We start from the raw sequence: 57,671 nt of genomic DNA, 5'->3' as shown, positions 1-57,671 counted from the left end.
TCGTTTCTTCCGAATCGTAGCGGAAGAGCGCGGCTGGCGTTTAGCCAAAAACTACGCTGTCGGCATGCTGTTCCTGAATCAGGATCCTGAAAAAGCTGCCGCCTCACGCCGCATCGTCGAAGAAGAACTTCAACGAGAAACTCTGTCGATTGTCGGCTGGCGCGATGTGCCTACCAACGAAGGGGTGCTCGGTGAAATCGCCCTCTCCTCGCTGCCTCGTATTGAACAGATTTTTGTCAACGCGCCTGCGGGCTGGCGTCCACGCGATATGGAACGCCGTCTGTTCATTGCGCGTCGCCGCATTGAAAAACGTCTTCAGGAAGACAAAGAGTTCTACGTCTGTAGCCTCTCCAACCTGGTGAACATCTATAAAGGTCTGTGTATGCCGGCTGACCTGCCGCGCTTCTACCTGGACCTGGCGGACCTGCGTCTGGAATCGGCCATCTGCCTGTTCCACCAGCGCTTCTCCACCAACACCGTTCCACGCTGGCCGCTGGCTCAGCCGTTCCGCTATCTGGCGCACAACGGCGAGATCAACACCATCACCGGTAACCGCCAGTGGGCGCGCGCCCGTACCTATAAGTTCCAGACGCCGCTGATCCCCGATCTACACGATGCCGCACCGTTCGTGAACGAAACCGGCTCGGACTCCAGCTCCATGGATAACATGCTTGAGCTGCTGTTGGCTGGCGGGATGGATATCGTCCGTGCCATGCGTCTGCTTGTGCCACCGGCCTGGCAGAACAACCCGGACATGGATCCTGAGCTGCGCGCGTTCTTCGACTTTAACTCCATGCACATGGAACCGTGGGACGGCCCGGCGGGCATTGTTATGTCTGATGGCCGCTTTGCCGCCTGTAACCTGGACCGTAACGGCCTGCGTCCGGCGCGCTACGTCATCACCAAAGATAAGCTCATCACCTGCGCGTCTGAAGTCGGCATCTGGGATTACCAGCCTGACGAAGTGGTCGAGAAAGGCCGCGTCGGCCCGGGCGAGCTGATGGTTATCGATACCCGTGGCGGGCGTATTCTGCACTCCACTGAAACCGATAACGATCTGAAAAGCCGCCACCCGTACAAAGAGTGGATGGTGAAAAACGTTCGTCGTCTGGTGCCTTTTGAAGAGCTGCCGGACGAAGAAGTGGGTAGCCGTGAGATGGATGACGATGCGCTCGCGAGCTTCCAGAAACAGTTTAACTACAGCGCAGAAGAGCTGGACTCGGTTATCCGCGTACTGGGCGAAAATGGCCAGGAAGCGGTCGGATCAATGGGCGACGATACCCCATTTGCCGTCCTCTCCAGCCAGCCGCGTATTATTTATGACTACTTCCGCCAACAGTTTGCGCAGGTAACCAACCCGCCAATCGATCCGCTGCGTGAAGCGCACGTCATGTCGCTTGCCACCAGCATCGGTCGCGAGATGAACGTCTTCTGCGAAGCCGAAGGCCAGGCACACCGTCTGACCTTTAAATCGCCGATTCTGCTCTATTCCGATTTCAAACAGCTAACGACGCTGCAAGAGGATCACTATCGCGCCGACACGCTTGATATTACCTTCGACGTGACCGAAGCGACCCTCGAAGAGACGGTAAAAGCGCTGTGCGACAAAGCGGAGCAGATGGTACGTAACGGTACCGTGCTGCTGGTGCTCTCTGACCGCAACATCGCCAAAAACCGTCTGCCGGTGCCTGCGCCGATGGCGGTGGGGGCGATCCAGACGCGTCTGGTGGATAAGAGCCTGCGCTGCGACGCCAACATCATTGTTGAAACCGCCAGCGCCCGCGATCCGCACCACTTCGCCGTGCTGTTAGGCTTTGGTGCGACGGCCATCTACCCGTACCTGGCCTACGAAACGCTGGCGAAGCTGGTCGATAGCCGGGCCATCGACAAAGATTACCGCACTGTCATGTTGAACTACCGCAACGGTATCAACAAAGGTCTGTACAAGATCATGTCCAAGATGGGCATCTCGACTATTGCCTCTTACCGCTGTTCGAAGCTGTTTGAAGCCGTGGGTCTGCATGACGATGTGGCAGAACTCTGCTTCCAGGGCGTGATCAGCCGCATCAGCGGCGCGGGCTTTGCTGATTTCCAGCAAGACCTGCTCAACCTTTCCAAACGTGCATGGCTGGCGCGTAAACCACTGGAACAAGGTGGTCTACTGAAATACGTTCACGGGGGCGAATACCACGCCTATAACCCGGACGTTGTGCGCACGCTGCAGCAGGCAGTGCAGAGCGGCGAGTACAGCGACTATCAGCAGTACGCTGAACTGGTCAATAACCGTCCGGCGGCAACGCTGCGCGACCTGATTGCCCTGAATCCGGGTGATGAAGCGGTCAGCATCGATGACGTTGAACCGGCGTCCGAGCTGTTCAAACGCTTCGATACCGCGGCGATGTCTATCGGCGCGCTCAGCCCGGAAGCTCATGAAGCGCTGGCAGAAGCCATGAACAGCATCGGCGGCAATTCGAACTCCGGCGAAGGCGGCGAAGATCCTGCCCGCTACGGCACCAATAAAGTGTCGCGCATTAAGCAGGTGGCATCCGGTCGCTTTGGCGTAACGCCTGCGTACCTGGTCAACGCCGACGTGATTCAGATTAAAGTCGCTCAGGGGGCAAAACCGGGCGAAGGCGGTCAGTTGCCGGGTGATAAAGTCACGCCGTACATCGCTAAATTGCGCTACTCGGTGCCCGGTGTGACGCTGATCTCCCCGCCGCCGCACCACGATATCTACTCTATCGAGGACTTAGCGCAGCTGATTTTCGACCTGAAACAGGTTAACCCGCAGGCGATGATCTCCGTGAAGCTGGTTTCCGAACCGGGCGTCGGCACCATCGCTACCGGCGTGGCAAAAGCCTACGCAGATTTGATCACCATTGCCGGCTACGACGGTGGTACCGGCGCAAGCCCGCTCTCCTCCGTGAAATACGCGGGCTGTCCGTGGGAACTGGGCCTGGTGGAAACCCAGCAGGCGCTGGTGGCGAACGGCCTGCGCCACAAGATCCGCCTGCAGGTGGACGGGGGTCTGAAAACCGGCCTCGACATCATCAAGGCAGCGATCCTGGGTGCTGAAAGCTTTGGCTTCGGCACCGGCCCGATGGTGGCGCTGGGCTGTAAATACCTGCGTATTTGCCACCTCAACAACTGCGCAACCGGTGTGGCAACCCAGGACGAGAAGCTGCGTAAGAACCATTACCACGGTCTTCCCTTCAAAGTGACCAACTACTTTGAATTTATTGCCCGCGAAACGCGCGAGCTGATGGCGCAGCTGGGCGTGAAGCGACTGGTGGATCTGATTGGCCGTACCGACCTGCTGAAAGAGCTGGAAGGATTTACCGCCAAACAGCAGAAACTGGAGCTGAGCAAGCTGCTGGAAACCGCGCAGCCGCACCCTGGCAAAGCGGTCTACTGCACCGAGAAAAACCCGCCGTTTGACAACGGTGTGCTGAATGCACAGCTGCTGCAGCAGGCGAAGCCGTATGTGGATGATAAGCAGAGTAAAACCTTCTGGTTTGATATCCGCAATACTGACCGCTCCGTCGGCGCATCGCTCTCCGGCTACATCGCGCAAACGCACGGCGACCAGGGCCTGGCGTCCGATCCGATTACCGCGCACTTCAGCGGCACGGCGGGTCAGAGCTTCGGCGTATGGAACGCGGGCGGCGTTGAGCTGTACCTGACCGGCGATGCCAACGACTACGTGGGTAAAGGCATGGCGGGTGGTCTGCTGGCGGTACGTCCGCCGGTCGGTTCTGCCTTCCGTAGCCACGAAGCCAGCATTATCGGTAACACCTGCCTGTACGGCGCGACCGGTGGTCGTCTGTTTGCAGCCGGTCGTGCGGGTGAGCGTTTTGCAGTGCGTAACTCCGGTGCTATCACCGTGGTAGAAGGTATTGGCGACAACGGTTGTGAGTATATGACCGGCGGGATCGTCTGTGTTCTGGGCAAAACCGGTGTGAACTTCGGTGCCGGTATGACGGGCGGCTTCGCCTACGTGCTGGACGAAAGCGGTGATTTCCGTAAACGTGTAAACCCGGAGCTGGTTGAAGTGCTGGATGTTGAATCCCTGGCGATCCACGAAGAGCATCTGCGCGGTCTTATCACCGAGCACGTGCAGCATACCGGTTCTTCACGCGGCGAAGAGATTCTGGCGAACTGGCCAGCCTTCTCCTCGAAATTCGCGCTGGTTAAACCGAAGTCCAGCGATGTTAAAGCCCTGTTGGGTCACCGTAGTCGTAGCGCAGCAGAGCTGCGCGTGCAGGCGCAGTAAGGGGTAGCAATGAGCCAGAACGTATACCAGTTTATCGACCTGCAGCGTGTTGATCCGCCAAAGAAACCGCTGAAGATCCGTAAAATTGAATTTGTAGAAATCTATGAGCCGTTTTCAGAAGGCCAGGCCAAAGCGCAGGCAGACCGCTGCCTGTCCTGCGGTAACCCTTACTGCGAATGGAAATGCCCGGTCCATAACTACATCCCGAACTGGCTGAAGCTGGCCAATGAAGGACGTATTTTTGAAGCCGCCGAACTGTCTCACCAGACCAACACCCTGCCGGAAGTGTGCGGTCGCGTCTGTCCACAGGATCGTCTGTGTGAAGGCTCCTGTACGCTGAACGACGAGTTTGGTGCGGTGACCATCGGTAACATTGAGCGTTATATCAACGATAAAGCGTTCGAGATGGGCTGGCGTCCGGATATGACCGGCGTGCGTCAAACCGACAAACGCGTAGCCATCATTGGTGCAGGCCCGGCGGGCCTGGCCTGTGCGGACGTGTTGACCCGTAACGGCGTCAAAGCGGTGGTCTTCGACCGTCATCCGGAAATCGGCGGCCTACTGACCTTCGGCATCCCGGCCTTCAAGCTGGAAAAAGAGGTCATGACACGCCGCCGCGAAATCTTCACCGGCATGGGCATTGAGTTCAAACTGAATGTGGAAGTGGGCCGCGACGTGCAGCTCGACGACCTGCTGAAGGATTACGACGCCGTATTCCTGGGCGTGGGTACCTATCAGTCCATGCGCGGTGGTCTGGAGAATGAAGATGCGCCAGGCGTCTACGACGCTCTGCCGTTCCTCATTGCCAACACCAAACAGCTGATGGGCTACGGTGAAACGACCAACGAACCCTTCGTGAGCATGGAAGGTAAACGCGTCGTGGTGCTGGGCGGCGGCGATACCGCGATGGACTGCGTGCGAACCTCTATTCGTCAGAATGCGGCGCACGTTATCTGCGCCTACCGTCGTGATGAAGAGAACATGCCAGGCTCAAGACGCGAAGTGAAAAACGCGCGTGAAGAGGGTGTCGAGTTCCAGTTCAACATCCAGCCGCTGGGTATTGAAGTGAATGCAAACGGCAAGGTGAGCGGCGTGAAGATGGCGCGTACCGAGATGGGGGCGCCGGATGCGAAAGGTCGTCGTCGTGCAGAAATCGTGGCCGGCTCCGAGCATGTGATCCCGGCAGATGCGGTGGTGATGGCGTTTGGTTTCCGTCCCCACAGCATGGAGTGGCTGGCGAAGCATAGCGTTGAGCTGGATTCGCAGGGTCGCGTGATTGCCCCGGAAGGCAGCGACAACGCCTTCCAGACCAGCAACCCGAAAATCTTCGCCGGTGGCGATATCGTTCGCGGTTCTGACCTGGTGGTCACGGCGATTGCCGAAGGGCGCAAAGCGGCTGACGGCATTATGAACTACCTGGAAGTATAAAACGCGTAAAGACAGGCCATCTCGTCTATTAAAGATGGCCTGTCACATCCATCAGTTAATGATTTTCCCACCTAAAAATAGCCCTCTTACTCCAGTAATAACCATTTAAATTTTGCAAGATGATTTTTGCATAAAATTATCCAGCAGCGTAATTGCCGCTTTTACGGCTTTAAATAAAATCACGCTTATAATAAAAACCCTTAAATGGCCTCGATAGAGACATTAAATAATAACGCCCAGATAATTTTAATTGGTTATTAAAAGCTTTAAAAACAGATGGTTTAGTATAAATACATTCAACAAATCAATACGAACCAGATGAATTCTTAATACTCGAGTTGCTAATTCACATTAGCCTAAAGAGTATTTAATATAGGAATAGCTAAAGCAACACACTCAAACCCATGCCAATTAAGCGTTAATAATCATCTTAACAGGATGATCGTTAATCCCTGAATGGCATTGTTGTAACGAATCTTAATTCACTACAACGCTTTTATTAACACACCGTAATTTTATCAGTAAGGATATTTGATACTATGAACATGAAATGGAAAATTTCTGCAGTCGCGCTGTGCTCTGCACTGTCATTTGCAACTTTTAATGCCGCAGCGTCAAGCAGCGTGACCATGGGCGTAAAAGGCTCTATTACCCCGGGTTCCTGCACGCCAACCCTGAGCGCAGCTGAGATTGACTTCGGCACCATCACTGCTTCTACCCTGACCGCAGTAGCGCCTGCACTGAACCAACTGGGTTCACGTGATATTACTCTTTCAATTGCCTGCACTGGCGCAACGGGAGTGGCATTTGCCGCTAACGACAACCGCCTCGAATCTGTCGTTCCGCTGAGCGCTGATGCTTTTATTGCTAACGCCAGCCCTAACCAGACCAACTACTCCGTAAGCAGCAGTGCTCAGGCGTTTGGTCTGGGTACCGTGGGCACAACGAAGATCGGTGCATACACCATTGCCATGAAAATGAATGACATCACCGCGACCGATGGCGCTGATGCCAACCTGCCTGTAGATATGCTCTCCGTCCGTCAGGGCGTTACCACCTGGAGCAAAGCCAATACCGGCATGATGAACCCACTGAACGGTACTACTGCAAATATCATCACCTTTGCGCGTACTGGTACCCTGGCACCGGTCGCTATCAAAACCGCGAGCGTACCGCTGACCATCACTGCCGCTGTACAACCGATGTCTGCCTTTAGCAGCGCAAGTGAAGGCATTACTCTGAGTGGTAATGCGACTATCGGCATTATCTACCTGTAATACGTCGGCCTGCGAACGGAACGTTCGCAGGCCTTTTTACTTTTTTTTTAGCTGATGTGTTTATGAAAAAACATTTCCTACCCACCCTGCTTATTCTTTACTCGGCGCAAAGTCTGGCGTCAGGAATGGTTCCTGAAACCACAATGCTTCTGGTCGATGAAAGCAAAGGCGAAGCCAGTATTAATATTACCAATACGGACAGCACCCCTGCGCTTTTATATACCCGCGTCACAGAGCTACCGGGCAGCAAGAGCACTACCCGTCTGGTGGCTACTCAGCCAGTGGTTCGCGTAGAAGCAGGCCAGGTACAGCGTGTGCGCTTTATGTTGCAAACATCCGGCCCGTTACAGCAGCAGGAAATGAAACGTGTAAGCTTTGAAGGGATCCCCGCAAAAACGAAGGATGGAAACCGTCTCGCCGTCACGGTACGCCAGGATCTACCCGTAATTATTCAACCAACCTCTCTGCCAGAAGACTTACAACCCTGGAAGCATCTGCAATGGCAAAAAAAAGGCAGTGATATTGATATAGTCAATCCCGGAAAATATGTCGTTCGGATGTCACCAAGGTTTATTTCCATGCCTTCAGGGAAAGAGGGTAATCTCCCTGCAACCTATATTCTACCCGGCACTCACGTCACAGTGAAATTACCTCAGACAACAGACTCTAAAATTAAATTCTTCCCGGCCAGCCGCTATGGCTATACAGGAGAAAGTTATACCACCGCATTACAATAAAAGGGAATAGAATGTGGTTACATGGATCGTTCTTAAAAAAATTAATTGTTATTACGCTTGGTACGCTGCCTGTAGTCATTTATCCGACCGTTGCTTCTGCGGATGACAGTCAGGCGGTAGATTTTGATCGCGAGACGCTCAAAGCGTTGGGCATGGACCCTGCCATCTCCAAATATTTTGAAAAAGAAGCTCGCTTTGCGCCCGGTGAAGTCCCTCTGGCATTGAAAGTGAATGGCACTTCGAAAGGTGCTTTTATCGCTCGTTTTTCTGAGAAAGGCGAACTCTGCTTTGATGAAGCGTTACTCAAGCAGGCGGCGCTGAAAATACCCAGCGATATTAACGACACACCTTGCTATGACTTTCGCAAAACCTGGCCCAATACGATCATCAAACAGCATCCTGAAAAGGAAGAACTGGAAATCATCGTACCGACTGACGCGCTGGACAGTCAGGCGGACGATCTGGGTGATTACGTAACGGGTGGCGCGGCGGGAATGTTAAATTATTCCCTTTTCACGACCCGAAACCAGTTTGCTGATTCGCAATCCGACTATTCACAGGCGACGATTGACGGCGGTTTCAACATCCTCGACTGGATGGTGCGCTCGCACCAAATGCTGAGCTATAACGACGGCAGATACAGCACCACAAGCTCCTCAACATGGATACAGCATACCTTTGTTGGGCTTGGCAGCACCATGAAAGCGGGTGAGGTCAGTCTCAATAATAGCTTACTGGATGGAGCATCCATTTACGGCGTATCGTTCTCACCGGATAGCGCATTGTCTCCCAATGATGCTGGTGTCCAGGTAAGCGGTATCGCCAACTCTTCCCAGGCTCGCGTGGAGATTCGTCAGGGTAATAAGCTCATCGCCTCCAACCTTGTTCCTCAGGGACCCTTTACGCTCACGGATCTTCAACTGCTCGATCGCAGCAGCGATCTGTCGGTGACGGTGGTGGAATCGGACGGTTCACAGCAGCGCTTTATCGTACCGGCAACACAATATAACCGGGGGAGCGGCACGCCGACGGGCATCCACGTAGCATTTGGGCGCGTCGATGATGATTACAAGAAAAAGCCCTGGGTGGGTAGCGTGTCGATGGGCACTCGTTTAACCCATAACCTTAACCTGAGCGGCGGCCTGATCGGCGCACGGGATTATCAAAACGCCGCGATTAACGTCGACTGGCTGCTTACACGCCTGAGCACGACGACGCAGTTGGCGGTATCAAACGATCGGGAATACACCCTTCAGGGGCAAAAAGCCTCGGTTTCGGCAAACTATGCGCTTACGCCAAACATCAGCCTGCGGGCCAGTGCTGCGCACGCGACGCGTGATTACCGCACCTTGTCGGACACGCTCGACAACGATTTTGTGGCGCAAAACAAAAATGAATACTCTGCTGGGATAAGCCTGGCGACCGAGGCAATCGGCAGCCTGGGCCTGAGCTACTATCAGACGGACAGTTACCAGCGCGATAATGATACTCGCTATCTCGCGCTGAGCTGGTCGAAAGCCTTCCGTCGCGCCATGTTATCCGTGAGCTGGCAGCACCAGTTAGGGACCAACGGCCAGCTCCACTATGACAGCGGCAATGGCAAAAATAACACGGCAGGAAACGATAAGGATCTGGTCTACGTGAATCTCAGCATACCGCTGGGAGAGAAGTCGACCAACCTGTATAGCCGCCATGACAGCAACAACACCCATTTTGGCGCCACGATGAACGCCAATGTCTCTGACGAGCTGAACTACTCGGTCGGCGCGGAAAGAGGCACCAAAGATAACGTTAACGCCGTCAACGGCGGTATTAACGCCAATCTGCATTATACCCAGTTGAACCTGAACGCCAGCGCAGACAACGATCGAAATCGGACCTACAGCGCATCGATGCAGGGGGGAATTGTGGCCCACGGCAACGGTGTGACCTTCTCTCCGTGGCAGATCAACGACACCTTCGCCGTTGCTCGCCTGGATAGCAATATTTCCGGGGTCAGAATTGAGACGCCACAAGGCCCGGTCTGGACTGACAGATGGGGTCAGGCCATCATTCCGGCGCTGCCCCCCTACCGTAATGCGTTAGTGCAAATTGATACAGAAACCCTGCCGCGCAATGTGGACGTCAGTAACGGAAGTAAGCGCATGAAACAGGGCCGCGGTGCTGTCGGAAACGTCAATTTCAAATTACTGGAACAGCGTCGGGCACTCCTCTACGTCACCCTTCCTGATGGTAGCAAGCTGCCGAGAGGCATTGCCATTGAAGATACTGACGGGAAATACATCACCACCGTGGTCGAAGACGGTATCGTTTTCATTAATAACATTCTGCCGAGACAGATCCTGGCGGCAAGACTCGAAAATGGCGTTTGCCGTATCGAAACGTCATTGCCTGAAAACAGCGACCCTAACACTTTTTACGATACCGCAGAGGGGGTATGCAAATGAGAAGTGAACTCCGTTATTCACTCTGCCTGATGTTATTCACGTCCAGTCTGGCCCTTGCGGATTGTCAGATTACCGCCAGTCAGTCTTCGCTTTCTTACGGCCGGATGAGCCCGGCAGAACGCCAGCTTCAGGGTAGCCAAAAGATTACCCTGACGGAAAAGCAGGTGGTGGTACGCGCCGTGTGCGATACACCTTCCCGAATCCGTCTGTTTGTCTCTTCTGGTTTGGCCAACGGCAACCAGTTTGGATTCGGCAGTCGCGGAGCAATGAAAGTCATGGCGAGCCAGGCAATGCTGGATGACCGTAGCGTGCGGCTCAGTAAAGTGAGCGCTGGCGACGAGGCCATTACCGACGCGGGCCAATCCTCCTTGTCTCTCAACGTCAACGACGGGTTAGCGTTTATCGACAGCGGAGAACGGACGGCAAGCCAGGCGAGCGTCACGCTGACGGTTACGCCGCAGTTTGAAAACGAAGCCATTACCGATACAACCCGCTATGCCGGTAACATCAGAGTCAGGGTGGAAGCACAATGAATACACTGCTCAAAACGCTCGTCGGGCTGGTTGTGTCAACCTCTCTGGCCTGGGCATCGGACACCGTGAATATTGATGTGTCTGTCACCACAGATGCCGCAGCCTGCACGCCCACGCTCAGTAATAACGGCATCGTGGACTTCGGGAAACGTTCTGCCGCGTTGCTTTCTGCCACCCATTTCACACAGTGGGGCAGTCGCGACATCACGCTGAATATCGTCTGCGAAGCCTCCACGGCCGTGGCCATCACCGCCAGAGATTCGCGACCCGACTCTGTCGCTTACGGTCAGGATGGAAACGGCAATACCGGCCCTGACGTCCCTTTCCAGGGTCAGGGCAATATCAGTAATCCGGAGCGTCTGTTCGGGCTGGGCAAAACCAGCGAAGGCAAAAATATTGGTAGCTATGCCATTGTCATCGACCAGGAGAGTGTGCAGGCGCAGGATGCGGGCTCGGCTGTGCCGGTAAGCATTGTCAGTGCCAGCACCACGGCCGGCCCCTGGTCCATCGCCTCTCCTGCCGCGTTCTCATCGGGTATGAACGGATATTTATCCTTTGCCCGTAAAAACAGTACCACGCTGCAGCCTGTGACAACGGTAGTTGTGCCTCTGCGCGTATCCGCGAGCATCGCCAGTGGCCTCACTTCCGGCAACACTATCGGGTTAGATGGATTAGCCACCATTACGCTCGTTTATCTTTAAAGGTTTCTTACCGATAAAAAAAGCCCAAATAGAAATTTGGGCTTTTTATCATTCGCACATTACTTCACAACGCGTAACGCAGGTCGACCACCGCGCGGCGGCGGATCGTCATCCGGATCGTTGTCGTGGTCATGGTCAGGCTTATCACCGTCGATAACCGACATGACGGTTTCGTTCTCGCCAGTCGCGGTCTCTCCGTCATCGTTCAGGCTTGTCACATCTTCATCATAAGCCGCTTCAGGCTCAAACATGGTACCGGCACCGTTTTCACGAGCATAAATTGCCAGCACCGCAGCCAGCGGCACGGAAACCTGACGTGGCACGCCGCCAAAACGCGCATTAAAGCGCACTTCGTCGTTTGCCAGCTCCAGATTACCTACGGCACGCGGAGCGATATTGAGAACGATCTGCCCGTCGCGCGCATACTCCATCGGGACCAGTACGCCAGGCAGCGTCACATCCACAACCAGGTGCGGCGTGAGCTGGTTATCCAGCAGCCATTCATAGAAGGCGCGCAGCAGATAAGGACGGCGTGGAGATAACTGTGACATTTCCACAATGATTAACCCCGGCCGAGACGCATTTCACGTTCGGCTTCTGTCAGAGAAGCCAGGAAAGAGTCGCGCTCGAAGACACGTGTCATATAGCCTTTCAGCTCTTTCGCACCCGGGCCACTGAACTCAACGCCCATTACCGGCAGACGCCACAACAACGGCGCCAGGTAGCAATCGACCAGGCTGAACTCATCGCTCAGGAAGAAAGGCTTCTGACCAAACACCGGTGCAATAGCCAACAGCTCTTCGCGCAGCTGTTTGCGCGCGGCATCGGCTTCGGAAGATGTACCATTCACGATAACGTTCATCAGCGTATACCAGTCTTTCTCGATACGCTGCATGTACAGGCGGCTTTCACCACGCGCAACCGGATAAACTGGCATCAGCGGCGGATGAGGGAAACGTTCATCAAGGTATTCCATAATGATACGGGATTCCCACAGGGTCAGCTCACGATCAACCAGCGTCGGCACGCTTTGGCTCGGGTTGAGATCGATAAGATCCTGAGGCGGGTTATCCTTTTCCACATGCTCGATCTCAAAACTGACACCCTTCTCGGCCAGCACGATACGAACCTGATGGCTATAAATGTCAGTAGGACCAGAAAACAGCGTCATTACCGAACGTTTGTTGGCAGCGACAGCCATGAAAACCTCCAGGTATATTCAGAATTTTTACTGCTACCGGCCACGTGGCCAGCCAGATGATTTGTCACCCATCCCGGAGAGCCTAAATCATTGCTCAAAAAGCGAACAAAAATCGAGTATTCACCGATATTTGGGCATAAAATTGGATGATAGTTTACCAGATTTTGATGGCTTTGTGGTGAGGCGATTCTGGAAATGCCGAAAAAGAGGAGATAAACAAGCTTATCCTGTGGGTAACCGCAGCAGCGGTCATAAAAAAACCCGCCGAAGCGGGTTTTTGGCCAATTGTTGTCTGCCAAAGCAGAAAGCAATTAACGCTTGGAGAACTGTGGACGACGACGTGCTTTACGCAGACCCACTTTCTTACGTTCAACCTGACGAGCGTCACGAGTAACGAAGCCAGCTTTACGCAGTTCAGAACGCAGGGATTCGTCGTACTCCATCAGAGCGCGGGTGATACCGTGACGGATCGCACCTGCCTGACCAGAGATACCACCACCTTTAACAGTGATGTACAGATCCAGTTTTTCTACCATATCAACCAGTTCCAGCGGCTGGCGAACTACCATGCGGGCAGTTTCGCGACCGAAGTACTGTTCCAGAGAACGCTGGTTGATTACGATTTTACCACTGCCCGGTTTGATGAACACGCGAGCTGCGGAACTTTTGCGGCGACCAGTGCCGTAGTATTGATTTTCAGCCATTGCCTATAATCCCGATTAGATGTCAAGAACTTGCGGTTGCTGTGCCGCGTGGTTGTGCTCGTTGCCTGCGTAAACTTTCAGTTTACGGAACATAGCACGACCCAGCGGGCCTTTTGGCAACATGCCTTTAACCGCGATTTCAATCACACGCTCAGGACGGCGAGCAATCATCTCTTCAAAGGTCGCTTCTTTGATACCACCGATGTGGCCAGTGTGATGGTAGTACATTTTGTCAGTACGCTTGTTGCCAGTTACTGCAACTTTGTCTGCGTTCAGAACGATGATGTAGTCACCAGTATCAACGTGCGGAGTGTATTCCGCTTTGTGCTTACCGCGCAGGCGACGAGCCAGTTCAGTAGCCAGACGGCCCAGAGTTTTACCGGTCGCGTCAACAACATACCAGTCGCGTTTTACGGTTTCTGGTTTAGCTGTAAAAGTTTTCATTAAAAGCTTACCCAAATAAATAAGTTACACGTAGGTGTTCACCCAAACGTTTAATCAGTTGAGGTTCACACGACAGAGTCCGGCAAACCTACCCCTTCGAATAGCAAATGCCGACACATAGAAAGTTTTGGGAAAAAAACCTTCTTGTAACGTGGGGTCGCAAGATTATAGAGAAGTCGAGGTCAAAGATCGACCCCTAAATGTGATTTGACGAGGGTTTTTCAGCGGTGCGAAGTGCACCGCCCACTGCCCGACTTTTCCGGAACGAAAAGAGCCATTCAGGGCATATGCTCGCGTTTCAGGTACTCTTCGCTCTGCATCTCCTGCAAACGCGACAGACAGCGCTGGAACTCAAACTTTAACCGCTCGCCCTGATAGACTTCATAGAGCGGCACCGCGGCGCTTACCACCAGCTTAACGTGACGCTCGTAAAACTCATCAACCAGCGCTATAAAGCGACGAGCCTCACTCTCCATCAGCGTGGTCATCACCGGCACATCAAAGAGCATGACAGTATGAAACAGGCGCGACAGTGCAATGTAATCATGCTGGCTACGGGCATCGACGCACAGCGTCGCGAAGGAGACGGCCAGCGTCTGGTTGGCCATGCCCAACGTTGGCAACGGACGGTGGTTAATCTCAAGTTCAGTGGCGTTTTCACGCTTCGCCCCAGCCAGTGCCAGCCAGAGTTTATCCATCTGCTGGCGGGTATCATCATTGAGGGGGGACAACCAGAGATGTGCCTGCGTCAGCGTGCGCAGCCGATAGTCAACGCCCGCGTCCACGTTCATGATGTCACAATGCTGTTTAATCGCATCAATCGCGGGTAAGAAACGCGCCCGCTGTAACCCGTTGCGATAGAGTTCATCCGGCGGGATGTTCGAGGTTGCCACCAGGGTGATGCCCCGGGCAAAAAGCGCTTTCATTAGCCCGCCCAGCAGCATGGCGTCGGTAATATCGGAAACAAAGAATTCATCAAAACAGAGCACATCGGTTTCGGCTTTGAAACGTTCGGCGACAATATCCAGCGGATCGCTCTGCCCCTGAAGCGCGGTGAGCTCTTCATGCACGCGCAGCATGAAGCGGTGAAAGTGCAAACGCTGTTTACGCGTGCCCGGCAGGCTCTGATAAAAGAGGTCCATTAGCCAGGTTTTACCGCGCCCTACGCCACCCCACATATATAAGCCACGCACAGGTGTGATCGCCTGCGGCTCTTTTTTTCCTAACAGACGACCAAAGGCGGCTTTCAGTCCACCTGCGGGTGCGGCCTCGGTGGGACGAGATGTCAGCGCCTGAAAGATTTTTTCCAGACGATTTACCGCATCGCGTTGAACATCGTCCGGCTGATGCGAGCCCTCCTGCAGGGCCTGCTGATAACGCATTGTCGGGGAGAGGCTTTGCATAATCTCGTTGTTATTCCTTCAATTAAGACGCGCCAACCTGCACTGTTGACGAAAAAAAGGCCGTTCTACACTACGCGATGATACCGCGGGATTCCACTTCTACGGAAATAGCGGTTATAGTGGCATAATCAGGCACAGGCATGGAGCCGAGCCAATACCCTACGGAACCACAAGACAACGGGAGAAGTTCATGACCTGGGAATATGCGCTAATTGGTTTAGTCGTCGGCATCGTTATCGGCGCCGTGGCCATGCGTTTTGGTAATCGCAAATTGCGTCAACAACAGGCTTTGCAGTACGAACTGGAAAAGAACAAAGCTGAACTGGAAGAGTATCGTGAAGAGCTGGTTAGCCACTTTGCGCGTAGCGCAGAGCTGCTGGACAACATGGCGGACGATTACCGTCAGCTCTATCAGCATATGGCAAAAAGCTCCAGCAGCCTGCTGCCGGAAATGACCGCAGAAACGAATCCATTCCGTAATCGCCTGGCTGAATCCGAAGCCAGTAACGATCAAGCTCCGGTGCAGATGCCGCGCGATTACTCTGACGGTGCATCTGGTCTGCTGCGCGGTGGCGTAAAACGCGACTAACCGCACAGCGCAAATATATTTCACGGGCGCAGCCTTTGCGCCCGTCCTTTCTTCATTACCCCAGCTATTATTTAGTCAAACACCTCATTGTTCAGCGTTTTAAAATTCAATAACATCAGACTGTTTTTGGGCCGAAATTCCTTTACCCCAGGTTGCGAGAGCCAGCGTCAATGAACAAAAAAAATCAGCTGTTAAGCGCGTTAGCATTGTGTGTCGGATTCGCTCTTCCGGCATCTTTCCCTGTTTATGCAGCCATGCCTTCACAGGTTCCTGGCCAGGCGCCCCTTCCGACGCTCGCCCCAATGCTGGAGAAAGTGTTGCCGGCGGTGGTGAGCGTGAAGGTGGAAGGCACGGCGCAACAAAGCCAGCGCATTCCTGAAGAGCTGAAAAAATATTTCGGCGAGGATGGCACCGATCAGGCGCAACCTTTTGAGGGGCTGGGATCCGGTGTGGTCATCGATGCCGCTAAAGGCTATGTACTGACCAATAACCACGTTATCAGCGAGGCTGACAAAATCAGCGTCCAGATGAACGATGGTCGTGAATTCGAGGCCAAACTGATTGGCGGGGATGATCAAAGCGACATCGCCCTGTTACAGCTCCAGAATGCCACTAACCTGACGCAAATCGCGGTTGCCGACTCTGACAAGCTGCGCGTAGGAGATTTTGCCGTTGCGGTCGGTAACCCATTTGGCCTTGGGCAGACTGCGACGTCGGGCATCATCTCTGCGCTGGGGCGCAGCGGCCTGAATCTCGAAGGGCTGGAAAACTTTATTCAGACCGATGCTTCCATCAACCGCGGAAACTCGGGCGGCGCATTGTTGAACCTGAACGGTGAGCTTATTGGTATCAATACCGCTATTCTCGCGCCGGGTGGCGGCAGCGTCGGCATCGGCTTTGCCATTCCGAGCAATATGGCCCGGACGCTGGCCCAACAGCTTATTGACTTTGGTGAAGTGAAACGTGGCCTGCTGGGCATTAAAGGGATGGAGATGAGCGCGGATATCGCCAAAGCGTTCAATCTGAACGTCCAGCGCGGTGCGTTTGTCAGTGAAGTCTTACCGAACTCTGGCTCAGCGAAAGCGGGCATTAAGTCGGGTGATGTCATTGTTAGCCTTAACGACAAGCCGCTGAGCAGTTTTGCGGAGCTACGTTCACGCATCGCCACCACCGAGCCTGGCACCAAAGTGAAGCTGGGGCTGCTGCGAGAGGGCAAACCAATGACCGTAGAGGTAACGCTTGATAAAAGCACCTCCTCCTCTGCCAGCGCCGAGATGATTGCACCTGCGCTGCAGGGGGCGACTCTGAGCGATGGCCAACTGAAAGATGGTACCAAAGGGATCACGCTTGAGAGCGTAGAAAAGAGCAGCCCGGCGGCACAAGCGGGTCTGCATGAAGATGACGTGATCATTGCGGTCAACCGCACGCGCGTCCAGTCTATTGCCGAAATGCGCAAAGTGCTGGAGAACAAACCGGCGGTGATCGCCCTGCAGATCGTGCGGGGTAACGATACGCTCTATATTCTTCTGCGATAAGCATTTCTGCTCCGGGCATCACGGCATGTGATGTCCGGAAAAGTCATGTTATGCTGCAGCAGTTTTCACTTTAACGACGCCCGCATCATGTTTCTGAAGATCATTCGTTCGGTCGCCATTGGCCTGGCTGTTGGTGGCCTGTTACTGGTCGCCATGCCCTCTTTGCGCCAGTTTAATAAGCTGGCTGCGCCGCAGTTTGACAGCGCAGATGAAACACCTGCCAGCTATAACCAGGCGGTACGCCGCGCCGCGCCTGCGGTGGTGAATGTCTATAACCGCGGTCTGAACAGTACCAGCCATAATCAGCTGGAGATCCGTACCCTGGGCTCCGGGGTGATCATGGATGAACGCGGCTATATCATTACCAATAAGCACGTTATCAACGACGCCGATCAGATTATTGTCGCCTTGCAGGATGGGCGCGTGTTCGAAGCGCTGTTAGTCGGTTCAGACAGCCTGACCGACCTTGCGGTACTGAAAATCACGGCCACCGGCGGCCTGCCGGTGATCCCCATCAACCGCAAACGTAGCCCGCATATTGGCGATGTGGTGCTGGCCATCGGTAACCCTTATAACCTTGGGCAGACCATTACTCAGGGCATTATTAGCGCCACCGGCCGAATTGGCCTGAACCCCTCGGGCCGTCAAAACTTCCTGCAAACGGATGCTTCCATTAACCACGGTAACTCCGGCGGGGCGCTGGTCAACTCCCTGGGGGAGCTGATAGGCATCAATACGCTCTCCTTCGATAAGAGCAACGATGGTGAAACGCCGGAAGGGCTGGGATTTGCGATTCCCTTCCAGCTGGCAACCAAAATCATGGATAAGCTGATTCGCGATGGCCGGGTGATCCGTGGCTATATCGGTATTGGCGGGCGTGAAATCGCGCCACTGCACGCACAGGGCGGCGGCGGTATCGATCAGATTCAGGGAATTGTGGTTAACGAGGTCTCTCCGGGCGGGCCGGCGGCTGCAGCGGGTCTGCAGGTTAACGACGTTATTGTCTCGGTGAATGGCAAACCGGCGATTTCCGCACTGGAAACTATGGATCAGGTGGCCGAAATCAGGCCTGGCTCCATCATCCCTGTCGAAGTGATGCGCGAGGACAAAAAGCTCACGCTGCAGGTGACCATTCAGGAATATCCCGCCACCAACTGACAGCAATAAAAAAACCGGAGCCTGGGCTCCGGTTTTTGTTCACTGGGAGGAGATTACTTGTTTACAAACTCTTCGCCCAGTTTGATATCGCCTTTCAGCGTATCCAGCATGCCTGTCATCGCTTGTTGTTCAAACGCGCTCAGCGTGCCGATAGATTGACGTTCTTCGATACCGTTTTTACCCAGCAGCAGTGGCTGAGAGAAGAAGCGGGCGTGTTCACCGTCACCTTCAACGTAAGCACATTCCACAACGCCTTTCTCACCCTGCAGGGCGCGAACCAGAGACAGGCCGAAGCGCGCTGCTGCCTGGCCCATAGAGAGCGTCGCAGAACCGCCACCCGCCTTCGCTTCCACCACTTCGGTGCCCGCGTTCTGGATACGTTTGGTCAGGTCAGCCACTTCCTGCTCAGAGAAAGTCACGCCTGGGATCTGGGAAAGCAGCGGCAGAATAGTCACGCCAGAGTGGCCACCGATAACCGGCACTTCCAGCTCGGTTGGCTGCTTGCCTTTCAATTCCGCCACAAAGGTGTTGGAGCGGATGATGTCCAGCGTGGTCACGCCAAACAGTTTGTTTTTGTCATACACGCCCGCTTTTTTCAGCACTTCTGCAGCAATCGCCACAGTGGTGTTGACCGGGTTAGTGATGATACCGATGCACGCTTTCGGGCAGGTTTCAGCGATCTGCTGAACCAGGTTCTTCACGATGCCCGCATTAACGTTAAACAGGTCGGAACGATCCATACCCGGTTTACGCGCTACGCCTGCAGAGATGAGAACCACGTCCGCACCTTGCAGCGCAGGACGCGCATCTTCACCGGAGAAGCCTTTGATTTTAACAGCCGTTGGGATGTGGCTCAGGTCAACCGCCACGCCTGGGGTAACCGGGGCAATATCGTACAGGGAGAGTTCTGAGCCTGAAGGCAGCTGGGTTTTCAGTAGTAGGGCAAGCGCCTGGCCGATACCGCCAGCAGCGCCGAGGACTGCGACTTTCATCCTAAACTCCTTATTATGGTGAGCTAAATATCTGTTGCTCCGTCGCGGCGACCTTAATTCAGCAGATAAATAATTACAATCGTCGTTGCTGCAGAATCAGGGGTCACTCACTTTTCGCTGCGGCCTGAAGGCTATCAGGTGCCTGGCGAGAACTAAGCAACGAATCAAGAGGGGGTTACAATACACCTCTGCGCGCCACCAAAACAACATCAATTTGATAACATTTAATTTACTTTTAAGGTTATTTATAAGGCGTGACGCAGGCATGTTCCTGGATAACAAAATTTGATAAAATCCCGCTCTTTCATAACATTATTTCAGCCTAAGTTTGGGCAGATAGTTTGCATAAAAATTCATCTATGTGCATAATAATGTTGTTTCTACCGCCATATTTCGGGTGACTTATGCGAACCTCTTCAAAACAAGAAGAATTAGTGAAGGCGTTTAAAGCGCTACTTAAAGAAGAAAAATTCAGTTCTCAGGGTGAAATCGTCCAGGCCTTGCAGGAAGAGGGCTTCGATAACATCAATCAGTCGAAAGTCTCGCGCATGTTAACGAAGTTTGGCGCGGTGCGGACTCGCAATGCCAAAATGGAGATGGTTTATTGCCTGCCAGCCGAGCTTGGCGTTCCGACCACCTCCAGCCCGCTGAAAAATCTGGTACTGGATATCGATTATAACGACGCGGTTGTCGTCATTCACACAAGCCCGGGGGCTGCACAGCTTATCGCGCGCCTGCTGGACTCGCTGGGTAAAGCAGAAGGCATTCTTGGCACTATTGCCGGGGATGACACTATCTTCACCACCCCGGCCAATGGTTTCTCGGTCAAAGACCTTTATGAAGCCATCCTGGTGCTGTTCGAACAAGAACTCTGATCCCCCTTCCCTGCTGCTCCTGGCAGCGGGGAACCTACTGCCACAAACGCCCTTCTCCCTACATTCTGTTGCTTATTGCTTTCACATTTAGTGCGATTTCCTGCCATTTGACATTCATGTGGTGAATGATAAACCGTAAAATCGCACAAAAAATCAAAGTACCCTATCCCAATGATTTTTAAAGCTATATACCACCAATGTGACGAATAAGTGACCATTTTAATTCATTTTAGTTATAAAAAACGCCGTGCTTAATACGTAATTTCAGGGGAAACAATTAGCATGGTATTAATTTTTGCCGTTATTAGTGTATACTTGATTTTGTGATGAGGGTCACGAAATGAAAGGCCCTATAAAAAATACGACGAGGAAAAAATCATGAAAATCAAAACAACTGTAGCAGCGCTTAGCGTCCTGTCCGTTCTCTCTTTCGGTGCCTTTGCGGCTGATTCCATCAACGCTGAACAGGCACAGTCTCGCCAGGCTATCGGCACTGTTTCTGTTGGTGCAATTGGTACGTCACCGATGGATATGCGTCAGATGTTGAACAAAAAAGCGGAAGAACAGGGTGCCTCTTCTTACCGTGTGATCGAAGCGCGCAGTGGTGACCACTGGCACGCAACCGCAGAGCTGTATAAATAAGTTCTGGTAATAAGCACTGATAATTCACTCAACGGCGTCAGATATAAAAAAAGCGGTTTAATCCTTCATGCCGTTGAGCAAAACAACTTCTGGAGTAATGACTATGAAAATGAAATCTCTCATCGCCACACTGGGTTTAGCCTCTGTTATTTCCTTTGGTGCCAGCGCGGCTGTGCAACAAGTGAATGCCGATCAGGCACAAAACCTGCAATCTTTGGGTAGCGTATCCGTATCACAGGTTTCTGGCTCGCCAATGGATATTCGCCACAAACTGGCGGCAAAAGCTGAAAAAGCAGGTGCCGGCAGCTATCGCGTCACTGAACTCACTCAGGGCGATCACTGGCACGCCACCGCAGAACTGTATAAATAAACCCTCGTCGTACTCCGCGTACGACTTGCCCCTGCCTGTCAGGGGCTTTTTTATGTCTACGGCCGGACATTGAACCGAATTTGTCCTTCCAGCTCCTCTTCTGCCTCATCAAACAGCAAAATCAACGCCCCAAAACGCCTGCGTAGCTTCTCGGGGAGATGAATGAACTCAATCTCCAGCGGTACAGGGAGCGGATGAGTCGTTACCACATCCCACAAGGAATCCAGGTTGGCGACCTTCCCTTTTTCAATGCCGAACACCCGCGAGAACTCGCGATAGAAGTCTTCCTGACTGTAGATTTCATCAAAATCAAACGTGTAGATATTCATTGTCCGCCACCCCGTAAAGGTGGGCGGCATAGCCGCCCCGACGATTATAATCCCCCGATATGCAGGGTTTTGACTTCAAGAAACTCTTCCAGCCCCAGTACCGAGCCCTCACGACCCAGCCCTGACTCCTTCACCCCACCAAATGGTCCAAGCTCAGTTGAGACCGCGCACTCATTAATACCGATCATGCCGCTTTCAATGGCCTGAGACACCCGGAATACGCGCGACAGATTCTGGGTGTAAAAGTAGGCAGCCAGACCAAACGGCGTGTTATTGGCTCGCTGGATCACCTCATCTTCTGTAGTAAAGCGGAAGCATGCTGCCACCGGCCCGAAGGTCTCTTCGCTGGCCAGCTTCATACCTTCATGACAATCACCCAGCACCGTAGGCTGCCAGAAATTGCCGCCCAGGCTGTGCGGTTTACCGCCTGCCAGCACGGTTGCCCCTTTTGCGACTGCGTCTTCCACATGCTCGCGTACCTTTTCCACGGCAGAGGATTCAATAAGCGGCCCGACTACGATGCCCTCCTCCAGTCCATTACCCACTTTCAGCGCATTGACCGCCTCAGCAAGCTTGTTAACAAACTCGTCGTACACCGATTCCTGAATATAGAAACGGTTAACACTCACGCAGACCTGGCCTGCGTTACGGAATTTGTTAGCGATGGCTCCTTTTACGGCAGCGTCAATATCGGCATCGTCGAAGACGATGTACGGCGCGTTCCCCCCCAACTCCATGGAGACTTTTTTCATGGTCTCTGCGGCGTTGCGCACCAGGGTTTTTCCAACCTCAGTAGAGCCGGTGAAGGAGATTTTTCGCACCTCATGGCTGGCCATAATGGCGTCGCTTATCTCATGCGTATTGCCCGCAACGGCATTCAGCACACCATCCGGCACGCCCGCTTTTTTCGCCAGCGTCAACAGTGCAAAGGCACTAAGGGGAGTGTTATTCGCCGGTTTGATCACCCCTGTACAGCCGGCAGCCAGCGCCGGACCGAGCTTGCGGGTCAGCATGGCCATGGGGAAGTTCCACGGCGTGATGGCCGCCACCACGCCAACGGGTTCGCGAGTAGCAAGGATCCGGGAGCCGGGTTTAATGGGTGGGATAATTTCACCGTTTGCACGCTTGGCCTGCTCGGCAAACCACTGGATAAAGCTCGCCGCGTATTCTACCTCGCCTTCGGCCTCTTTCAGGGGTTTGCCCTGTTCCGTGGTCATCAACTGACCAAGCCAGCTTTTGTTTTCGATGATGAGTTCATACCAGCGATAAAGTATCGTCGAGCGCTCTTTAGCGGTTTTCGCCCGCCATGCAGGAAACGCCTTACTGGCCGCAGCGATAGCCTCTTCGGTCTCTTTGGTGCCCGCTTTCGCCACTTTGGCGATCACCTCGCCGGTAGCCGGATTGAGCACATCGAAGGTGGTGTCGAGCGTTTTCCAGACGCCATCAACCAGATACCCGGTTTGAAAAAGCGCACTGTCCTGGAGAGTCTGCGTTGTCATGGTGTCCTCCCTTTCTGGATTTAAAAACTTGCCAGACTAAGTATAGCCACAAAAAAACCGACGCTTTGGGCGTCGGTTTTTGTGGGAGGATTAGCTATCGGTAAGGGCATTTTGATACCGATGCAGCATGCTGACCAGCCGGTTTACCGGCTCGGTCACCTGCGGCGGCGCTTCCCAGATACGCAGTTTTTCCTGATAGACATCCAGCTCTTCCAGGAGTTGGCCAAAGTAGCGGCGGCGTTTGTCGTCGCTGGAGGCCGCAATCACGTGATCCGCAGTGCGACGCAGTTGGCGGTGAAACGCAGAGAGATCGTCATTCACCGGTACCGGCGCATTGCGCAGTCGCTGATGGGCAATGATTAACGTCAGCGCCAGACGGAACTTGGCGATATCTCCCGGGAACTTCGTCAGCAGTAAAAAGAGCTGCTGATAGAGCGCAGGCAGATGGTTCTCTTTACGCCGGGCGGTATTGGTGGTCATCGCCGAGACGGCGGCCGAAACAAATTGATTCAGCAAAACGCGCCCGGTGCGGGCCTGCGAGTTATCGCGCACCAGCAGAATCACCATCATCGCCAGGAAACAACCCACAATCTGCCCAAGCGCACTATCCAGAAACTGGCTGAAGTGAAAGGTCATGGGATTATCCAGCACGATGATGTTAATGGTACTGGCCAGCGCCCCCAGCGATCCCAGTCGGCGCTTTTGCACCTCGATACCAATAAAGAAGGCCATCACTGCCAGACTGAGGCAGAGCAGGAACATACTTTGTTGAGTCGAGGGGATCACCACCAGGAAATAGAATGCCCCCAGCGGCAGCGCCGCAATGGTGCCATACAGGAAATCCAGCGCCACCATGCGTGGATTGGGAAGTCGCATTGCCAGCGAAGTCACCACCGCAATCATTACCATCGCCCCGCTGCCGGAGGTCCAGCCGGTCCAGAGCCAGAACAGGGTACCGAGCATACAGGCAAGCGTTGTACGCCAGAAGTTGACCATGGCGTGGTGGCGTTCCGCCGATTCGGCTTTTACGACCACTTCGCCTGCCAGCACCTCTTCTTCCGTGGCGCTGATTTTGGTGTTACCGATGACGCCCCGCTTGAGAAGCAAATAGCGTGTCGCCGCGCCTACCCAACTATAGATGGTGATGGGCGTATCACGTTCGCCAGTCCAGGCGATGACCCGACGCATGCGTTTTAACTGTCGGTGCACATCCTGCGCCGTCTCTACCGGCTCTTCAAACAGTTCGCGGAAGGTGTCGGTGATGGCTTCCGGGCGGCTATTTTGAATAAGATAGGTTTCGCAAGCCTGGGTGATCAGCGTTAAGGAGACGGTGTTAAGCGCTTTCAGGCGTCGGTTAGCTCGCGACCAGCGAGAAGATTCCATATTGAGGTTGCTGCGCATCCCCTCCAGCGCGGTGGTACGGCGCACCAGCGCCCCCCAGGCATTATCCACCGCTTCGCTGTCGCCATGTTTGATACAGAGCTGCATCAGCTGATACTGAGCAACGATCAGCGCATCCAGCTCCCGGTCGACTTCCTGTTTGATGGATCGCGGCGAGAAGAGCAGATCCGCGACGATCGCACAGACGATACCAAGCACAATTTCACTACAGCGCTCAACCGCAAACTGCGGCGTGAGCAACGGCTCGGTCTGAATAGTGATAACAATGATCAGCGCCGTATAGCCAGAAAGCCCCCAGGCGTAGGAGTTTTCGACACGGATCAATGAGGAGACCCAGGTACAAAAACCGGCCCAGATACAGCACACCATAATCATTAGCAGCGGGGTGCGGATCATCAGAATGATGATGGTCAGCGCGGCGATACAGCCAATGAAGGTACCGACAATACGTAACATCCCGCGATAGCGGATAGCGCCTGAATAGGGTTCGCCCCCGGCCGCGAACGCCGGGCCGGCCGCGACGATTGCCGCCGTCAATACCGCCCAGCGCGGGGTTTCCAGATTGAAGTGAAAGCCAACAAACAGCGCCAGCACAATGGCGCAGGCCAACTTAATGGCGAAGCGTAAATGCTGGTTGGCGATGGAGAAGATGCCCATAATGATTAACCGAACTCACGCAGGCGATGCGCCATTTTACGGAACCATGAATCCTGGCTGGCATCACGATCTTTCTCGCCGGTGATCACCACCGTTGCTGTCGTGCCTGCCGGCCACAGGTTACCTTGCTCTTCATCCAGACGGATACGTACCGGTACACGCTGGGCCAGACGCACCCACTCCAGATTAGAGTCAACGGTGGCCATCCCTTTGCTGTCACGGGTTGCGCTGGCGTTGGTCACGCCTGCCGCCACGCTATCCACTGTACCTTTCAGTACGCGGTTGCTGCCTAGCGGCGTAATCTCTGCCCGATAACCCGGGCGTACCCCCTCCAGCTTGGTCTCTTCCATATAGGCCAGCACGTAGAAAGAGCGTTGCTTAACCAGCGCCACTGCGGTCGAGCCGCGGGTAATAAATTCGCCGGTATAGACGTTCAGGTTCGTCACCCAGCCATCAGCCGGGGCGCGAATCACGGTGCGTTCCAGATCCAGTTTCGCCAGATCGCGGGTCGCTTCAGCTTTTGCCTGCTGATGCAGGACGGTTTGCAGCACGTTGTTAGATTGGTCAATCTCTTCACGGGACATGGCCTGTACGCCTAACTTGTTACGGCGTCCGGCTTCACGACGTTTCTCCGCGGCCAGCGCTTTGTAGTAGGCAACATCTGCTTCGGCCTCTTCCAGCGCTTTCTGATAACGTGGCTGATCGATGGTAAACAGCACCTGGTCTTTCTTCACCAGCTGGTTGTCTTTAATATTCACTGAGGTAATCAGCCCTGCGACGTCAGGCGCAATCGCCACGATATCGGCGCTAAAACGCGCATCACGCGTCCAGGGTGACTCGGTGTAGTAGACCCATGCACGGAAAATCGCGATGAACGCCAGTACGACCAGCGCCAGGGTGATAGCGGTACGAGAGATTTTTCTTGTTAGTGTTTTCACATCTACCTCAAACAAACAAACGCGATATCAGATAAAACAGGCAGCAGTACAGCGCGGTATTGAACAATGCAGGGTGCCAGACGAAATCATAAATGCCGGTCGGCGTCAGCACCTTACGCACCAGCCAAAAAATCGCCAGTGATAAAAGCAGTTCAAAAAATATCGGTGGGAACGACAAACCGAACACCACGATAACGGGAAACAGACTCATGTTGACCTTGGTTAGAGAGCGAGCAGGCGAAAGATTTATTGAGCTGCGCCACCGCATTAAGGGCAAGAAAAGCCGGGCGAGAGTGGCGTAGCTGCCGGGTTATTAATAGTATATTAGCGTAACTGTTATGCTGTTATCTATAATATGTGATCTAAATCACTTTTAAGCCAGAGTGAATAATGGAACGTTTAAAACGCATGTCCGTTTTTGCCAAAGTCGTTGAACTGGGCTCATTTACTTCCGCTGCCCGGCAACTACAGATGAGCGTCTCGTCGATCAGTCAGACCGTCTCTAAACTGGAAGATGACCTTCAGGTAAAACTTCTTAATCGCAGTACCCGCAGTATCGGCCTGACCGAAGCCGGTAAAATTTACTATCAGGGTTGCCGCCGTATGCTGCATGAAGCGCAGGAGGTGCACGAGCAGCTCTACGCCTTTAATAACACCCCCATTGGCACCCTGCGTATCGGTTGCTCTTCCACTATGGCACAAAATGTCCTCGCCGGTATGACGGCAGAAATGTTGAAAGAGTACCCTGGCCTGTCAGTTGATCTGGTGACCGGCATCCCGGCACCGGACCTGATTGCCGACGGCCTGGACGTGGTGATCCGCGTAGGCGCGCTCCAGGATTCCAGCCTCTTCTCCCGGCGACTGGGTAGCATGCCGATGGTGGTTTGTGCCGCCAAAAAGTACCTTGTGCAGGCCGGGATACCGGATAAACCTGCCGATCTCAGTAACCACTCCTGGCTTGAGTACAGCGTGCGTCCGGACAACGCGTTTGAACTGGTGGCGCCAGAGGGGTTATCGACAAAGTTGATCCCGCAGGGACGGTTTGTGACCAACGATCCCATGACCTTAACGCGCTGGCTGGTGGCCGGCGTCGGGATCGCTTATGTACCGCTAATGTGGGTGATCAATGAGATCAACAGCGGCGAGCTGGAGATCCTCTTCCCGCGCTATCAATCCGATCCGCGTCCGGTCTATGCGCTTTATACTGAAAAGGATAAATTGCCGCTGAAGGTGCAGGTCTGTATTAACTATCTGACAGATTACTTTGTGGACGTGGCGGAGCTGTATCGGGCAATGCGGGAAAAAAGGAAGGAGTAGCAGGCTCCTCTTCCCGCAGGAAGAGGAGCAGAGTTGGATCAGGCCGTGCCGCCCACCGTCAGGTTATCTACTTTCAGCGTCGGCTGGCCTACGCCAACCGGCAAACTTTGCCCCTCTTTGCCGCACACGCCCACGCCGTTATCCAGCTTGAGATCGTTGCCGACCATAGAGATTTGCTGCATCGCTTCAATACCCGAACCAATCAGCGTCGCCCCTTTTACCGCTTTGGTGACTTTGCCTTTCTCAATCAGATAGGCTTCTGAAGTTGAGAAGACAAATTTACCGGAGGTGATGTCCACCTGGCCACCGCCAAAGTTCGGGGCATAGATACCGTAATCGACCGACTCGATGATCTCTTGCGGCGTGGATTTTCCACCCAGCATGTAGGTGTTCGTCATACGCGGCATCGGCAGATGGGCATAAGACTCACGGCGACCGTTACCGGTAGGTGCCACGCCCATCAGACGCGCGTTGAGTTTGTCCTGCATGTAGCCTTTCAGCACACCATTTTCAATCAAGACGTTGTACTGGCCCGGCGTCCCTTCGTCATCGATTGAGATAGAACCACGGCGATCGGCCATGGTGCCATCATCGACAACGGTACAAAGTTCAGATGCCACCAGCTGACCCATCTGGCCGCTGAAGACTGAAGTACCGCGACGGTTGAAGTCACCTTCCAGACCGTGACCGACCGCTTCGTGCAGCAGCACGCCCGGCCAGCCTGCGCCCAACACGACCGGCAGAGTGCCCGCGGGTGCTGCAACGGCGGAGAGATTTACCAGCGCCATGCGCACGGCCTCTTTCGCCCACGCGTCGGCACGCACTTCGCCATCCGCATCGGCAAGGAACCACTCATAACCGAAACGACCGCCGCCGCCGCTTGAGCCGCGCTCGCGTTTACCATCCTCTTCAACCTGTACGCTGACCGACAGACGCACCAGCGGACGAACATCGGCAGCCAGGGTGCCATCGGTGGCGGCTACCAGGATCAATTCATAAACACCGCTCAGGCTAGCGCTCACTTCCTGTACGCGCTTATCCGCCGCACGAGCGACTTTGTCTACGCGACGCAGGATGTCCAGTTTCTCTTCGCGGCTCATGCTCTGCAGCGGATCGATACTGGTATAAAGCGCCGTATGTGATACTTCGCCAAGGGTTTTTGCTTGTCCGTTGCCCGTCTCACGCACGATGGTACGAGCGGCCTGTGCGCTCTGAGTCAGCGACGCCAGGCTAATCTGGTCAGCATAGGCAAAACCGGTCTTCTCACCGCTGACCGCGCGGACTCCCACGCCCTGGTCGATGTTCCAGGAACCATCTTTGATGATGCTGTCTTCTAACACCCAGGACTCGTGATAGCTCGACTGGAAATAGAGATCGCCGTAGTCGAGACGGCGTTCGGTCAGTTGACCAAGAATAGAGAACAGATCCTGATGACTCAGGCCGTTCGCTGCCAGCAAATGTTCACTTACCAGGTTCAGACTCATCGTTTTGCTACTCGTTGTTCGTTGCCGCCTACGAGGCGGTAATTAAGATCTTATCTATTGAGAGTGAGGCAATTAATTGCCCGCGTCAAATCATTGCTGTGCATCTTTGCGCGGCTGGCGCAGGACTTCATTGATCTGCGGTTTATCTACCGGGCCAGTGATGCGATAGCGCAGAATCGAGACCTTGTTCCACAGTGGTCCTAACACCCTACTGGCAGCAAACACCGCAGCGCCCACAATCGGGTTAACCGCAAAGGCCGCCGCCACGCCGACGGTAGCGGAGATCTCCGGCGCGACAACCGCTTCCATATCCAGTTCGCGACGCACCAGGTTGACGGAGCCTTTCATAGCGATGTCAGCTTCCAGCCCATCAACCAGGGTGTCGTCCGTATGCAGTACCCCGTCCTTGATCCAGGCGGTGCTACGGATGGCATCGTAGTAGAAGCCTTCATTAAAGGTATCGCTAAAGTCGAAGCGCAGCTTACGCAGCAGGGCATCAAAACTCAGCAGACGCAAAATTTGCCCGGCATGGCCGGTGCTTACGTCGGCAATATGGCCCTTTCCAAGCCGCGCTTTGATGATTCCGTTCAGCGAGGCCTCATCCGGCTGCCACGGCGGATTGCGCCAGTGCAGGTCATAATCGACATCAAAATTCGAATCGCGAACCGGTGTGGTGACCCCAAAGAAGCCTGCTGCGGCATCCAGCTTATTGCCTTTCACCTGCCCTTTCAGCGAGGTACGTTGCTCGCTCGCACTGTTTACCCATTCACCGTTCACTGTCAAACGGCCAAAGCCAGTATCCAGCAGCCCGTCCGTCAGGGACAGGGTATTGCCCTTAATGGCAAAATCGCCGTCGATGCGACCATATTTTTGCCCCCACAACCAGCATTCAGCGCAGCGCAGTTGAAGGTCTGGCAGGCCGGTAAAATCGATGCGTTTATTCGCCGCGAAGGAGATTGCGTTAGTGTCGTTACTGCCCGTCGGTGAGGCCGGGTTGAAATAGAGGTAGCGGATATCAGCCAGCCATGGGGCGGCATCTCGCATCGTCAGCGTCGCGTTGATTTCACGACCATGCGCCTCGACCGTCGATCCCGTCGCCGTCGGTCGGGAGACAATGCTCAGGTTGTTCCACTGCTGTCCGCCCAGCGCCAGCGAAGGGGTCCGAACGGTGATCTGCTCCGGGAATTGCGCGGCATCATCCACGTTTTTCCCCACCCCTTTTTGTAACAATCCAAGCCACTCGGCGCCATCCATCGCTGGCAAATTCAGTTCAACGCCAGGCTGATCCGGTAGCGGCGGGAGGGTGCGGCTATCGGAGGTCCAGGTTGCCCGATCCAGCGTTAGCTTGCGATTCAGCAGCCAGCGGCTGTTGAAGTGGTTATTGGCACCGGCATTGCCCGTCAGGGTAAAACTGTTAAGGTTGCCATCGACATTGATTTTGACCGGTAATGCTTCACCTGCGCTCTTGTTCAGCGGAGAAGGTAAGTGACTGCTTACATTCTTCAGATCGCTGGTGATATCTACCTTATATTTCGCGCTGCCACGGTACGGCAGATCAATTGCCACTTTCCCCTGCCATGGCAACGAGCCGCTCACCGCTTCACTGACCGGTTTTGGCAGCACATCCATACGGGCTGGCTGCCAGTTGGCATCCAGATTTACCGCGACCTGATACGCTTTTTCCCCCTCGGTGGTCGAAAAGTCGATAGTGACCGGCTGCTTAAACCAGCTTGCCGTCAGGGGTTCACTCTTTAGATTGCCATTCACAAAGCTGAACTGGCCACTCAGGTTATTGATGGTGCTATTGAGGGGTTTAATAAACAGATCGTTGTCGTGCAGATGCACATCGCCTTCAGCGGTGGTCATTTCACCGTCGAGCGGAATATCCAGATGTAAGCGAGCATTCACATCACCATCAAGCTGGAGCTCATCCAGGGTCGTAGCCAGGGAATCCTTCAACGGAGTCTCTGCAAAATAGGGCCCAACGGCCTTACCCGGCCCGTTGATATCGGCATCAATCAGCAATTTTTCTTTTGAGTAATCGGGGATAACCGCCTTCAGGTTGCTGGCAGTCACGCCGCCCAGCGCCACGCTGTCGCTCTTCATCCACAGGCCGTCGTTGATGAAGTTGAGTTCGATATCGAGATTCTTTAGCGCCGGCCAGTCCGGCTGGAAGGCAAAGGTCGCGTTATGCAGCGGGACCAGCACCTGGAACTGGCCTTCATTATGTTTGTATGGGAACAGGTGCGGGTTACCGCCATAGACCAGGGTAGCGTTGTCCGCCTGGCCCCCCTGAATCGCACCGCTCAGGTAATCCACCAGATCCTTGCCCATCAGGTTTTCGGGAAAATAGCGCCAGGCCTGCGACCCATCATCCGTGCTAATACCCGCCAGAATGCCCAGCCAGGGTTCTTCGCCCTGAGGCTGCATATAACGGAAGTCGCCCCGGGCATGTACCGCTTTCGCTTTCACATCAATATGGCGGCCATCCAGCTGGAACCCTTTTTCGTTCTTTAACCAGTTGAGCGTTGCGGTTCCTTTCTCAATCTCCAGCGGGGCGCGGAAGACCGTTTCATAAGGCATGACGGCATTATTCATCTGGCCGGTAAGACGGCCATCTTCAACGCTCCCTTCCAGGGTTCCGCTGAAATGTTCTGCCCCTGGCAGCAGCTTCCACTGTTTCCAGGCGAGGTCGGTCCAGGCGATGTCGAAACGGGTTTTCTCGGTAGCCTGCAGAGGAATATCCAGCGCCAGCGAGTTAATGGCCCCGACCGGCTGTGTCGCCTGCCACACTTCCCCCAGGGCCGGTGAGAGTTTAGACGCCATTGAACGCAATCCTTCAAGCCCTTCCAGCTCGAGGTTACTGGCGCGAATACGCAACTCATCGCTGCGCTTGCTATTTTTGCCGCCGACTTCTTGTTCCGGGATCCACGCCAGCGCCAGCGCGCCACGCGGCCAGGGTTTATCATCCAGCGTGATGCGGGTATCAGGAATAGCAAACTGCCAGCCTTCGCCAGCGCGGGTAATATGCGCGGTGAGGTTATCCACCATAAGTCGATGCTGACGATCTTCACCCGGCCAGGTCGCGCCGCCCTGCTTCAGCCAGATATCTCCGCCGGCGATCTCGCCTTTACTGAGGGTCATCCAGCCTTCAATGCTGAACCGCGCCGTCTGCAGCTGCATATCTTTCTGCAGCCATTCACCCAACCAGGGTTTAACATCTACGTCGTCAGCCTGCATCCACACTTTGCCATTGTTTAGCAGACCGCTGTCATCATCACGCAGGTCCATACGTACCTGCACGATCCCGTGCTGACCGTTCAGGCTGGAGAGGCTGACCTGCCCCTCGGCGCGATGACGATCTTTGCCGTTAAGCCAGGTCAGTTGCGGGATCGCCAGTTCGGCGCGCTGGCCAGAGAGGGTAATAAAACTCACTTCACTGTCGCGCAGATCGAAATGATCGAACTGGCGTAAAAAGAGATCGCTAATACGGTTGGCTTCAAATCCACCGCTCTTTTTGTCATTACGTAACGGCGTATTGGTTACAAACTTCAGCTGATAAAAGGTGAGATCGCGAAACTGCCAGCGCAGGTGCAACAAGCTTTGCCAGACATCCAGAGCGAGGGTGACGCGGCTTATTTTCAGATAGCCGCCATCCTTGAGGCCGGCATTGATGTCGTGAACGTCGAGGGTGGGGCCGAAGTTTTGCCAGCTGGCGTTGAGCTTACTGGCCTCAATCGGCATACCGGTCGCAGATCCCAGTTTGGCCAGCACCTGCGGGCGCCAGCTATCCAGATGCGGCAATACGAGACGCAGCCCGCTTACCAGCAGCGCGACAATCACAATCAGCGTTGCCCCTGTAAGCAATAAAATCCCCGGCAGTCGCCTCACGCGTCGCTCCTTGTCAGCCGTTCTCGTATCGCAGCAGCCTGCGTATTACATCATTACCACATCGAATTGCTCCGGGTTATAGAGCGGTTCGATTTGTACTTTCACCTGTTTGCCGACAAAAATTTCCACTTCTGCCAATGCGTGGGACTCTTCCCCTTTCAGGGCTTCTGCCACCGAAGGAGAAGCATAGACCAGGAAACGGTCGGAGTCGTAGGCATGATGCACGCGAACAATTTCACGCATGATTTCATAGCAGACAGTCTCGGTGGTCTTCACCGTGCCACGGCCGTGGCACGTCGGACACTCATTACAGAGCACGTGCTCCACGCTTTCGCGGGTGCGTTTGCGGGTCATCTCCACCAGCCCCAGCTGAGAGAAGCCGTTAATACTGGTTTTAACGCGATCTTTACTGAGCGCCTGCTCCAGTGAATGCAGCACGCGGCGACGGTGGTCTTCATTACTCATATCGATAAAATCGATGATGATAATGCCGCCAAGATTACGCAGACGCAGCTGACGGGCGATAGCCTGGGTTGCTTCTATATTGGTATTGAAGATGGTGTCATCAAGATTACGGTGGCCTACAAAGGCACCGGTATTGATATCCACCGTCGTCATGGCTTCGGTCTGGTCAATAATCAAATAACCGCCGGACTTCAGTTCCACTTTACGCTCCAGCGCGCGCTGGATCTCGTTCTCCACGTCGAACAGATCGAAGATCGGCTGCTTGCCGACATAGTGTTCCAGCAGACCCGGCATTTCAGGAATGTACTCGCTGGTAAATTCCAGCAAGGCTTCATAGGTCAGACGGGAGTCGACGCGGATGCGGTCAAGCTGAGCGTCAGCGAAGTCGCGCAGAACGCGCTGAGCCAGCGCCAGCTCGCCATACAGTTGATAGCGCGTCTGGTTGCGTTTTTTACGTTCCATCACCTTGGTCCAGACGCGTTTCAGGTAGGCCGCGTCCGAGGCCAGATCATCTTCGCTAATCCCTTCTGCGGCGGTACGAATGATAAAACCGCCCTGCTCGTCGCAATAGGCACTGACGACCTTTTTCAGGCGTTCGCGTTCGGTTTCGCTCTCAATGCGCTGGGAAACCCCCACGTGAGACGCACCGGGCATAAAGACCAGATAACGGGAAGGCAGCGTAATGTCGGTCGTTAAACGCGCGCCTTTGGTACCGAGGGGATCTTTCACCACCTGCACCATCAGATCCTGCCCCTGACGTACCAGCTCCGAGATATCGCGTACAGTAAACTGTTTTTGCTCTTCACCCGCCACGCATTCGGTGTGCGGCATGATGTCAGAAGCATGAAGGAATGCGGCCTTATCCAGACCAATATCTACAAATGCCGCCTGCATACCCGGTAGCACACGACTCACACGACCTTTGTAGATATTGCCTACGATTCCGCGTCGCGCTTCACGCTCAATATGGATTTCCTGCAGAATGCCGCCATCAATATAAGCGACACGCGTTTCCGATGGCGTTACGTTTACCAACAATTCAGCCGTCATAATTATCCCTTCTCTCACGCAGTGAGTTAAAATTGCTCAGCAACTCATACGTTTCCACCAGCGGTAAGCCGACTACGGCGTGATAGCTGCCATTTATCTTCCTGACAAAACAGCCACCCAACCCTTGAATACCGTATGCACCTGCTTTATCCATAGGTTCACCGCTGTCGATGTAAGCGGTAATGTCTTCTTCGGTGAGCACTCTGAACGTAACATCGGTAACGACCAGGCAATCCAGTACGTGCTGGCTGTCAGCGATGGCAACGGCGGTCATGACCTGATGCGTATGCCCGGACAATTTGCGCAGCATGGTCGCCGCGTGAGCGCCATCGCGCGGTTTCTCAAGGACTTCACCATTAAGGATAACGATGGTATCTGCGCCCAGTACGGGTAAATCACGCGGCGTTTGCGCCACGCCTGCCTGTGCCTTCTCTCGCGCCAGGCGGGAAACATACTGTTGAGCGCTTTCGCCACTGGCCCGGACTTCTTCAATGCCGGTGACGATGCGTTCAAACGTTACGCCCAACTGGGTCAGCAATTCCTGACGGCGAGGTGAGCCGGAAGCGAGATACAAAGACGTCATAGAAACCTTTTTATTGCACGGCAAACTGCTGGCGAATTTTACGCATCAGCAGGAATAACCATGGCCAGAGGACACCGTTTACTACACTACTCCAGAACACTTCAGGTCGGAAAGAGACGTTGATCACTAAAAACTCTGCCCAGAAAACAATGATATCCGCAGCAAGAGATAACAACATCACCACCAGCGCCTGTTGCCAGAGCGCCAGATTGCGAAAAAGCTGGAATTTCAGTGCGACCAGGTAAGCAATGATGCTCATGGACAAAGCGCGCACGCCAAGCGTAGAGCCACTGATGAGATCCAGTATGGCACCCATCACGAATCCCGTGCCCACATTTACGCGGTGCGGGAGCGCCAGAATCCAGTACAACAGAATAAGCAGTACCCAATTTGGCCGGAAGACAAGAATGTCGTCCGGCCAGGGCATAACTTGCAGTAGCAGTGCGACTAAAAACGAGAGCCAGATAACCCAGCGTCCCTGGCTACGATAACTTGCCACTATTGCCCTCCCGGGGAGCGCTGCGGTGGCGGCGTAGCAGGCTGAGGCTGGGTTAGCCCCGTCGCTGGCGCCGGAACGGGCGCCGGTGGCCCCATCGCGTCCGGTGATGGTAACACCTGCGGCATCATCTGCATCAGACGTTCATTTGCTACACGGTGCACATCTTCCGGCGTCATTGGGTTACTGCCGTTGCGATCTGCGCCCCAGAGCAATAACAGATAACGCAGACGCTGCAGACCGGCCGTTGGACGAGCCTGAATCACGGTATAGGCGCGCTGAGTATCCAGCCTCACAGAGGAGACCACACCCACAGGATAACCTTCCGGGAAACGCCCCCCCAGACCCGATGTCACCAGTACATCACCCACCCGAATGTCGGTGTTAGCAGGCAGATGCTCCAGCTGCAGATCATCAGTACAACCGTTGCCGGCAGCAATCACGCGTATATCGTTACGTAATACCTGAATCGGCAATGCATGCGTTGCATCACAAATCAATAAAACGCGGCTGGTCAGCTTAGCAACGGCGACCACCTGCCCTACAACGCCTTTGTCGCTGATAACCGGCTGGCCTTCGTAAACACCGTTTACGCTGCCTTTGTCGATGACCACCTGATCGCTATAGGGATCGTTAACGGTCGAAATGACCTGGGTAACCATTTTCTGCTCATCCTGACGCAGCGGCGATCCTAACAGCTCACGCAGACGGGCATTTTCCTGACGATACTGGCCCAGCATCAGCAGTTCGCTGTTTTTCAGCAGCAACTCCTGGCGTAATGCACGGTTTTCAAGTTCGAGCTGGTCGCGCGATGACAACGTCTGGGAGACGCTATCCAGCAATTCACGGGGACCATTTGATATAAAGTAGAAAGGACTGACGGCGGTATCCATGTACGTTCGGATCTGGCTGAACGTACCGAGGCGGCTATCGGCGATAATGACGCCGAGCGCCACCAGCAACGCCAAAATCAGGCGAAACTGTAGCGACGGGCCACGGCTAAAAATTGGCTTCATAGGCTATGCGTACTCTCGCGTCAGAGAGAAAGGGTAGCATCCGCTACCCTTTCACTTCCGACTACTCTTCGCTGAACAAGTCGCCGCCGTGCATGTCGATCATCTCCAGCGCCTTGCCGCCGCCACGGGCTACGCAAGTCAGTGGATCTTCTGCAACTACGACAGGAATACCTGTCTCTTCCATCAACAGGCGGTCGAGGTTACGCAGCAGCGCACCACCACCAGTCAGAACCATACCGCGCTCGGAGATATCGGAAGCCAGTTCCGGCGGGCACTGTTCCAGGGCAACCATCACGGCGCTCACGATACCGGTCAATGGCTCCTGCAGCGCTTCGAGGATTTCGTTGGAGTTCAGGGTAAAGCCGCGTGGAACGCCTTCAGCCAGGTTACGTCCGCGAACTTCGATTTCACGCACTTCGTCGCCCGGATAGGCAGAACCGATTTCGTGCTTGATACGCTCTGCGGTCGCTTCACCGATCAGAGAGCCGTAGTTACGGCGCACATAATTAATGATGGCTTCGTCGAAACGGTCACCGCCGATACGTACGGAGGAGGAGTAGACCACGCCGTTCAGGGAGATAACGGCGACTTCAGTGGTACCACCACCGATATCTACAACCATGGAACCGGTAGCTTCGGAAACCGGCAGACCCGCGCCGATTGCGGCTGCCATCGGCTCTTCAATCAGGAAGACTTCACGCGCACCGGCGCCCTGAGCGGATTCACGAATAGCACGACGTTCTACCTGGGTAGCACCTACCGGCACGCACACCAGAACGCGCGGGCTTGGACGCATGAAGCTATTGCTATGCACCTGCTTAATGAAGTGCTGAAGCATTTTTTCGGTCACGAAGAAGTCAGCGATAACGCCGTCTTTCATCGGGCGAATAGCTGCGATGTTACCTGGGGTACGACCAAGCATCTGCTTAGCGTCATGACCAACGGCCGCCACGCTTTTCGGTGAACCAGCACGATCCTGACGAATGGCCACAACGGAAGGCTCATTCAGTACGATGCCTTGTCCTTTTACATAGATAAGGGTATTCGCGGTACCCAGGTCAATGGACAGGTCATTGGAAAACATGCCACGAAATTTTTTCAACATACTAAGGGATAATCCTGAAAGCTGGGGCGGAAAACAAAATCCGCTTACTTTACCAACCACGCGCAGCAGCGACAAGGCGCAAAAATCATCTGCTACGGTGAAAATTAGTGCAGTACGTTTCCTTTGTTACAAATCGACACCTGACTCCCTCAGGGCTGAATCAACAGCAGTGTTCCTCACACTTTCATTTGTAACCAGTCAAAGGTCGTTCACTGTCTTTTTTGCTCGTCATACTCAAGCTACAGGCGCGATATTCTACGTGAAAACAAATTAAACGGCAGGTTAAACAGAGTATCTTTGCGAATATTTTTTCACATTGCTGTCAAGCGGCTGAGAGGCAGCAAAAAAATCCCCCTGACCGCCTGACACGCCGCGCTCTGTCAACGTCTGCCATTCACTTCTGCTGCGCACGCCAGTGGCAAATACTTGCGTCTGTGTCCCTTTGCACGCTTCCACCAGACTCTGCACCAGCAGCTGGTTTTCCGTGCGCTTTTCAATGTTCCGAACCAGACCCGGATGGAGCTTTAACAGTGCCACTTCAAGGGTCTTGATCCAGCTGGTACTGACCAGCGTTAAACCCGCCTGGGTTACCGCCACGCGAGCGCCAAGCGCAGTGATCAAACGTACTATCGCTTGTAACCGGCTGATATGTTGACAGACATCTGCCTCTGCAAGTTCAAAAATAATCCGTTTTCGCTGTGATTTTTCACACTGCATCAAAACATCACGCAGCCAGCGCTGAAAACGCGGGCGAATCAGCGATTCAACAGTTATCTGGATCGCCAGATTTTCTTCCGGCCAGAAAGATAAAAAAGGCATCAGGCGCGTAATTTGCTGGCGGTCATACTCTTCCGACAGACCAAACTGGAGGATCATCGGCAGGTACTCCGCCGAGACCACCTCTTCGTTGCCATCAAAAATACGGCACAGCAGTTCACGATGATGGACCATGCCATCTTTTGTAACCGCCGGTTTCTGATAAATACGCGGCCCACCGCGGTTCAGAGTCTGCTCAATCAGGGTACGCCAGCGCACGTTGCCGCGCCCCTTCTCCGGCAGGGAGTCGTCGTACACGGCCCAACCGTTGGCGCCCTGCAGCACCGCGTTACGGGTAGCGGCTTCAGCGTGTTCCATTACTTGCTCCGTCGTCTGCCCGCCACGCCAGGCGCAGATGCCAATATGCACCATATCATCGCGATCGAGCATTTTCGTAGGCGGCAGGGCATCCACGGTTTTAAGCAGCAGGCTGGCAATACTTTCGGATTCTTTCAACGTGCGATGGGGAAGCAACACTGCATAATCACTGCGATGATAGCGGGCCAGTAACGCGCCCGGGTAACGCATAATAAATGTTGAGAGCAGATTAATAAGGGTAAACAGATGCTCTTCTGCGACCGTACGCCCCCAGTTATCTTTCATCAGATCAAAGTCTGGCAGGCGAACTAACATAACCACGCCGTGGGAGCCCACCTTCTCCTGGTCTTCCAGCAGCGTGGCCAACTGGTTGTCAAAGAAGAGACGATTATTGAGACCGGTTTTGTTGTCCTGCGCGGCATAAGAGCGAATCAGGGTGTCCATGCGGCTGCGCTGATCGCTGGCAAACTGGATTTCAGAGAGCAGGACATCGAGCGCGCTGCTGGTACGGGATGGCCACTCATAGACTGACCCGCGAACCTGTGCCCCCCGCTCTCCGTTCAGAATACGCGCCGAACGCGATTCAAGTAACTCCTGCCCGTTGAGCTGGCGGCGCAGCCAGCGCACGGCCAACAGGAGTAACAACGCGATAAAGGCAACGGCGAGGGTGAGTGGCGCGGTAGTCATCAGCGAGTGGAGGTAGTTGTTCATCGGATCCTGATATACCAGTCTGAGGGTCATACCCGGATTTTTCAGCGAATGGATATCCTGTTCGCGATACTGCATCTGTATGCCTGCAGAGTGGTATACCCCGGTGCGCTGATGGCGAAAGACCGTCTCTCTGCCCTGCTTTATCTCAATGCTGACGATGTCCGTTGGTGCCATCAGTTCGTCAAGCTGGCCGGAGAGCTGGGAAAACGACGTGCTGACAAGTCGTGTATCAATGACCGAGGCCACGGCCTGCACGCGGTTGACCAGTTTGTCCTGAACGGCGTTATAGAAGCTCAGTGAACAGCCAATCAGTATGACGAAAATGGTCATGCCGGTCAGCAAGGTGATAAAAGCGGAGAACTTCGTCGATAATCGCATCCTTGAGATTACTCCGTGAGTGAATGAGGATAGCGAGTGAGCGCTAACTCGCTTTAAACAGCGGCATACTACCAAACCTGGTGTTTCTGGCAATTTATTGCGTTAAATCGGCATCGCGTTTCACTGTGCGAGTATAGTCTTCAGAAATTATTTTCCCATCATCATGCTTAGTAAGGAACCTGTATGCAGGCTTTGATCTTAGAACAGCAGGACGGCAAAACGCTTGCCACAGTGCAAGCCATCGAAGAGAGCCGACTGCCTGAAGGCGACGTGACCGTTGATATTGACTGGTCGAGCCTGAACTACAAAGACGCGCTCGCCATTACTGGCGCGGGTAAAATTATCCGAAACTTCCCCATGGTTCCGGGTATCGACTTTGCGGGTCGCGTTCATACCAGTGAAGATCCTCGCTTCCATGCCGGGCAGCAGGTGCTGCTGACCGGCTGGGGCGTTGGCGAAAATCACTGGGGTGGCCTCGCCGCTCAGGCTCGCGTGAAGGGCGACTGGCTGGTTCCTATGCCGAAAGGCCTTGATGGCCGTAAAGCCATGATCATCGGCACCGCCGGCTTCACCGCCATGCTCTGCGTTATGGCGCTCGAAGAGGCGGGTGTTACGCCGCAATCGGGCGAAATCGTGGTGACCGGCGCCAGCGGCGGCGTAGGAAGCACCGCGGTCGCACTGTTACATAAGCTCGGCTATCAGGTCGCGGCGGTCTCTGGTCGCGAAAGCACCCATGATTATCTGCGCAAGCTGGGGGCGAGCCGCATTCTGGGCCGCGACGAATTCGCTGAAACCCGTCCGCTGGAAAAACAGCTCTGGGCCGGTGCGGTGGATACCGTCGGCGATAAAGTGCTGGCGAAAGTGCTGGCTCAGATGAACTACGGCGGCTGCGTGGCGGCCTGCGGTCTGGCGGGCGGCTTTGCACTGCCCACCACGGTGATGCCATTTATTCTGCGCAACGTGCGTTTGCAGGGGGTAGATTCCGTTATGACGCCCGCCGCTCGCCGTACCGAAGCATGGGCGCGGCTGGTTCGCGATTTGCCGGAAGCGTTCTTTGCCCAGAGTGCAACCCAGATTGGCCTTGAGCAGGCGGCAGAATATGCCGCGAAGATTATCGCCAACCAGGCCCAGGGTCGTACGCTGGTTAAAATCGCCTAATCTTCAATTTTTCGTGACATATTCGCATTAACCTCACTCCTCCGTCATGCTTACTTCATCGCATGACGGAGGATGCCATGAAAATGAAAAAACTGACGGAAGCCGATGTAACTGCTGAATCGGCTTTTATGCTCCAGCGCCGCCAGATCCTGAAAATGCTTGGCATCAGCGCCACTGCACTCACCCTTACCCCCTCGGCTCACGCCGATCTGCTCGACTGGTTCAAAGGCAATGATCGTCCGAAAGCCCTTGCCGGTAAGCCACTAACGTTCTCCAGACCCGATCAATGGCAGAGCAAACTGGCCCTGACGCCGGAAGATAAGGTCACCGGCTATAACAACTTCTATGAGTTTGGCCTGGATAAGGCCGATCCTGCGGCCAATGCCGGCAGTATGAAGACCGATCCCTGGACGTTAACTATTGACGGTGAAGTCGCGAAACCTTTAACGCTGGATCACCATGACCTCACCACCCGCTTTCCGCTGGAGGAGCGCATCTATCGTATGCGTTGCGTAGAAGCCTGGTCGATGGTGGTGCCGTGGATCGGTTTTCCGCTTCACAAACTGCTGGCGATGGTAGAGCCGACCAGCAATGCAAAATATGTCGCCTTCCAGACGCTTTACTCCCCTGAGCAGATGCCTGGCCAAAAAGATCGTTTTATCGGCGGCGGGCTGCAATATCCCTATGTAGAGGGCCTGCGTCTTGACGAAGCGATGCATCCTCTCACGCTATTGACCGTTGGGGTATATGGCAAAGCGCTGCCCCCGCAAAATGGTGCCCCTGTTCGCCTGACCGTGCCGTGGAAGTATGGATTTAAAGGGATTAAATCTATCGTCAGCATTAAGCTGACCCGTGAACGTCCGCCGACCACCTGGAACCTCGCCGCGTCCGATGAATATGGTTTTTATGCCAACGTGAACCCGCATGTGGACCACCCTCGCTGGTCGCAGGCTACTGAACGTTTTATCGGCTCCGGCGGTGCGCTGGATGTGAAACGCCAGCCTACACTGCTCTTCAATGGCTATGCCGATCAGGTGGCATCGCTCTATCGCGGCCTCGATCTCCGGGAGAATTTCTAGTGCGGCTGACGGCAAAACAGATTACCTGGCTGAAGGTCGCCCTGCATCTTGCCGGAGCGCTTCCTTTTATATGGCTGTTCTGGGCAGTGAATGCTGGCGCGTTCAGCGCCGACCCGGCGAAAGATATCCAGCATTTTACGGGTAGGATGGCTCTGAAATTTTTACTGGCAACCTTGCTGGTCTCACCGCTGGCGCGTTACGCTAAACAGCCATTATTGATACGCACCCGTCGTCTGTTAGGGCTATGGTGTTTTGCCTGGGCGACAATCCATCTCACTAGCTATGCGCTGCTTGAGCTGGGGATTAACAATTTGTCGCTACTGGGCCGCGAACTGGTAACACGCCCTTACCTGACGCTGGGCATTGTAAGCTGGCTGATTCTGCTGGCGCTGACGCTCACCTCGACGCAGTATGCCCAGCGAAAACTGGGCCGACGGTGGCAGTATTTGCACAACTTCGTCTATCTTGTTGCGATCCTCGCCCCCATTCATTACCTGTGGTCGGTGAAAATTCTCTCGCCGCAGCCCATCATCTATGCGTTGCTGGCGTTGGGCCTGCTGGCGTGGCGTTATAAGAAGTTCCGCCAGTGGTTGCGATAGTTCGCGAAACTGTGCGTTTTCCCGCAGAATACTTATCATCCGTGAATCTTTTTGGGTTTGCGGTTGATAATCTTCCCTGATAAGACCAGTATTTAGCTGCCAAATGCTACGAAATCGTTATAATGTGCGACTTTGGTTTTCCTGACAGAGGTTTTGGACCTCTGAAAGGGTGACAATCGCGCATCGAAGGTATATTTTGTTTTTTACCCGAGATTCGCAGGAGATAGCGGCATAATGGCTGGTAAATTTCAAATCTTAGTTCTTAACGGACCGAACCTGAACATGCTCGGAACCCGTGAGCCAGAGAAGTATGGCACGCTAACATTGAATGAAATTGTTAACCGTCTGGGTACGGAAGCAGCGTCATTAGATGTGGATTTGGATCATTTTCAGTCAAATGCGGAGTACGCAATCATCGACCGTATTCATCAGGCTAAAGACAATGTGGACTATATCCTGATCAATCCGGCCGCGTTTACGCACACCAGTGTTGCTATCCGCGACGCACTGCTTGCGGTGAGTATCCCGTTTATCGAGATCCATCTGAGTAACGTGCATGCCCGAGAACCGTTCCGCCACCATTCCTACCTGTCGGATATCGCCGCAGGCGTTATCTGTGGACTGGGTGCAGACGGTTATTCATACGCTTTACAGACAGCGGTAAAACGCCTGTCACAATCACACTAAACAAGAGTACGGAACCCACTCATGGATATTCGTAAGATTAAAAAACTGATCGAGCTGGTTGAAGAATCAGGCATCTCCGAACTGGAAATTTCTGAAGGCGAAGAGTCTGTACGCATCAGCCGTGCAGCCCCAGCCGCTAGCTTCCCGGTAATGCAGCAAGCTTATGCAGCACCAATGATGCAGCAGCAGCCTGCGCTTGCCTCAGCCGTTGCGCCAGCAGCAGAAGCTGCACCTGCCGCAGCCGCAGAAATCAGTGGTCACATCGTACGTTCCCCAATGGTTGGTACTTTCTACCGCACCCCGAGCCCGGACGCGAAAGCGTTCATCGAAGTGGGTCAGAAAGTCAATGCTGGCGATACCCTGTGCATCGTCGAAGCCATGAAAATGATGAACCAGATCGAAGCAGACAAGTCAGGTACTGTGAAAGCGATTCTGGTCGAAAGTGGTCAGCCGGTAGAATTTGACGAGCCGCTGGTCGTCATCGAGTAACGAGGCGAACATGCTGGATAAAATTGTTATCGCCAACCGTGGCGAGATTGCACTGCGTATTCTTCGTGCCTGTAAAGAACTGGGCATCAAGACCGTGGCCGTGCACTCAAGCGCGGATCGCGATTTAAAACACGTATTGCTGGCGGATGAGACGGTCTGTATTGGCCCGGCTCCGTCCGTAAAAAGCTATCTGAACATCCCGGCTATCATCAGCGCCGCTGAAATCACCGGCGCGGTGGCAATTCATCCGGGTTACGGCTTCCTCTCTGAGAACGCCAACTTTGCCGAGCAGGTTGAACGCTCTGGCTTTATCTTCATCGGCCCGAAAGCCGACACCATTCGTCTGATGGGCGACAAAGTGTCTGCGATCACCGCAATGAAGAAAGCCGGTGTTCCAACTGTACCAGGCTCCGACGGCCCGCTGGGTGACGATATGGATGTTAACCGTGCCCATGCAAAACGCATTGGCTACCCGGTGATCATCAAGGCGTCCGGCGGCGGCGGCGGTCGTGGTATGCGCGTTGTGCGCAGCGATGCAGAACTGGCCCAGTCCATTGCCATGACAAAAGCGGAAGCGAAAGCGGCTTTCAGCAATGACATGGTTTACATGGAAAAGTACCTGGAAAACCCACGCCACATCGAAATTCAGGTGTTGGCTGACGGTCAGGGTAACGCCATCTATCTGGCAGAACGCGACTGCTCCATGCAGCGTCGTCACCAGAAAGTGGTCGAAGAAGCGCCAGCGCCGGGCATTACCCCGGAACTGCGTCGCTACATCGGCGAGCGTTGCTCCAAGGCCTGTGTGGATATCGGCTATCGCGGCGCGGGTACTTTCGAGTTCCTGTTCGAAAACGGCGAGTTCTACTTCATTGAGATGAACACCCGTATTCAGGTTGAACACCCGGTTACCGAAATGATCACCGGCGTTGACCTGATCAAAGAGCAGCTGCGTATCGCTGCCGGCCAGCCTCTGTCCATCAAACAGGACGAAGTTGTGGTCAAAGGCCATGCGGTAGAATGCCGTATCAACGCCGAAGACCCGAACACCTTCCTGCCAAGCCCGGGTAAAATCACGCGTTTCCACGCGCCGGGTGGCTTTGGTGTGCGCTGGGAGTCTCATATTTACGCCGGTTACACCGTACCGCCGTACTATGACTCAATGATCGGTAAACTCATCTGCTACGGCGAGAACCGTGACGTGGCGATTGCCCGCATGAAGAACGCCCTGCAGGAGCTGATTATCGATGGTATCAAAACCAACGTTGATCTGCAGATGCGCATCATGAGCGACGAGCACTTCCAGAATGGTGGAACTAACATCCACTATCTGGAGAAGAAACTCGGTCTGAACGAGAAGTAAGTTTGCAGCAACGCGAAAAGGCCGGTTAATCCGGCCTTTTTTTATTTCTGGGGGGAGCTATGCCCCATCATGTACAATCCCCGCTTTCTTCATCCACAAGGGACAAAAAATGGACAAGCGTTTTGTTCAGGCCCATAAAGAAGCCCGTTGGGCATTGTGGCTAACCCTTCTCTATCTCGCCGCCTGGTTAGTAACCGCTTACTTACCTGACTCAGCCATTGGCATTACCGGCCTGCCTCACTGGTTTGAGATGGCGTGTCTGCTGGTGCCGCTGGTCTTTATCCTGCTGTGCTGGGCAATGGTGAAATTCATTTATCGCGATATTCCGCTGGAGGACGATGATGCAGCCTGAAGTCATTCTGCCGCTTATCGCTTACCTGTTAGTGGTGTTTGGTTTGTCCGTTTATGCGATGCGTAAAAGGACCACCGGCACCTTCCTGAATGAGTATTTTCTCGGTAGCCGCTCGATGGGCGGCGTTGTGCTGGCCATGACGCTTACCGCCACCTATATCAGCGCCAGCTCGTTTATCGGTGGTCCCGGTGCCGCCTATAAATACGGGTTAGGCTGGGTGCTACTGGCGATGATCCAGCTGCCTGCCGTCTGGCTCTCTTTAGGTATTCTTGGCAAAAAATTTGCCATTCTGGCTCGCCGCTATAACGCCGTGACGCTCAACGATATGCTGTTTGCGCGCTATCAGAGCCGTCTGCTGGTGTGGCTCGCAAGCCTGAGCCTGCTGGTCGCCTTTATTGGTGCGATGACGGTACAGTTTATCGGCGGTGCGCGTTTGCTGGAGACGGCAGCGGGGATCCCCTATGAGACGGGCCTTATCATCTTCGGGGTGAGTATTGCGCTGTACACCGCCTTTGGCGGGTTCCGTGCCAGCGTGCTGAACGATACGATGCAGGGGATGGTGATGCTTATTGGCACTATCGTTCTACTGGTGGGCATTGTTCATGCGGCAGGCGGACTGAGCCATGCCGTGGAAACCCTGGAAGCGATCGACCCGAAACTGGTCTCGCCGCAGGGCGCGGACGATATCCTCTCCCCAACGTTTATGACCTCGTTCTGGGTGCTGGTGTGCTTTGGGGTGATTGGCCTGCCGCATACCGCGGTGCGATGCATCTCTTATAAAGACAGCAAAGCGGTGCACAGAGGCATCATCATCGGCACCATCGTTGTGGCGATCCTGATGTTTGGTATGCACCTGGCAGGCGCGTTAGGCCGCGCGGTGATCCCGGACCTGACGGTCCCCGATTTGGTGATCCCAACGCTGATGGTCAAAGTGCTTCCACCTTTTGCCGCCGGGATATTCCTCGCCGCGCCTATGGCCGCCATTATGTCGACGATCAATGCTCAGCTCCTGCAAAGTTCCGCTACGATCATTAAAGACCTCTATCTGAACCTGCGCCCGGAGCAGGTCGAAAACGAGCGACGCCTGAAGCGGATGTCAGCCGTGATTACGCTGCTGTTAGGGGCATTGCTGCTGCTGGCCGCCTGGCGTCCGCCGGAGATGATCATCTGGCTCAACCTGCTCGCGTTCGGCGGGCTTGAGGCGGTCTTTCTGTGGCCGCTGGTGCTGGGGCTTTACTGGGAGCGAGCCAATGCCGCAGGCGCACTGAGCGCTATGATTGTCGGCGGCGTGCTGTACGCCGTTCTTGCGACGTTTAATATTCAGTACCTGGGCTTCCATCCGATTGTGCCTTCGTTACTGTTAAGCTTACTGGCGTTTGTGGTGGGGAACCGTTTTGGTCAACCCGTCCCACAGCCCGCTATGATTTCTACTGATAAATAAAGAGTTTTGCCATGCCGTGGATCCAACTGAAACTGAATACAACCGGCGCGAATGCCGAAGAGCTGAGCGATGCGCTGATGGAGGCCGGCTCGGTTTCCATCACCTTCCAGGACACGCATGATACGCCGGTTTTCGAGCCGCTTCCGGGTGAAACCCGCCTGTGGGGCGACACCGACGTTATCGGCCTGTTCGATGCCGAAACCGACATGAACGAGGTTGTCGCGATTCTGGAAAACCACCCGCTTCTGGGTGCAGGTTTTGTACATAAGATCGAGCAGATCGAAGACAAAGACTGGGAACGCGAGTGGATGGATAACTTCCATCCAATGCAGTTCGGTAAACGCCTGTGGATCTGCCCGAGCTGGCGTGACGTTCCCGATGAAAACGCGGTGAACGTGATGCTCGATCCGGGTCTGGCATTTGGTACAGGCACACACCCTACCACGTCGCTGTGCCTGCAGTGGCTGGACGGGCTGGATCTGGAAGGCAAGACCGTGATCGACTTTGGCTGCGGCTCGGGGATCCTGGCCATCGCAGCGCTGAAGCTGGGTGCAGCCAAAGCGATCGGGATCGACATCGATCCCCAGGCTATCCAGGCCAGCCGCGATAATGCTGAGCGTAACGGCGTCTCCGATCGCCTTGAGCTCTATCTGCCGCAAGACCAGCCAGCTTCCATGAAAGCCGATGTCGTGGTGGCTAACATCCTGGCGGGCCCGTTACGCGAGCTGGCTCCGTTAATCAGCGTGCTGCCGCTTGAGGGCGGTCTGCTGGGACTTTCAGGTATCCTTGCCAGCCAGGCGGAGAGTGTTTGCGAAGCCTACACCGAGCTGTTCGCGCTTGATCCTGTGGTCGAGAAAGAAGAGTGGTGTCGTATCACGGGTCGCAAAAAGTAAAAACGATGCGAGCGCCTGTTTTTCAAACTGTTAGGTCGGTCAAAAAACAGGCAACTCCCCGACTGCGATCATGTTCTAAAATGCGACTCAGATCGCAAAGAACTGGAAAAATCTGCTGCTAAAAACAGCAGATTATTCGGTTTTGGGTTTCATTGATTAAGAAAAAACGAGAAGTTTTGGGAAATTGTAAGCGGCTATAAAATCACCTTATTCTGTTAAGCTAATGATTTATATCGCATATAATTCTTTTCGTTATGCTTCGCTCCGGATTCCATGATCTGCAACAGGTGATTGTTCAAAGTTTGGCCTTTCATCTCGTGCAAAAAATGCGTAATATACGCCGCCTTGCAGTCACAGTATGGTCATTTCTTAACTCATGCGCATCGGACACCACCAGCTCAGAAATCGCCTGATTGCAGCCCCTATGGCAGGTATTACCGACCGGCCGTTCAGGACGCTGTGTTACGAGATGGGAGCCGGTTTAACCGTATCCGAGATGATGTCGTCTAACCCGCAGGTTTGGGAAAGCGATAAGTCTCGTCTTCGGATGGTGCACATTGATGAACCAGGTATCCGCACCGTGCAAATTGCCGGAAGCGTGCCTGAAGAGATGGCAGATGCCGCGCGTATCAACGTGGAAAGTGGCGCCCAGATTATTGATATCAATATGGGTTGCCCGGCCAAGAAAGTGAATCGCAAGCTTGCAGGTTCAGCCCTTCTGCAATACCCCGACCAGGTGAAGTCCATCCTGACGGCGGTTGTCAGCGCGGTGGACGTTCCTGTTACGTTGAAGATTCGCACGGGTTGGTCGCCGGAACACCGTAACTGTGTAGAGATTGCCCAACTGGCCGAAGACTGTGGCATTCAGGCCCTGACAATTCATGGACGCACACGCGCCTGTTTGTTCAATGGTGAAGCTGAATACAGCAGTATTCGGGCAGTCAAGCAGAAGGTTTCCATTCCGATTATCGCGAATGGCGACATTACTGACCCGCTTAAAGCCAGAGCTGTGCTCGACTATACGGGAGCTGATGCTCTGATGATAGGACGTGCCGCTCAGGGAAGACCCTGGATCTTTCGGGAAATCCAGCATTATCTGGACACTGGGGAGCTGCTTGCCCCGCTGCCTCTGGCAGAGGTTAAGCGCTTGCTTTGTTCGCACATTCGGGAACTGCACGACCATTATGGTCAGGCAAAAGGGTACCGAATTGCGCGTAAACACGTCTCCTGGTATCTCCAGGAGCACGCTCCAGATGACCAGTTTCGGCGCACATTCAACGCCATAGAGGATGCCAGCGAACAGCTGGAGGCGTTGGAGGCATACTTCGAAAATCTTGCGTAATGAAATAAAGAGCTGACAGAACTATGTTCGAACAACGCGTAAATTCTGACGTACTGACCGTTTCTACCGTTAACTCTCAGGACCAGGTAACCCAAAAGCCCCTGCGTGACTCGGTTAAACAGGCACTGAAGAACTATTTTGCTCAACTGAACGGTCAGGATGTTAATGACCTGTATGAGCTGGTACTGGCTGAAGTTGAACAGCCACTGTTGGACATGGTGATGCAATACACCCGCGGTAACCAAACCCGCGCTGCGCTGATGATGGGTATCAACCGTGGTACTCTGCGTAAGAAACTGAAAAAATACGGCATGAACTAATTTCGATTAGCTAAATGCTTGTTTAAAAAGGCGCTACTCGGCATGGGGAAGCGCCTTTTTTATGCCTCGCGCACGCAAAATATGACGGACAATCCCCCTCTTCTCTGCAGAAACGTAAAGCCTGACTTCCCCTCTTCTCAGCCGCTATTTTTCGTGTATATTTCCTGCACTCTTGTCAATTATTCCCGGAAAAATCCGCATGATCCGTAAGTATGGGTGGCTCGTTGTCTTCGCAATCACCATTTTTCTTTTTGATGCACTTTTAATGCAGTGGATCGAGATGATGTCTACGGAAACTGACAAGTGCCGCAATATGGATTCCGTTAATCCACTTAAATTGATTAACTGTTCAGATTTGGAATAATCATCCAAATGCAGTGAAAAGAGACGAACTCACGGCATTCCCGCTAAAAAAGTACGGACTTAAAACCCTTTCAGGCGTATCCATTGGATGATAATGTCTCCCCCCCTTCTTACCCGGTATAACCTAATACCTCACTATGTATGAGTAGAAGTGATCATGCTGGTTAGTCATTACGACCAAGTCCTTGTGGTTATCTCTTTTGTTGTTGCCATCCTCGCATCTTACACTGCGCTGAACATGGCCGGCCGGGTGGCTGGCAGTACCGGAACCGCAGCCCGCGTCTGGCTGACCGGTGGCGGCGTTGCTATGGGCATTGGGATCTGGGCCATGCACTTTATCGGCATGCTGGCGATGGATGTCTCGATGCGCATGAACTATGACCTGCTCGTGACGCTGGTTTCAATGCTGATTGCTATTGGCGCATCGATCTTTGCCCTTTGGTTCGTCAGCCGGCAGCAACTGCGCTTACGTCGACTGTTCCTGGGGGCGCTCATTCTGGGTACCGGGATTGTAGCGATGCACTATACCGGTATGGCGGCGCTTCAGGTCGAACCGGCAATCGTCTGGAATATACGCTGGGTGGTGCTCTCGGTCGCGATTGCAATGCTCGCTTCGCTGGCGGCGTTGTGGCTCACTTTCCGATTACGTCATGATGCCGCACAGGTTGCACTCATGCGCGCTGGCGCGGCGATCCTGATGGGACTCGCCATCGCCGGCATGCACTTTACTGGCATGATGGCCGCGCAGTTCCCTGTTCAGATGCATATGCAGCACCAGGGGGTGAACGGCAGCTGGCTGGCCGTGCTGGTGAGCGTTGTGGCGCTTTCTATTCTCGGTATTACTCTGCTGGTATCGATGTTTGATGCCAGATTACAGGCTCGCACCGCTCTGTTGGCGTCATCGCTGGCGGAGGCTAACCGTGAGCTGGCCCAGCTGGCGTTACACGATACCCTGACCCGTTTACCTAATCGCGTATTACTTGAAGACCGTCTCGATCAGGCAATCAGCAAAGCCGATCGCGAAGGGCGGACATTTGCCCTGCTGTTTATGGATCTGGATGGCTTTAAAGCCGTCAACGATGCCTGGGGACATGATGCCGGGGATAAACTGCTGATCGCAGCCACTGAGCGGATGAAGCAACCGCTGAAAGGCCAATATACACTGGCGCGTATTGGTGGCGATGAGTTTGTCCTGCTCGCGGAGATCGAAGCCCCGGACGATGCCGCGACGCTGGCCAGCTCGCTGGTTCATGTTATCGATAAACCCTTTAGCCTGGATCTTCATGAGCTGAATGTGACCCTCAGTATCGGGATTGCCCTTTACCCTCACGATGGTAAAAACTCCCGTGAATTGATGTTCAATGCCGATGCCGCGATGTATCACACCAAGCATATGGGTCGTAACGGCTATCACTTCTTCCAGCCATCGATGAATACCCTGGCGCAAAAACAGCTCCAGCTGATGAACGATCTCTGGATGGCGCTGGAACGTGACGAGCTAAAACTGGTATATCAGCCTAAGTTCAAGGCTCCAGTGGGGCCCGTGGTCGGCTTTGAAGCCCTGCTGCGCTGGCATCATCCTGTAGACGGGCTGCTTTCACCTGACCTGTTCCTGCCGCTCGCCGAAAAGAGCGGGCTTATCATTCCTATCGGCAACTGGGTTATCGATGAGGCCTGCCGCCAGCTCCGTGAGTGGCATTTGCAAGGCCACGAGACGTGGTCGGTGGCCGTTAATCTTTCTACGCTGCAATTTGAACAACCGCAGCTGGTAGAGACGGTGATGAACAGCCTTGCGCGGCATCATATTCCACCGCATACCCTGATTCTGGAAGTGACAGAAACCACGGCGATGAATAATCCGGAGGAGAGCGTAAGGGTACTCACCGAGCTGACGCAGGCGGGGGTAAAAGCCTCGATTGACGATTTTGGCACCGGCTACTCCAGCCTGCTTTATTTAAAACGTTTGCCCGCCTGTGAACTCAAAATCGACCGCGCCTTTGTAAAAGAGCTCAGCGGTGAGAGTAACGATGCAACTATCGTTTCGGCCATCGTTGCGTTGGCCAAAACGCTTAATCTGAAGGTGGTGGCAGAAGGCGTAGAGACTCCCCAGCAGCAAGAGTTCTTAACCGAACTGGGGTGCAATACATTGCAGGGTTATCTGCTTGGACGGCCTGTCTCGCCGCAGACCATTGCCTCGCTATGCCACGATCCCCAAGCCCTGCTCTCTACGTAGCATTAAACGACAGGCGCCACGCTAAGGCGCCTTAATGCGACCCGTATTTAACTCAGTCCCGGTGATAGTGTGCTTTGCGACAGATTGCTGACACGTCAAAATTTACCTTTGCGAGCATGTCGCGGACCTCTTTAATGTCACAGAACATTGTTTAGATTAATTAATAGATTAGCCAGTTAATAAATCAGGCTCGCCCAGAGCAGATATTGTGTCTCCCTAATCTCTCCATTATTAAGCCCCCGCAGTCCCTTTTTCTCCACGAAGTTTACAATCCAAATAATTTGAGATTAATCATCCTGTATGGCCCCTTTAAACCGATGGTAAAATGGCCTCCTGCTTTGCGGAATACTTGCTGATGGCATCGTAAAGTAAGAATTAATTTTGAGGTAAGATCATGAAAAGATTCATTTCAGTTGCCCTGCTTACTGCACTCCTCGCGGGTTGTGCACATGATTCACCCTGCGTTCCGGTCTATGACGACCAGGGCAGATTGGTTCACACCAACACCTGCATGAAAGGAACCACTCAGGATAACTGGGAAACGGCTGGCGCGATCGCAGGTGGTGCCGCGGCTCTCGCCGGGCTGACGCTGGGTATCGTTGCTCTGACGAAATAATCCTGAAGCGCGGACAGCTGTCCGCGCTTTAGCTTTTCCCGTCTAATTTCCGCTACGCATTTGCGTTAATTAATATTTAGTTCTTGCTCACATCTTTTTTGCCTTATTTATCTTTTATCAGAATAACCGCGTGATGCTATTCACAAGTTATTTAAATTAACTCGCCTGCCAATATTCACCTTAGAAATCACTTTATTTCCTCATCACGTTTTATTCAAACTTTTGCTCTAAATTGTGGCGCAGGTTGTCATTTCGCACCATTTCAGGGCGCTCGAAATAATTATTGCTGTCTACACTCAGCATTACGCATCGCGTATTCGTTAATTGCGTTGAATGCGAAAACTGGCATTGCGTTTGCTTAGAAAACGTTGGCCATAGCCACAGACAGGTTAAAGCGTATATAAGCGCTTCACTATAACGATAATTCTCGCCACACAGGATGCAATATGAAAAAAACGATGATAGCCAGTCTGGCCGCCGTTGCGGTCATGCTCGTAGTCGCTAACCAGGCTCACGCGGGGGCAACTCTGGATGCCGTGAAGAAAAAAGGGTTCGTTCAGTGTGGGATCAGTGACGGGTTACCTGGCTTCTCTTATGCCGATGCCAGCGGTAAATTCTCAGGTATTGATGTGGATGTTTGCCGTGGGGTCGCCGCGGCTGTGTTTGGCGATGATACAAAAGTGAAATATACCCCGCTGACGGCGAAAGAGCGTTTTACCGCATTGCAATCCGGCGAAGTGGATCTGCTTTCACGTAATACCACCTGGACCTCCTCCCGTGATGCAGGAATGGGTATGACATTTACTGGCGTAACCTATTACGACGGTATCGGCTTTCTGACTCACAATAAAGCGGGGCTGAAGAGCGCGAAAGAGCTGGATGGTGCCACAGTCTGTATTCAGGCAGGTACAGATACTGAGCTGAACGTGGCCGATTACTTCAAGTCTAATAAGATGAACTATACCCCCGTCACGTTTGACCGCTCCGACGAATCTGCTAAAGCGCTCGAGTCTGGCCGTTGCGATACCCTGGCCTCTGACCAATCTCAGCTGTATGCCCTGCGTATTAAACTGAGCAACCCGGCTGAATGGATTGTTCTGCCGGAGGTGATCTCAAAAGAGCCGCTGGGTCCGGTCGTACGTCGAGGTGATGATGAGTGGAACGCTATTGTGCGCTGGACGCTGTTTGCCATGCTTAATGCAGAAGAGATGGGCATTAACTCGAAAAACGTCGATGAAAAAGCCGCGAATCCTTCTACTCCCGATATGGCTCACCTGCTGGGTAAAGAGGGTGATTACGGCAAAGATTTGAAGCTTGATAACAAGTGGGCCTACAACATCATTAAAAAGGTGGGCAACTACTCGGAGATCTTCGAGCGCAACGTAGGATCGGAGAGCGCGCTGAAGATCAAGCGTGGCCAGAACAACCTCTGGAACAATGGCGGCATTCAATACGCACCGCCGGTACGTTAAGCATTTTGCTGTAACGGGCACTGCTGCGGCAGTGCCCAGCCCAGAGTCATGGTTACCGAGGTTTCTATGTTTCATCGCCGCTCAGCCGTCAAAGGCGCGCTCTCTTTTTCTCATCCTGCAGTTCGCGCATGGCTGTTTCAAATCCTTGCCATTCTTGCTGTACTGGCCATCGCGATCTATCTGATTCATAACACCGTTACTAACCTGAGCAATCGGGGTATTACTTCGGGCTTCGCCTTTCTGGACCGTGGTGCGGGGTTCGGTATTGTCCAACATTTGATTGATTACGATGAGGGCGACACTTACGGCCGCGTTTTCCTTGTAGGCCTGCTCAATACGCTGCTGGTCTCAGCGCTTTGTATTGTGTTTGCTTCCATCCTGGGTTTTTTTCTGGGCCTGGCGCGTCTGTCCGATAACTGGCTCCTGCGTAAAATCTCGACGATCTATATTGAGACGTTCCGTAATATTCCCCCTCTGTTGCAGATCTTTTTCTGGTACTTTGCTGTACTACGTAATCTGCCCGGCCCCCGGCAGGCTGTTAATGCGTTCGAGCTCGCCTTCTTAAGCAACCGCGGGTTGTATATCCCCTCACCGCAGATGGCCGAAGGTTTACTGCCATTTATCGCCGCGCTGGTTATTGTGGCTGCCATTTCCATTGGGTTGTTTCGCTATAACCGCGCGTGTCAGATAAAAACCGGTCAGTTACGACGCACCTGGCCTGTCACTCTGGGACTGCTTATTGTTCTGCCGATTCTGACGCACTGGATATTTGGCCCAGCGTTACACTGGGACGTCCCAGCACTACGCGGGTTCAATTTCCGCGGTGGAATGGTGTTAATTCCTGAACTGGCGGCACTGACGCTGGCATTATCCATTTATACCTCTGCCTTTATTGCCGAGATTATTCGCGCCGGAATTCAGGCCGTTCCTTATGGTCAGCACGAAGCCGCCCGCTCTCTGGGTATACCTAACCCGGTAACGCTACGCCAGGTCATCATCCCCCAGGCGATGCGAGTGATTATTCCCCCGCTGACTAGCCAGTATCTCAACATTGTTAAAAACTCCTCGCTGGCTGCCGCTATCGGCTATCCCGATATGGTGTCACTGTTCGCCGGAACCGTGTTGAACCAGACTGGCCAGGCTATCGAGACTATCGCCATCACCATGTCTGTCTATCTGATTATCAGTCTGACAATTTCACTGTTGATGAACCTCTATAACCGCCGCATCGCGCTGGTTGAGCGCTAAGGAGCCATGATGACTAAAGCCGTACTGTCTCACGCCCCGCGTTCGTCCAGCATCGGAAGCTGGCGTTTTATCGCCTGGGCACGAAAGAATCTGTTCTCCTCGTGGAGTAACAGCCTGCTCACTCTCTTCTGTTTATGGCTAATGTGGACGTTGATCCCCCCCTTGCTGAACTGGGCTTTCTTACAGGCTAACTGGCTGGGCACCACTCGCGCAGATTGCACTAAAGAGGGAGCATGTTGGGTATTTATTCATCAACGTTTCGGCCAGTTTATGTACGGGCTCTATCCGCACGACCAGCGCTGGCGGATCAACATCGCCTTAATCATTGGGCTGTGTTCCATTGTGCCGATGTTCATAAAACAGCTCCCCCGTCGGGGACGGTACATCGCATGCTGGGCAGTGGTATATCCCATTTTAGTCTGGTGGTTGCTGTATGGCGGATGGCTGGGGCTGGACCGCGTGGAAACACGCCAGTGGGGCGGGCTGACGTTAACATTAATCATCGCCTCTGTCGGGATCGCCGGCGCGCTACCGCTCGGTATTTTACTGGCGCTGGGCCGTCGTTCAACCATGCCAGTGGTGCGTATCCTCTCCGTTATCTTCATCGAGTTTTGGCGTGGTGTACCGCTCATTACCGTTTTGTTTATGTCTTCGGTCATGTTGCCGCTGTTTATGGCAGAAGGAACGACCATCGACAAATTGATCCGCGCCCTGGTGGGGGTCGTTCTGTTCCAGTCAGCCTATGTTGCCGAAGTGGTCCGCGGTGGGTTGCAGGCTCTACCAAAAGGCCAGTATGAAGCAGCGGAGTCACTTGCCCTGGGGTACTGGAAAACACAGGGCTTAGTCATTCTGCCCCAGGCGCTCAAGCTGGTAATACCTGGGCTGGTTAACACCATCATCGCGCTTTTTAAAGATACGAGCCTGGTGATCATCATCGGGTTGTTCGATCTTTTCAGCAGCGTGCAGCAGGCTACGGTTGACCCCGCATGGCTGGGAATGTCGACCGAAGGCTATGTTTTCGCAGCACTTATATATTGGATCTTCTGTTTTAGCATGTCGCGCTATAGCCAGCATCTGGAAAAGCGCTTTAACACCGGGCGTACACCGCACTGAGGAAATTATGAACCCGATTACTATGTCACCCGCTGACGCGATGATTACGCTGGAAAATGTGAACAAATGGTATGGGCAGTTTCACGTGCTAAAGGATATTAACCTGAAGGTTAAACAGGGGGAACGTATTGTACTTTGCGGGCCATCCGGCTCTGGTAAATCAACAACGATTCGCTGCATTAATCACCTGGAGGAGCATCAACAGGGCCGGATTGTGGTGGATGGAATTGAGCTGAATGAAGATATTCGCAATGTCGAACGTGTCCGTCAGGAAGTAGGCATGGTGTTTCAGCACTTTAACCTTTTCCCCCATTTGACTGTTCTGCAGAACTGCACGCTGGCCCCCATCTGGGTACGCAAAATGCCGAAAAAGGAGGCCGAGGCGTTGGCGATGCACTATCTGGAACGTGTACGTATCGCCGAGCATGCCCACAAATTTCCGGGCCAGATCTCCGGCGGGCAGCAGCAGCGCGTGGCAATTGCGCGCTCGCTCTGTATGAAACCGAAAATCATGCTTTTTGATGAACCCACATCTGCTCTGGACCCGGAGATGGTTAAAGAGGTGCTGGACACCATGATTGGCCTGGCGCAATCCGGCATGACGATGTTATGCGTTACACATGAGATGGGTTTTGCCAGAACGGTAGCAGACCGAGTGATTTTTATGGATCGTGGTGAAATTGTTGAGCAGGCGCCACCGGATGAGTTCTTTGCGCATCCGAAATCAGAACGTACCCGCGCCTTCTTGTCGCAAGTAATCCATTAACGCTTTATACCAATATAAGAGAGGCCATCCGTCAGGATGGCCTCTCTTATTCATGGCTGATTCAATAATGCATAAACAAAAGGCCCCGTCGTTAGACGGGGCCTTTTGTTTTATTTGATGTCTGGCAGTTCCCTACTCTCGCATGGGGAGACCCCACACTACCATCGGCGCTACGGCGTTTCACTTCTGAGTTCGGCATGGGGTCAGGTGGGACCACCGCGCTAAAGCCGCCAGACAAATTCTTTACAATGTGCCGAACTTTATCCGAATAAAGTGGTGCTGATACCCAGAGTCGAACTGGGGACCTCACCCTTACCAAGGGTGCGCTCTACCAACTGAGCCATATCAGCACGCTAAATTTGATGCCTGGCAGTTCC

Annotated in this window: 51 protein-coding genes, 1 tRNA gene and 1 rRNA gene (1 of these 53 running past the window's edge); 32 read left to right on the top strand and 21 right to left on the bottom strand. The window is 53.9% G+C overall.

The genetic code is table 11. The annotated features are described in order from the left end of the window. The 7 genes from gltB to B3511_RS18780 form a co-directional block, all read left to right on the top strand. On the top strand, positions 1–4,273 hold the 3' portion of the coding sequence (gltB, locus tag B3511_RS18810) for a glutamate synthase large subunit (protein WP_286790062.1). The gene continues 188 nt to the left of window position 1, outside the view; the window shows 4,273 of its 4,461 coding nt (coding positions 189–4,461); its start codon lies off the left edge, out of view; it ends in the stop codon at positions 4,271–4,273. 9 nt (positions 4,274–4,282) lie between these two features. Then, positions 4,283–5,701: a glutamate synthase subunit GltD gene (gltD, locus tag B3511_RS18805; protein ID WP_040073853.1), complete on the top strand. Its 1,419-nt coding sequence runs from the start codon at positions 4,283–4,285 to the stop codon at positions 5,699–5,701. Between the two features lie 539 nt (positions 5,702–6,240). Further along, complete coding sequence (locus B3511_RS18800) at positions 6,241–6,978, top strand: DUF1120 domain-containing protein (protein ID WP_286790061.1); 738 nt, start codon at positions 6,241–6,243, stop codon at positions 6,976–6,978. Positions 6,979–7,040: 62 nt separating this feature from the next. After that, the gene (locus B3511_RS18795) at positions 7,041–7,715 is read left to right on the top strand and encodes a fimbria/pilus chaperone family protein (RefSeq protein ID WP_286790060.1); all 675 of its coding nucleotides are present in this window, start codon (positions 7,041–7,043) and stop codon (positions 7,713–7,715) included. 11 nt (positions 7,716–7,726) lie between these two features. Further along, positions 7,727–10,162, top strand: a complete 2,436-nt coding sequence (locus tag B3511_RS18790; RefSeq protein ID WP_286790059.1) for a fimbrial biogenesis usher protein — start codon at positions 7,727–7,729, stop codon at positions 10,160–10,162. Next, positions 10,159–10,695, top strand: coding sequence for a hypothetical protein (locus B3511_RS18785; RefSeq protein WP_286790058.1), 537 nt, complete (start codon positions 10,159–10,161; stop codon positions 10,693–10,695). Before B3511_RS18790 ends, B3511_RS18785 begins: the two co-directional genes overlap by 4 nt. Further along, positions 10,692–11,396, top strand: coding sequence for a DUF1120 domain-containing protein (locus B3511_RS18780; protein WP_286790057.1), 705 nt, complete (start codon positions 10,692–10,694; stop codon positions 11,394–11,396). Before B3511_RS18785 ends, B3511_RS18780 begins: the two co-directional genes overlap by 4 nt. 59 nt (positions 11,397–11,455) lie before the next feature. Here the strand turns inward: B3511_RS18780 and sspB are convergent, their stop codons facing one another. The 5 genes from sspB to zapE form a co-directional block, all read right to left on the bottom strand. Further along, positions 11,456–11,953, bottom strand: a complete 498-nt coding sequence (gene sspB / locus B3511_RS18775; protein WP_040073849.1) for a ClpXP protease specificity-enhancing factor — start codon at positions 11,951–11,953, stop codon at positions 11,456–11,458. A 5-nt stretch (positions 11,954–11,958) separates the two neighbouring features. Continuing rightward, positions 11,959–12,597: a stringent starvation protein SspA gene (gene sspA / locus B3511_RS18770; protein WP_040073848.1), complete on the bottom strand. Its 639-nt coding sequence runs from the start codon at positions 12,595–12,597 to the stop codon at positions 11,959–11,961. A gap of 311 nt (positions 12,598–12,908) precedes the next feature. After that, complete coding sequence (gene rpsI / locus B3511_RS18765) at positions 12,909–13,301, bottom strand: 30S ribosomal protein S9 (protein ID WP_003860436.1); 393 nt, start codon at positions 13,299–13,301, stop codon at positions 12,909–12,911. A gap of 15 nt (positions 13,302–13,316) precedes the next feature. Continuing rightward, positions 13,317–13,745 carry a 50S ribosomal protein L13 gene (gene rplM, locus B3511_RS18760; RefSeq protein ID WP_040073847.1) on the bottom strand — a complete coding sequence of 143 codons (429 nt, stop codon included), beginning with the start codon at positions 13,743–13,745 and terminating at the stop codon, positions 13,317–13,319. Between the two features lie 278 nt (positions 13,746–14,023). Beyond that, complete coding sequence (gene zapE / locus B3511_RS18755; RefSeq protein WP_286790056.1) at positions 14,024–15,148, bottom strand: cell division protein ZapE; 1,125 nt, start codon at positions 15,146–15,148, stop codon at positions 14,024–14,026. A gap of 190 nt (positions 15,149–15,338) precedes the next feature. On the opposite strand from zapE, the gene zapG reads away from it, so the two are divergent. The 3 genes from zapG (at position 15,339) to degS (ending at position 18,430) form a co-directional block, all read left to right on the top strand. After that, on the top strand, positions 15,339–15,737 hold the full coding sequence (gene zapG, locus B3511_RS18750) for a Z-ring associated protein ZapG (RefSeq protein ID WP_040073845.1): 399 nt from the start codon (positions 15,339–15,341) through the stop codon (positions 15,735–15,737). 170 nt (positions 15,738–15,907) lie between these two features. After that, positions 15,908–17,272: a serine endoprotease DegQ gene (gene degQ, locus B3511_RS18745; RefSeq protein ID WP_233800470.1), complete on the top strand. Its 1,365-nt coding sequence runs from the start codon at positions 15,908–15,910 to the stop codon at positions 17,270–17,272. An 87-nt stretch (positions 17,273–17,359) separates the two neighbouring features. Beyond that, positions 17,360–18,430, top strand: a complete 1,071-nt coding sequence (gene degS / locus B3511_RS18740; protein ID WP_046885859.1) for an outer membrane-stress sensor serine endopeptidase DegS — start codon at positions 17,360–17,362, stop codon at positions 18,428–18,430. A 53-nt stretch (positions 18,431–18,483) separates the two neighbouring features. Here the strand turns inward: degS and mdh are convergent, their stop codons facing one another. Then, positions 18,484–19,422 carry a malate dehydrogenase gene (gene mdh, locus B3511_RS18735; protein ID WP_286790055.1) on the bottom strand — a complete coding sequence of 313 codons (939 nt, stop codon included), beginning with the start codon at positions 19,420–19,422 and terminating at the stop codon, positions 18,484–18,486. A gap of 404 nt (positions 19,423–19,826) precedes the next feature. On the opposite strand from mdh, the gene argR reads away from it, so the two are divergent. The 3 genes from argR to yhcN (B3511_RS18720) all read left to right on the top strand — a co-directional run bounded on the left by argR (position 19,827) and on the right by yhcN (B3511_RS18720) (position 21,309). Further along, the gene (gene argR / locus B3511_RS18730) at positions 19,827–20,297 is read left to right on the top strand and encodes a transcriptional regulator ArgR (protein WP_046885760.1); all 471 of its coding nucleotides are present in this window, start codon (positions 19,827–19,829) and stop codon (positions 20,295–20,297) included. 378 nt (positions 20,298–20,675) lie between these two features. Next, positions 20,676–20,939 (top strand): peroxide/acid stress response protein YhcN, encoded by a 264-nt coding sequence (gene yhcN / locus B3511_RS18725; protein ID WP_040073841.1) that lies wholly within the window; start codon positions 20,676–20,678, stop codon positions 20,937–20,939. Positions 20,940–21,042: 103 nt separating this feature from the next. Continuing rightward, on the top strand, positions 21,043–21,309 hold the full coding sequence (yhcN, locus tag B3511_RS18720; protein WP_207292482.1) for a peroxide/acid stress response protein YhcN: 267 nt from the start codon (positions 21,043–21,045) through the stop codon (positions 21,307–21,309). 56 nt (positions 21,310–21,365) lie between these two features. On the opposite strand, the gene B3511_RS18715 is transcribed toward yhcN (B3511_RS18720), so the two are convergent. The 5 genes from B3511_RS18715 to aaeX form a co-directional block, all read right to left on the bottom strand. Further along, a complete protein-coding gene (locus B3511_RS18715) occupies positions 21,366–21,638 on the bottom strand; it encodes a barstar family protein (RefSeq protein ID WP_286790054.1) in 273 nt (90 codons plus the stop codon). 44 nt (positions 21,639–21,682) lie between these two features. Next, a complete protein-coding gene (locus tag B3511_RS18710) occupies positions 21,683–23,137 on the bottom strand; it encodes an NAD-dependent succinate-semialdehyde dehydrogenase (protein ID WP_233800464.1) in 1,455 nt (484 codons plus the stop codon). Positions 23,138–23,227: 90 nt separating this feature from the next. Beyond that, complete coding sequence (gene aaeB, locus B3511_RS18705) at positions 23,228–25,195, bottom strand: p-hydroxybenzoic acid efflux pump subunit AaeB (protein WP_286790053.1); 1,968 nt, start codon at positions 25,193–25,195, stop codon at positions 23,228–23,230. A gap of 5 nt (positions 25,196–25,200) precedes the next feature. After that, positions 25,201–26,133 carry a p-hydroxybenzoic acid efflux pump subunit AaeA gene (gene aaeA / locus B3511_RS18700; protein WP_040073836.1) on the bottom strand — a complete coding sequence of 311 codons (933 nt, stop codon included), beginning with the start codon at positions 26,131–26,133 and terminating at the stop codon, positions 25,201–25,203. Positions 26,134–26,140: 7 nt separating this feature from the next. Then, positions 26,141–26,344 carry a p-hydroxybenzoic acid efflux pump operon protein AaeX gene (aaeX, locus tag B3511_RS18695; protein WP_040073835.1) on the bottom strand — a complete coding sequence of 68 codons (204 nt, stop codon included), beginning with the start codon at positions 26,342–26,344 and terminating at the stop codon, positions 26,141–26,143. Positions 26,345–26,523: 179 nt separating this feature from the next. Here aaeX and aaeR point away from each other — a divergent pair, with 179 nt between their 5' ends. After that, the gene (gene aaeR / locus B3511_RS18690) at positions 26,524–27,450 is read left to right on the top strand and encodes an HTH-type transcriptional activator AaeR (protein WP_286790052.1); all 927 of its coding nucleotides are present in this window, start codon (positions 26,524–26,526) and stop codon (positions 27,448–27,450) included. 38 nt (positions 27,451–27,488) lie between these two features. Here aaeR and tldD read toward each other — a convergent pair whose 3' ends face one another. The 8 genes from tldD to csrD form a co-directional block, all read right to left on the bottom strand. Then, entirely contained in the window at positions 27,489–28,934 is a 1,446-nt protein-coding gene (gene tldD, locus B3511_RS18685) for a metalloprotease TldD (protein WP_286790051.1), read from the bottom strand. 90 nt (positions 28,935–29,024) lie between these two features. Further along, a complete protein-coding gene (gene yhdP / locus B3511_RS18680) occupies positions 29,025–32,825 on the bottom strand; it encodes an AsmA2 domain-containing protein YhdP (protein ID WP_286790050.1) in 3,801 nt (1,266 codons plus the stop codon). 45 nt (positions 32,826–32,870) lie between these two features. Then, positions 32,871–34,340, bottom strand: a complete 1,470-nt coding sequence (gene rng, locus B3511_RS18675; RefSeq protein ID WP_040073831.1) for a ribonuclease G — start codon at positions 34,338–34,340, stop codon at positions 32,871–32,873. Further along, positions 34,330–34,923: a Maf family protein gene (locus tag B3511_RS18670; protein WP_046885754.1), complete on the bottom strand. Its 594-nt coding sequence runs from the start codon at positions 34,921–34,923 to the stop codon at positions 34,330–34,332. Before B3511_RS18670 ends, rng begins: the two co-directional genes overlap by 11 nt. Before the next feature lie 10 nt (positions 34,924–34,933). Further along, the gene (mreD, locus tag B3511_RS18665; RefSeq protein ID WP_040073829.1) at positions 34,934–35,422 is read right to left on the bottom strand and encodes a rod shape-determining protein MreD; all 489 of its coding nucleotides are present in this window, start codon (positions 35,420–35,422) and stop codon (positions 34,934–34,936) included. Beyond that, the gene (mreC, locus tag B3511_RS18660) at positions 35,422–36,435 is read right to left on the bottom strand and encodes a rod shape-determining protein MreC (RefSeq protein WP_040073828.1); all 1,014 of its coding nucleotides are present in this window, start codon (positions 36,433–36,435) and stop codon (positions 35,422–35,424) included. Before mreC ends, mreD begins: the two co-directional genes overlap by 1 nt. A 61-nt stretch (positions 36,436–36,496) precedes the next feature. Further along, positions 36,497–37,540: a rod shape-determining protein MreB gene (gene mreB / locus B3511_RS18655; protein WP_000913396.1), complete on the bottom strand. Its 1,044-nt coding sequence runs from the start codon at positions 37,538–37,540 to the stop codon at positions 36,497–36,499. A 282-nt stretch (positions 37,541–37,822) separates the two neighbouring features. Further along, the gene (gene csrD / locus B3511_RS18650) at positions 37,823–39,763 is read right to left on the bottom strand and encodes an RNase E specificity factor CsrD (RefSeq protein WP_046885753.1); all 1,941 of its coding nucleotides are present in this window, start codon (positions 39,761–39,763) and stop codon (positions 37,823–37,825) included. A 183-nt stretch (positions 39,764–39,946) separates the two neighbouring features. On the opposite strand from csrD, the gene B3511_RS18645 reads away from it, so the two are divergent. The 18 genes from B3511_RS18645 to B3511_RS18560 all read left to right on the top strand — a co-directional run bounded on the left by B3511_RS18645 (position 39,947) and on the right by B3511_RS18560 (position 57,294). After that, positions 39,947–40,921 carry an MDR family oxidoreductase gene (locus B3511_RS18645; RefSeq protein ID WP_046885752.1) on the top strand — a complete coding sequence of 325 codons (975 nt, stop codon included), beginning with the start codon at positions 39,947–39,949 and terminating at the stop codon, positions 40,919–40,921. Positions 40,922–40,998: 77 nt separating this feature from the next. After that, a complete protein-coding gene (gene msrP, locus B3511_RS18640; RefSeq protein ID WP_286790049.1) occupies positions 40,999–42,000 on the top strand; it encodes a protein-methionine-sulfoxide reductase catalytic subunit MsrP in 1,002 nt (333 codons plus the stop codon). Continuing rightward, entirely contained in the window at positions 42,000–42,599 is a 600-nt protein-coding gene (gene msrQ / locus B3511_RS18635) for a protein-methionine-sulfoxide reductase heme-binding subunit MsrQ (protein ID WP_046885751.1), read from the top strand. The genes msrP and msrQ overlap by 1 nt, the downstream gene beginning before the upstream one ends. 234 nt (positions 42,600–42,833) lie before the next feature. Next, the gene (gene aroQ, locus B3511_RS18630) at positions 42,834–43,286 is read left to right on the top strand and encodes a type II 3-dehydroquinate dehydratase (protein ID WP_046885750.1); all 453 of its coding nucleotides are present in this window, start codon (positions 42,834–42,836) and stop codon (positions 43,284–43,286) included. Between the two features lie 21 nt (positions 43,287–43,307). Then, on the top strand, positions 43,308–43,775 hold the full coding sequence (gene accB / locus B3511_RS18625) for an acetyl-CoA carboxylase biotin carboxyl carrier protein (RefSeq protein ID WP_046885749.1): 468 nt from the start codon (positions 43,308–43,310) through the stop codon (positions 43,773–43,775). 10 nt (positions 43,776–43,785) lie between these two features. Then, on the top strand, positions 43,786–45,135 hold the full coding sequence (accC, locus tag B3511_RS18620; RefSeq protein ID WP_006178859.1) for an acetyl-CoA carboxylase biotin carboxylase subunit: 1,350 nt from the start codon (positions 43,786–43,788) through the stop codon (positions 45,133–45,135). 109 nt (positions 45,136–45,244) lie between these two features. Beyond that, entirely contained in the window at positions 45,245–45,487 is a 243-nt protein-coding gene (locus B3511_RS18615) for a YhdT family protein (protein ID WP_006178860.1), read from the top strand. Further along, positions 45,477–46,928, top strand: coding sequence for a sodium/pantothenate symporter (panF, locus tag B3511_RS18610; protein WP_046885748.1), 1,452 nt, complete (start codon positions 45,477–45,479; stop codon positions 46,926–46,928). Before B3511_RS18615 ends, panF begins: the two co-directional genes overlap by 11 nt. Positions 46,929–46,939: 11 nt before the next feature. Next, on the top strand, positions 46,940–47,821 hold the full coding sequence (gene prmA / locus B3511_RS18605; RefSeq protein WP_286790048.1) for a 50S ribosomal protein L11 methyltransferase: 882 nt from the start codon (positions 46,940–46,942) through the stop codon (positions 47,819–47,821). A 376-nt stretch (positions 47,822–48,197) separates the two neighbouring features. Next, a complete protein-coding gene (dusB, locus tag B3511_RS18600; RefSeq protein WP_040073817.1) occupies positions 48,198–49,163 on the top strand; it encodes a tRNA dihydrouridine synthase DusB in 966 nt (321 codons plus the stop codon). Between the two features lie 23 nt (positions 49,164–49,186). Beyond that, positions 49,187–49,483 carry a DNA-binding transcriptional regulator Fis gene (gene fis, locus B3511_RS18595; protein ID WP_000462905.1) on the top strand — a complete coding sequence of 99 codons (297 nt, stop codon included), beginning with the start codon at positions 49,187–49,189 and terminating at the stop codon, positions 49,481–49,483. A 199-nt stretch (positions 49,484–49,682) separates the two neighbouring features. Continuing rightward, entirely contained in the window at positions 49,683–49,847 is a 165-nt protein-coding gene (locus B3511_RS18590) for a DUF2556 family protein (protein ID WP_040073816.1), read from the top strand. Between the two features lie 156 nt (positions 49,848–50,003). Next, positions 50,004–52,079 carry a putative bifunctional diguanylate cyclase/phosphodiesterase gene (locus B3511_RS18585; protein WP_286787659.1) on the top strand — a complete coding sequence of 692 codons (2,076 nt, stop codon included), beginning with the start codon at positions 50,004–50,006 and terminating at the stop codon, positions 52,077–52,079. A gap of 394 nt (positions 52,080–52,473) precedes the next feature. Further along, positions 52,474–52,695 carry a lipoprotein gene (locus B3511_RS18580; RefSeq protein WP_040073814.1) on the top strand — a complete coding sequence of 74 codons (222 nt, stop codon included), beginning with the start codon at positions 52,474–52,476 and terminating at the stop codon, positions 52,693–52,695. Positions 52,696–53,141: 446 nt separating this feature from the next. Next, positions 53,142–54,167, top strand: coding sequence for an amino acid ABC transporter substrate-binding protein (locus B3511_RS18575; RefSeq protein ID WP_207292493.1), 1,026 nt, complete (start codon positions 53,142–53,144; stop codon positions 54,165–54,167). Positions 54,168–54,233: 66 nt separating this feature from the next. Beyond that, on the top strand, positions 54,234–55,415 hold the full coding sequence (locus B3511_RS18570; RefSeq protein WP_286787656.1) for an amino acid ABC transporter permease: 1,182 nt from the start codon (positions 54,234–54,236) through the stop codon (positions 55,413–55,415). A 9-nt stretch (positions 55,416–55,424) separates the two neighbouring features. Continuing rightward, complete coding sequence (locus B3511_RS18565) at positions 55,425–56,528, top strand: amino acid ABC transporter permease (protein WP_286791478.1); 1,104 nt, start codon at positions 55,425–55,427, stop codon at positions 56,526–56,528. 7 nt (positions 56,529–56,535) lie between these two features. After that, positions 56,536–57,294, top strand: a complete 759-nt coding sequence (locus B3511_RS18560) for an amino acid ABC transporter ATP-binding protein (RefSeq protein WP_040073810.1) — start codon at positions 56,536–56,538, stop codon at positions 57,292–57,294. Between the two features lie 119 nt (positions 57,295–57,413). On the opposite strand, the gene rrf is transcribed toward B3511_RS18560, so the two are convergent. Both rrf and B3511_RS18550 read right to left on the bottom strand, forming a co-directional pair. Continuing rightward, positions 57,414–57,529 (bottom strand): 5S ribosomal RNA (gene rrf / locus B3511_RS18555). A 39-nt stretch (positions 57,530–57,568) separates the two neighbouring features. After that, positions 57,569–57,644, bottom strand: a tRNA-Thr gene (locus B3511_RS18550). Between the last annotated feature and the right edge of the window lie 27 nt (positions 57,645–57,671).

This window comes from Leclercia sp. UBA1284, from assembly GCF_002308415.1.
In the GTDB taxonomy this organism is placed as follows: Bacteria; Pseudomonadota; Gammaproteobacteria; order Enterobacterales; family Enterobacteriaceae; genus Enterobacter; species Enterobacter pneumoniae.
Note: the sequence above shows the minus strand (reverse complement) of the source record. Positions and strands in the feature narration are given on the sequence as shown.

Bases quoted from the DNA above. Each gene is read 5' to 3' on its own strand.
- gltD (WP_040073853.1), top strand. From the start codon at position 4,283: ATGAGCCAGAACGTATACCAGTTTATCGACCTGCAGCGTGTTGATCCG.
- B3511_RS18800 (WP_286790061.1), top strand. From the start codon at position 6,241: ATGAACATGAAATGGAAAATTTCTGCAGTCGCGCTGTGCTCTGCACTG.
- B3511_RS18795 (WP_286790060.1), top strand. From the start codon at position 7,041: ATGAAAAAACATTTCCTACCCACCCTGCTTATTCTTTACTCGGCGCAA.
- B3511_RS18790 (WP_286790059.1), top strand. From the start codon at position 7,727: ATGTGGTTACATGGATCGTTCTTAAAAAAATTAATTGTTATTACGCTT.
- B3511_RS18785 (WP_286790058.1), top strand. From the start codon at position 10,159: ATGAGAAGTGAACTCCGTTATTCACTCTGCCTGATGTTATTCACGTCC.
- B3511_RS18780 (WP_286790057.1), top strand. From the start codon at position 10,692: ATGAATACACTGCTCAAAACGCTCGTCGGGCTGGTTGTGTCAACCTCT.
- sspA (WP_040073848.1), bottom strand. From the start codon at position 12,597: ATGGCTGTCGCTGCCAACAAACGTTCGGTAATGACGCTGTTTTCTGGT.
- rpsI (WP_003860436.1), bottom strand. From the start codon at position 13,301: ATGGCTGAAAATCAATACTACGGCACTGGTCGCCGCAAAAGTTCCGCA.
- rplM (WP_040073847.1), bottom strand. From the start codon at position 13,745: ATGAAAACTTTTACAGCTAAACCAGAAACCGTAAAACGCGACTGGTAT.
- zapE (WP_286790056.1), bottom strand. From the start codon at position 15,148: ATGCAAAGCCTCTCCCCGACAATGCGTTATCAGCAGGCCCTGCAGGAG.
- zapG (WP_040073845.1), top strand. From the start codon at position 15,339: ATGACCTGGGAATATGCGCTAATTGGTTTAGTCGTCGGCATCGTTATC.
- degQ (WP_233800470.1), top strand. From the start codon at position 15,908: ATGAACAAAAAAAATCAGCTGTTAAGCGCGTTAGCATTGTGTGTCGGA.
- degS (WP_046885859.1), top strand. From the start codon at position 17,360: ATGTTTCTGAAGATCATTCGTTCGGTCGCCATTGGCCTGGCTGTTGGT.
- mdh (WP_286790055.1), bottom strand. From the start codon at position 19,422: ATGAAAGTCGCAGTCCTCGGCGCTGCTGGCGGTATCGGCCAGGCGCTT.
- argR (WP_046885760.1), top strand. From the start codon at position 19,827: ATGCGAACCTCTTCAAAACAAGAAGAATTAGTGAAGGCGTTTAAAGCG.
- yhcN (WP_040073841.1), top strand. From the start codon at position 20,676: ATGAAAATCAAAACAACTGTAGCAGCGCTTAGCGTCCTGTCCGTTCTC.
- yhcN (WP_207292482.1), top strand. From the start codon at position 21,043: ATGAAAATGAAATCTCTCATCGCCACACTGGGTTTAGCCTCTGTTATT.
- B3511_RS18715 (WP_286790054.1), bottom strand. From the start codon at position 21,638: ATGAATATCTACACGTTTGATTTTGATGAAATCTACAGTCAGGAAGAC.
- B3511_RS18710 (WP_233800464.1), bottom strand. From the start codon at position 23,137: ATGACAACGCAGACTCTCCAGGACAGTGCGCTTTTTCAAACCGGGTAT.
- aaeB (WP_286790053.1), bottom strand. From the start codon at position 25,195: ATGGGCATCTTCTCCATCGCCAACCAGCATTTACGCTTCGCCATTAAG.
- aaeX (WP_040073835.1), bottom strand. From the start codon at position 26,344: ATGAGTCTGTTTCCCGTTATCGTGGTGTTCGGTTTGTCGTTCCCACCG.
- aaeR (WP_286790052.1), top strand. From the start codon at position 26,524: ATGGAACGTTTAAAACGCATGTCCGTTTTTGCCAAAGTCGTTGAACTG.
- tldD (WP_286790051.1), bottom strand. From the start codon at position 28,934: ATGAGTCTGAACCTGGTAAGTGAACATTTGCTGGCAGCGAACGGCCTG.
- rng (WP_040073831.1), bottom strand. From the start codon at position 34,340: ATGACGGCTGAATTGTTGGTAAACGTAACGCCATCGGAAACGCGTGTC.
- B3511_RS18670 (WP_046885754.1), bottom strand. From the start codon at position 34,923: ATGACGTCTTTGTATCTCGCTTCCGGCTCACCTCGCCGTCAGGAATTG.
- mreC (WP_040073828.1), bottom strand. From the start codon at position 36,435: ATGAAGCCAATTTTTAGCCGTGGCCCGTCGCTACAGTTTCGCCTGATT.
- mreB (WP_000913396.1), bottom strand. From the start codon at position 37,540: ATGTTGAAAAAATTTCGTGGCATGTTTTCCAATGACCTGTCCATTGAC.
- csrD (WP_046885753.1), bottom strand. From the start codon at position 39,763: ATGCGATTATCGACGAAGTTCTCCGCTTTTATCACCTTGCTGACCGGC.
- B3511_RS18645 (WP_046885752.1), top strand. From the start codon at position 39,947: ATGCAGGCTTTGATCTTAGAACAGCAGGACGGCAAAACGCTTGCCACA.
- msrP (WP_286790049.1), top strand. From the start codon at position 40,999: ATGAAAATGAAAAAACTGACGGAAGCCGATGTAACTGCTGAATCGGCT.
- aroQ (WP_046885750.1), top strand. From the start codon at position 42,834: ATGGCTGGTAAATTTCAAATCTTAGTTCTTAACGGACCGAACCTGAAC.
- accB (WP_046885749.1), top strand. From the start codon at position 43,308: ATGGATATTCGTAAGATTAAAAAACTGATCGAGCTGGTTGAAGAATCA.
- accC (WP_006178859.1), top strand. From the start codon at position 43,786: ATGCTGGATAAAATTGTTATCGCCAACCGTGGCGAGATTGCACTGCGT.
- B3511_RS18615 (WP_006178860.1), top strand. From the start codon at position 45,245: ATGGACAAGCGTTTTGTTCAGGCCCATAAAGAAGCCCGTTGGGCATTG.
- panF (WP_046885748.1), top strand. From the start codon at position 45,477: ATGCAGCCTGAAGTCATTCTGCCGCTTATCGCTTACCTGTTAGTGGTG.
- prmA (WP_286790048.1), top strand. From the start codon at position 46,940: ATGCCGTGGATCCAACTGAAACTGAATACAACCGGCGCGAATGCCGAA.
- dusB (WP_040073817.1), top strand. From the start codon at position 48,198: ATGCGCATCGGACACCACCAGCTCAGAAATCGCCTGATTGCAGCCCCT.
- fis (WP_000462905.1), top strand. From the start codon at position 49,187: ATGTTCGAACAACGCGTAAATTCTGACGTACTGACCGTTTCTACCGTT.
- B3511_RS18590 (WP_040073816.1), top strand. From the start codon at position 49,683: ATGATCCGTAAGTATGGGTGGCTCGTTGTCTTCGCAATCACCATTTTT.
- B3511_RS18585 (WP_286787659.1), top strand. From the start codon at position 50,004: ATGCTGGTTAGTCATTACGACCAAGTCCTTGTGGTTATCTCTTTTGTT.
- B3511_RS18580 (WP_040073814.1), top strand. From the start codon at position 52,474: ATGAAAAGATTCATTTCAGTTGCCCTGCTTACTGCACTCCTCGCGGGT.
- B3511_RS18575 (WP_207292493.1), top strand. From the start codon at position 53,142: ATGAAAAAAACGATGATAGCCAGTCTGGCCGCCGTTGCGGTCATGCTC.
- B3511_RS18570 (WP_286787656.1), top strand. From the start codon at position 54,234: ATGTTTCATCGCCGCTCAGCCGTCAAAGGCGCGCTCTCTTTTTCTCAT.
- B3511_RS18565 (WP_286791478.1), top strand. From the start codon at position 55,425: ATGACTAAAGCCGTACTGTCTCACGCCCCGCGTTCGTCCAGCATCGGA.
- B3511_RS18560 (WP_040073810.1), top strand. From the start codon at position 56,536: ATGAACCCGATTACTATGTCACCCGCTGACGCGATGATTACGCTGGAA.